Origin of the sequence: Halostella sp. PRR32, assembly GCF_034808085.1 — an archaeon.
Taxonomy (GTDB): Archaea; Halobacteriota; Halobacteria; order Halobacteriales; family Natronoarchaeaceae; genus Halostella; species Halostella pelagica.
In genome coordinates, this window is sequence record NZ_JAXHGL010000002.1 from 1 (window position 1) to 55,660 (window position 55,660).

57 protein-coding genes and 1 tRNA gene (1 of these 58 cut by a window edge) are annotated in these 55,660 nt (G+C 65.1%); 25 read left to right on the plus strand and 33 right to left on the minus strand.

What is annotated here, in order from left to right; all coding sequences use genetic code 11:
* Window positions 1-405 precede the first annotated feature (405 nt).
* Window positions 406-1,401 (plus strand): hypothetical protein, encoded by a 996-nt coding sequence (locus SM753_RS05195; RefSeq protein ID WP_323190808.1) that lies wholly within the window; start codon window positions 406-408, stop codon window positions 1,399-1,401.
* A gap of 243 nt (window positions 1,402-1,644) precedes the next feature.
* The gene (locus tag SM753_RS05200; RefSeq protein ID WP_323190809.1) at window positions 1,645-2,778 is read left to right on the plus strand and encodes a citrate synthase/methylcitrate synthase; all 1,134 of its coding nucleotides are present in this window, start codon (window positions 1,645-1,647) and stop codon (window positions 2,776-2,778) included.
* A gap of 78 nt (window positions 2,779-2,856) precedes the next feature.
* On the opposite strand, the gene SM753_RS05205 is transcribed toward SM753_RS05200, so the two are convergent.
* The 8 genes from SM753_RS05205 to SM753_RS05240 all read right to left on the minus strand — a co-directional run bounded on the left by SM753_RS05205 (window position 2,857) and on the right by SM753_RS05240 (window position 10,470).
* On the minus strand, window positions 2,857-3,183 hold the full coding sequence (locus SM753_RS05205) for a CTP synthetase (RefSeq protein ID WP_135535704.1): 327 nt from the start codon (window positions 3,181-3,183) through the stop codon (window positions 2,857-2,859).
* Entirely contained in the window at window positions 3,183-4,100 is a 918-nt protein-coding gene (gene guaA / locus SM753_RS05210; RefSeq protein ID WP_135535703.1) for a glutamine-hydrolyzing GMP synthase, read from the minus strand. Before guaA ends, SM753_RS05205 begins: the two co-directional genes overlap by 1 nt.
* Window positions 4,100-5,785 (minus strand): CTP synthase, encoded by a 1,686-nt coding sequence (locus tag SM753_RS05215; protein WP_323190810.1) that lies wholly within the window; start codon window positions 5,783-5,785, stop codon window positions 4,100-4,102. The genes guaA and SM753_RS05215 overlap by 1 nt, the downstream gene beginning before the upstream one ends.
* An 81-nt stretch (window positions 5,786-5,866) precedes the next feature.
* Window positions 5,867-7,471 carry a hypothetical protein gene (locus tag SM753_RS05220; RefSeq protein ID WP_323190811.1) on the minus strand — a complete coding sequence of 535 codons (1,605 nt, stop codon included), beginning with the start codon at window positions 7,469-7,471 and terminating at the stop codon, window positions 5,867-5,869.
* Window positions 7,461-7,823, minus strand: coding sequence for a hypothetical protein (locus SM753_RS05225; RefSeq protein WP_323190812.1), 363 nt, complete (start codon window positions 7,821-7,823; stop codon window positions 7,461-7,463). The genes SM753_RS05220 and SM753_RS05225 overlap by 11 nt, the downstream gene beginning before the upstream one ends.
* A 46-nt stretch (window positions 7,824-7,869) precedes the next feature.
* Window positions 7,870-8,757 carry a halocin C8-like domain-containing protein gene (locus tag SM753_RS05230; RefSeq protein ID WP_323190813.1) on the minus strand — a complete coding sequence of 296 codons (888 nt, stop codon included), beginning with the start codon at window positions 8,755-8,757 and terminating at the stop codon, window positions 7,870-7,872.
* Window positions 8,758-8,949: 192 nt separating this feature from the next.
* Window positions 8,950-9,714: a MarR family transcriptional regulator gene (locus tag SM753_RS05235; protein ID WP_323190814.1), complete on the minus strand. Its 765-nt coding sequence runs from the start codon at window positions 9,712-9,714 to the stop codon at window positions 8,950-8,952.
* 147 nt (window positions 9,715-9,861) lie between these two features.
* A complete protein-coding gene (locus SM753_RS05240) occupies window positions 9,862-10,470 on the minus strand; it encodes a CocE/NonD family hydrolase (protein WP_323190815.1) in 609 nt (202 codons plus the stop codon).
* 54 nt (window positions 10,471-10,524) lie between these two features.
* On the opposite strand from SM753_RS05240, the gene SM753_RS05245 reads away from it, so the two are divergent.
* Window positions 10,525-11,367, plus strand: a complete 843-nt coding sequence (locus tag SM753_RS05245) for a PspA/IM30 family protein (protein WP_323190816.1) — start codon at window positions 10,525-10,527, stop codon at window positions 11,365-11,367.
* A gap of 82 nt (window positions 11,368-11,449) precedes the next feature.
* Here the strand turns inward: SM753_RS05245 and SM753_RS05250 are convergent, their stop codons facing one another.
* Complete coding sequence (locus SM753_RS05250; RefSeq protein ID WP_323190817.1) at window positions 11,450-12,472, minus strand: hypothetical protein; 1,023 nt, start codon at window positions 12,470-12,472, stop codon at window positions 11,450-11,452.
* Window positions 12,473-12,579: 107 nt separating this feature from the next.
* Between SM753_RS05250 and SM753_RS05255 the strand changes: the two genes are divergently transcribed.
* The 7 genes from SM753_RS05255 (at window position 12,580) to SM753_RS05285 (ending at window position 18,340) form a co-directional block, all read left to right on the plus strand.
* Window positions 12,580-12,756 carry a hypothetical protein gene (locus tag SM753_RS05255; RefSeq protein WP_161972947.1) on the plus strand — a complete coding sequence of 59 codons (177 nt, stop codon included), beginning with the start codon at window positions 12,580-12,582 and terminating at the stop codon, window positions 12,754-12,756.
* A gap of 146 nt (window positions 12,757-12,902) precedes the next feature.
* The gene (locus tag SM753_RS05260) at window positions 12,903-14,747 is read left to right on the plus strand and encodes a threonyl-tRNA synthetase editing domain-containing protein (protein WP_323190818.1); all 1,845 of its coding nucleotides are present in this window, start codon (window positions 12,903-12,905) and stop codon (window positions 14,745-14,747) included.
* 199 nt (window positions 14,748-14,946) lie between these two features.
* Window positions 14,947-15,017: transfer RNA gene (locus tag SM753_RS05265), tRNA-Gly, on the plus strand.
* Between the two features lie 231 nt (window positions 15,018-15,248).
* Window positions 15,249-16,328, plus strand: a complete 1,080-nt coding sequence (locus SM753_RS05270; protein WP_323190819.1) for an aminopeptidase — start codon at window positions 15,249-15,251, stop codon at window positions 16,326-16,328.
* A gap of 39 nt (window positions 16,329-16,367) precedes the next feature.
* Window positions 16,368-17,102, plus strand: coding sequence for a class I SAM-dependent methyltransferase (locus SM753_RS05275; protein WP_323190820.1), 735 nt, complete (start codon window positions 16,368-16,370; stop codon window positions 17,100-17,102).
* A gap of 207 nt (window positions 17,103-17,309) precedes the next feature.
* Window positions 17,310-17,966, plus strand: coding sequence for a helix-turn-helix domain-containing protein (locus SM753_RS05280; protein ID WP_161972946.1), 657 nt, complete (start codon window positions 17,310-17,312; stop codon window positions 17,964-17,966).
* A gap of 62 nt (window positions 17,967-18,028) precedes the next feature.
* Window positions 18,029-18,340: a HalOD1 output domain-containing protein gene (locus SM753_RS05285; protein WP_323190821.1), complete on the plus strand. Its 312-nt coding sequence runs from the start codon at window positions 18,029-18,031 to the stop codon at window positions 18,338-18,340.
* A 15-nt stretch (window positions 18,341-18,355) separates the two neighbouring features.
* Here SM753_RS05285 and SM753_RS05290 read toward each other — a convergent pair whose 3' ends face one another.
* The 4 genes from SM753_RS05290 to SM753_RS05305 form a co-directional block, all read right to left on the minus strand.
* The gene (locus SM753_RS05290; protein WP_323190822.1) at window positions 18,356-19,396 is read right to left on the minus strand and encodes a dipeptide epimerase; all 1,041 of its coding nucleotides are present in this window, start codon (window positions 19,394-19,396) and stop codon (window positions 18,356-18,358) included.
* On the minus strand, window positions 19,393-20,406 hold the full coding sequence (locus SM753_RS05295) for a DUF1611 domain-containing protein (protein WP_323190823.1): 1,014 nt from the start codon (window positions 20,404-20,406) through the stop codon (window positions 19,393-19,395). The genes SM753_RS05290 and SM753_RS05295 overlap by 4 nt, the downstream gene beginning before the upstream one ends.
* A gap of 308 nt (window positions 20,407-20,714) precedes the next feature.
* Window positions 20,715-21,605 (minus strand): Vms1/Ankzf1 family peptidyl-tRNA hydrolase, encoded by an 891-nt coding sequence (locus SM753_RS05300; RefSeq protein ID WP_323190824.1) that lies wholly within the window; start codon window positions 21,603-21,605, stop codon window positions 20,715-20,717.
* A 154-nt stretch (window positions 21,606-21,759) separates the two neighbouring features.
* The gene (locus SM753_RS05305) at window positions 21,760-22,116 is read right to left on the minus strand and encodes a DUF5802 family protein (RefSeq protein WP_323190825.1); all 357 of its coding nucleotides are present in this window, start codon (window positions 22,114-22,116) and stop codon (window positions 21,760-21,762) included.
* Between the two features lie 359 nt (window positions 22,117-22,475).
* On the opposite strand from SM753_RS05305, the gene SM753_RS05310 reads away from it, so the two are divergent.
* Window positions 22,476-23,621, plus strand: a complete 1,146-nt coding sequence (locus SM753_RS05310; RefSeq protein ID WP_323190826.1) for a hypothetical protein — start codon at window positions 22,476-22,478, stop codon at window positions 23,619-23,621.
* Window positions 23,622-23,662: 41 nt separating this feature from the next.
* Window positions 23,663-24,343 carry an ArsR family transcriptional regulator gene (locus SM753_RS05315; RefSeq protein WP_138798065.1) on the plus strand — a complete coding sequence of 227 codons (681 nt, stop codon included), beginning with the start codon at window positions 23,663-23,665 and terminating at the stop codon, window positions 24,341-24,343.
* Here SM753_RS05315 and SM753_RS05320 read toward each other — a convergent pair.
* Window positions 24,340-24,813, minus strand: coding sequence for a DUF456 domain-containing protein (locus SM753_RS05320; protein ID WP_135535685.1), 474 nt, complete (start codon window positions 24,811-24,813; stop codon window positions 24,340-24,342). The genes SM753_RS05315 and SM753_RS05320 overlap by 4 nt on opposite strands.
* A 65-nt stretch (window positions 24,814-24,878) precedes the next feature.
* The gene (locus tag SM753_RS05325) at window positions 24,879-25,406 is read right to left on the minus strand and encodes a hypothetical protein (RefSeq protein WP_323190827.1); all 528 of its coding nucleotides are present in this window, start codon (window positions 25,404-25,406) and stop codon (window positions 24,879-24,881) included.
* Window positions 25,407-25,546: 140 nt separating this feature from the next.
* Between SM753_RS05325 and gatD the strand changes: the two genes are divergently transcribed.
* Together gatD and SM753_RS05335 are read left to right on the plus strand one after the other, a co-directional pair.
* Window positions 25,547-26,788, plus strand: a complete 1,242-nt coding sequence (gene gatD, locus SM753_RS05330; protein ID WP_135535683.1) for a Glu-tRNA(Gln) amidotransferase subunit GatD — start codon at window positions 25,547-25,549, stop codon at window positions 26,786-26,788.
* A complete protein-coding gene (locus tag SM753_RS05335; protein WP_323190828.1) occupies window positions 26,779-27,759 on the plus strand; it encodes a GNAT family N-acetyltransferase in 981 nt (326 codons plus the stop codon). The genes gatD and SM753_RS05335 overlap by 10 nt, the downstream gene beginning before the upstream one ends.
* 58 nt (window positions 27,760-27,817) lie before the next feature.
* Here the strand turns inward: SM753_RS05335 and SM753_RS05340 are convergent, their stop codons facing one another.
* Genes SM753_RS05340 through SM753_RS05350 form a run of 3 tightly spaced genes read right to left on the minus strand, consistent with a single transcriptional unit; the run spans window position 27,818 to window position 30,497 of the window.
* Window positions 27,818-28,093, minus strand: a complete 276-nt coding sequence (locus tag SM753_RS05340) for a ubiquitin-like small modifier protein 1 (protein ID WP_138798069.1) — start codon at window positions 28,091-28,093, stop codon at window positions 27,818-27,820.
* A gap of 20 nt (window positions 28,094-28,113) precedes the next feature.
* A complete protein-coding gene (locus SM753_RS05345) occupies window positions 28,114-29,262 on the minus strand; it encodes a potassium transporter TrkA (RefSeq protein WP_323190829.1) in 1,149 nt (382 codons plus the stop codon).
* Window positions 29,259-30,497, minus strand: a complete 1,239-nt coding sequence (locus SM753_RS05350; RefSeq protein WP_323190830.1) for a TrkA C-terminal domain-containing protein — start codon at window positions 30,495-30,497, stop codon at window positions 29,259-29,261. Before SM753_RS05350 ends, SM753_RS05345 begins: the two co-directional genes overlap by 4 nt.
* A gap of 135 nt (window positions 30,498-30,632) precedes the next feature.
* On the opposite strand from SM753_RS05350, the gene SM753_RS05355 reads away from it, so the two are divergent.
* Window positions 30,633-31,784, plus strand: coding sequence for an NAD-binding protein (locus SM753_RS05355; RefSeq protein WP_323190831.1), 1,152 nt, complete (start codon window positions 30,633-30,635; stop codon window positions 31,782-31,784).
* A gap of 36 nt (window positions 31,785-31,820) precedes the next feature.
* Here the strand turns inward: SM753_RS05355 and SM753_RS05360 are convergent, their stop codons facing one another.
* From SM753_RS05360 to SM753_RS05380, 5 genes are all read right to left on the minus strand, one after another.
* Window positions 31,821-33,209: an HPP family protein gene (locus SM753_RS05360; protein WP_323190832.1), complete on the minus strand. Its 1,389-nt coding sequence runs from the start codon at window positions 33,207-33,209 to the stop codon at window positions 31,821-31,823.
* Between the two features lie 91 nt (window positions 33,210-33,300).
* A complete protein-coding gene (locus tag SM753_RS05365) occupies window positions 33,301-34,302 on the minus strand; it encodes an AI-2E family transporter (RefSeq protein WP_323190833.1) in 1,002 nt (333 codons plus the stop codon).
* 83 nt (window positions 34,303-34,385) lie between these two features.
* Window positions 34,386-35,111, minus strand: a complete 726-nt coding sequence (locus tag SM753_RS05370) for a nucleoside phosphorylase (RefSeq protein WP_323190834.1) — start codon at window positions 35,109-35,111, stop codon at window positions 34,386-34,388.
* A 53-nt stretch (window positions 35,112-35,164) separates the two neighbouring features.
* Window positions 35,165-35,485 carry a HalOD1 output domain-containing protein gene (locus SM753_RS05375; RefSeq protein WP_323190835.1) on the minus strand — a complete coding sequence of 107 codons (321 nt, stop codon included), beginning with the start codon at window positions 35,483-35,485 and terminating at the stop codon, window positions 35,165-35,167.
* Between the two features lie 108 nt (window positions 35,486-35,593).
* Window positions 35,594-36,418, minus strand: a complete 825-nt coding sequence (locus SM753_RS05380; RefSeq protein ID WP_323190836.1) for a DUF63 family protein — start codon at window positions 36,416-36,418, stop codon at window positions 35,594-35,596.
* 129 nt (window positions 36,419-36,547) lie between these two features.
* Between SM753_RS05380 and deoC the strand changes: the two genes are divergently transcribed.
* Complete coding sequence (gene deoC, locus SM753_RS05385; RefSeq protein WP_323190837.1) at window positions 36,548-37,186, plus strand: deoxyribose-phosphate aldolase; 639 nt, start codon at window positions 36,548-36,550, stop codon at window positions 37,184-37,186.
* Between the two features lie 41 nt (window positions 37,187-37,227).
* Here the strand turns inward: deoC and SM753_RS05390 are convergent, their stop codons facing one another.
* Window positions 37,228-39,186 (minus strand): PGF-CTERM sorting domain-containing protein, encoded by a 1,959-nt coding sequence (locus tag SM753_RS05390; RefSeq protein WP_323190838.1) that lies wholly within the window; start codon window positions 39,184-39,186, stop codon window positions 37,228-37,230.
* A gap of 366 nt (window positions 39,187-39,552) precedes the next feature.
* Here SM753_RS05390 and SM753_RS05395 point away from each other — a divergent pair, with 366 nt between their 5' ends.
* Window positions 39,553-40,803 carry a tRNA (N(6)-L-threonylcarbamoyladenosine(37)-C(2))-methylthiotransferase gene (locus tag SM753_RS05395; RefSeq protein WP_323190839.1) on the plus strand — a complete coding sequence of 417 codons (1,251 nt, stop codon included), beginning with the start codon at window positions 39,553-39,555 and terminating at the stop codon, window positions 40,801-40,803.
* Here the strand turns inward: SM753_RS05395 and SM753_RS05400 are convergent.
* The 3 genes from SM753_RS05400 to SM753_RS05410 form a co-directional block, all read right to left on the minus strand.
* Window positions 40,800-41,702, minus strand: coding sequence for a mechanosensitive ion channel family protein (locus SM753_RS05400; protein WP_323190840.1), 903 nt, complete (start codon window positions 41,700-41,702; stop codon window positions 40,800-40,802). The genes SM753_RS05395 and SM753_RS05400 overlap by 4 nt on opposite strands.
* Before the next feature lie 147 nt (window positions 41,703-41,849).
* Complete coding sequence (locus SM753_RS05405; protein WP_323190841.1) at window positions 41,850-42,776, minus strand: cation diffusion facilitator family transporter; 927 nt, start codon at window positions 42,774-42,776, stop codon at window positions 41,850-41,852.
* Window positions 42,777-42,800: 24 nt separating this feature from the next.
* Window positions 42,801-43,349 carry an HIT domain-containing protein gene (locus tag SM753_RS05410; protein ID WP_323190842.1) on the minus strand — a complete coding sequence of 183 codons (549 nt, stop codon included), beginning with the start codon at window positions 43,347-43,349 and terminating at the stop codon, window positions 42,801-42,803.
* Window positions 43,350-43,817: 468 nt separating this feature from the next.
* Between SM753_RS05410 and SM753_RS05415 the strand changes: the two genes are divergently transcribed.
* Window positions 43,818-44,018 carry a hypothetical protein gene (locus tag SM753_RS05415; protein ID WP_135535666.1) on the plus strand — a complete coding sequence of 67 codons (201 nt, stop codon included), beginning with the start codon at window positions 43,818-43,820 and terminating at the stop codon, window positions 44,016-44,018.
* Here the strand turns inward: SM753_RS05415 and map are convergent.
* The gene (map, locus tag SM753_RS05420; RefSeq protein WP_135535665.1) at window positions 44,015-44,911 is read right to left on the minus strand and encodes a type II methionyl aminopeptidase; all 897 of its coding nucleotides are present in this window, start codon (window positions 44,909-44,911) and stop codon (window positions 44,015-44,017) included. The genes SM753_RS05415 and map overlap by 4 nt on opposite strands.
* A gap of 480 nt (window positions 44,912-45,391) precedes the next feature.
* Between map and SM753_RS05425 the strand changes: the two genes are divergently transcribed.
* Complete coding sequence (locus tag SM753_RS05425) at window positions 45,392-47,470, plus strand: hypothetical protein (RefSeq protein ID WP_323190843.1); 2,079 nt, start codon at window positions 45,392-45,394, stop codon at window positions 47,468-47,470.
* A gap of 19 nt (window positions 47,471-47,489) precedes the next feature.
* On the opposite strand, the gene SM753_RS05430 is transcribed toward SM753_RS05425, so the two are convergent.
* Window positions 47,490-48,404, minus strand: a complete 915-nt coding sequence (locus SM753_RS05430) for an isoaspartyl peptidase/L-asparaginase (RefSeq protein WP_138798083.1) — start codon at window positions 48,402-48,404, stop codon at window positions 47,490-47,492.
* A gap of 274 nt (window positions 48,405-48,678) precedes the next feature.
* Here SM753_RS05430 and icd point away from each other — a divergent pair, with 274 nt between their 5' ends.
* Window positions 48,679-49,956, plus strand: coding sequence for an isocitrate dehydrogenase (NADP(+)) (gene icd / locus SM753_RS05435; RefSeq protein ID WP_323190844.1), 1,278 nt, complete (start codon window positions 48,679-48,681; stop codon window positions 49,954-49,956).
* Window positions 49,957-50,185: 229 nt separating this feature from the next.
* Window positions 50,186-50,641: a GNAT family N-acetyltransferase gene (locus tag SM753_RS05440; RefSeq protein WP_135535661.1), complete on the plus strand. Its 456-nt coding sequence runs from the start codon at window positions 50,186-50,188 to the stop codon at window positions 50,639-50,641.
* Between the two features lie 54 nt (window positions 50,642-50,695).
* Here the strand turns inward: SM753_RS05440 and SM753_RS05445 are convergent, their stop codons facing one another.
* Complete coding sequence (locus SM753_RS05445; RefSeq protein WP_135535660.1) at window positions 50,696-51,037, minus strand: cupin domain-containing protein; 342 nt, start codon at window positions 51,035-51,037, stop codon at window positions 50,696-50,698.
* Window positions 51,038-51,237: 200 nt separating this feature from the next.
* Between SM753_RS05445 and SM753_RS05450 the strand changes: the two genes are divergently transcribed.
* Entirely contained in the window at window positions 51,238-51,765 is a 528-nt protein-coding gene (locus tag SM753_RS05450) for a DUF5817 domain-containing protein (RefSeq protein ID WP_323191453.1), read from the plus strand.
* Between the two features lie 148 nt (window positions 51,766-51,913).
* On the opposite strand, the gene SM753_RS05455 is transcribed toward SM753_RS05450, so the two are convergent.
* From SM753_RS05455 to SM753_RS05465, 3 genes are all read right to left on the minus strand, one after another.
* Window positions 51,914-52,045 (minus strand): hypothetical protein, encoded by a 132-nt coding sequence (locus SM753_RS05455; protein ID WP_323190845.1) that lies wholly within the window; start codon window positions 52,043-52,045, stop codon window positions 51,914-51,916.
* 200 nt (window positions 52,046-52,245) lie between these two features.
* Window positions 52,246-53,499, minus strand: coding sequence for a hydroxymethylglutaryl-CoA reductase (NADPH) (gene hmgA, locus SM753_RS05460; protein ID WP_323190846.1), 1,254 nt, complete (start codon window positions 53,497-53,499; stop codon window positions 52,246-52,248).
* Between the two features lie 59 nt (window positions 53,500-53,558).
* Entirely contained in the window at window positions 53,559-54,086 is a 528-nt protein-coding gene (locus tag SM753_RS05465) for a transcriptional regulator (RefSeq protein WP_138798086.1), read from the minus strand.
* 55 nt (window positions 54,087-54,141) lie between these two features.
* On the opposite strand from SM753_RS05465, the gene SM753_RS05470 reads away from it, so the two are divergent.
* The 3 genes in view from SM753_RS05470 to SM753_RS05480 are tightly spaced (each overlapping or abutting the next) and all read left to right on the plus strand, a layout consistent with a single transcriptional unit that may run on beyond the window.
* Window positions 54,142-54,864 (plus strand): ABC transporter ATP-binding protein, encoded by a 723-nt coding sequence (locus SM753_RS05470; protein WP_323190847.1) that lies wholly within the window; start codon window positions 54,142-54,144, stop codon window positions 54,862-54,864.
* Window positions 54,861-55,583, plus strand: coding sequence for a hypothetical protein (locus tag SM753_RS05475; RefSeq protein ID WP_323190848.1), 723 nt, complete (start codon window positions 54,861-54,863; stop codon window positions 55,581-55,583). Before SM753_RS05470 ends, SM753_RS05475 begins: the two co-directional genes overlap by 4 nt.
* A protein-coding gene (locus SM753_RS05480) for a hypothetical protein (RefSeq protein WP_323190849.1) crosses the window boundary here: on the plus strand, window positions 55,580-55,660 show its start. The gene runs 648 nt beyond the window's last position; 81 of the gene's 729 nt are visible here — the first part of the coding sequence; the start codon lies at window positions 55,580-55,582; the stop codon falls past the right edge of the window. The genes SM753_RS05475 and SM753_RS05480 overlap by 4 nt, the downstream gene beginning before the upstream one ends.

Here is a 55,660-nt window from a genome sequence, read left to right on the forward strand (position 1 = left end):
CTGATGTGTACGGTCTACAACATCAAGCGAGCCGTGAAACAGTGAAATCAAACGCCTTCTGGCGATTCACCAGAGCCTGCTTCGGTTAGAGCGGCGGAACGCTCGTCACCTGGGCAGTCGGCTAGGTGTCCACAGCAAAGGCGAACGGCCCGACAACTGGCAACTCGTGAGGCCCTGTCCAGAGACGGTTCCCGAGCTCTGCTAAAAATGAACTGTATATTACCATTTACAGTTCAGGCCGTTTCTATTAAATCGTATGTATTGAACTGTCTCAACACCAATCACGAGAACATACACAATCCGACATAGACTTTCTTATATACAATAAAACCGCGCAAAAGGAGTTAATCCGACCAAACTACTTCTCGGGTTTAATACCCTATGCCGGTACGTCCCGGATGTAGCATGTTCGACTCAAACCCGAATCGACGAACGGTCCTGAAGGCGATCGGCGGCACGGCCGCGATCGCTGCGGTACCGACAAGCGTGCAGGCGAGCGATGAAGAGTGGCGGGCAGTCGAGACACCGACGGAGGGCACTCTCCACGGCACCGAAGTCACGACCAACGGCTACTACGCCGTCGGTGAGGGCGGTATCGTCATCCACCGCACGAACGAAGGATGGAAGAAGGTCCTCGACGGCGGGCCGACCGGCAACGGTAACGACCTGTACGGTTCGGACACGACGGACTACGGCACGCGCATGTGGTTCGTCGGGTCGAGCGGAGTAATCGGAGAGTACGACGTCGAAACGGGCAACCTCGAGGACCACTCCGCACCCAACGACAACACGAACAACTACAACGACGTCGCTGTGACCGGCGAAGGTGGCAGCGCGAACGTGTACGTGGCGGGCGACTCCGGAAAGATCTACTACAGCTTCGAGAACGGCGAGTCCGGCACGTGGGAGTACGTGACGCCCGGAAGCGGTTCCGCGATCCAGTCCATCGACTTCCACGACGACCGCTCCGGCCACGCCGTCGACTCGAACGGCCGCGTCTTCGAGACGACCGACGGCGCGACCTGGGAGCCGATCGGTCTGCAGGACGCCAACGTCAACTTCTACGGCGTTGTCTCGCGAAGCGAGACAGCCCATCAGACGGAGTCTGATGACGCCGACAGCGACGGTTGCGACGGCGTTTGGGTCTCCGGCGGCGGCGGTATGGTGTTTCACTACGACGGATCCCAGTGGACCTCGGCCGACACCGGCGACGCCGGCCTGCAAGACGTCATCATCACGTCAGGCGAAGGCTACACCGTCGGCGGTGGAGGGAAACTGTACGAGTACGACGGCGATCAGTGGACGCAGGCCGACACGCCGACCGGCGAGAACCTGAAGGCGGTGCTCCAGAGCACCACCGACATCGCCGTCGGCGCTGGCGGAACGGTACTGGAACACTAAACTACAGGCGGCCTCACGGTTGGTCCCAGGCTCCTGTCATCCCACTGTCCCCGGCACGCCAGCCGGTTGTCAGAGGCACCCCTCACCGGGGACAGACGTCGTTTCGGACCGGGCGTAGCAAGCGGCGAAACCGCGTGTTTGGCCGACGGTTCGCGGTCCACGACTCACCGACGTGCGGCACCGTCTTGTTCCTGCCACGACACGTCGCCACAACTTATACCGCCGCCCGCATAACAAACCGATATGCCCGGATCAGACCTCAATCGAGGACTCGAGGGTATCACGGTCGCCGAGACGCGACTCAGCTACATCGACGGCGAGTCCGGCGAACTCGTTATCGGCGGGTTCCCGGTCAAGGAACTCGCGGTCGACGCGACGTACGAGGAGAGCGTCTTCCTCCTGTTGAACGACCGCCTTCCTGCCGCCGACGAACTCGCCGAATTCCGCGCCGATCTCGCGAACCGCCGCGAAGTGGGAGACGAGGTTCGGGCGGTCCTCCGGCGGGCCGCCGAGGAGGAAAAGCCCGCGATGGACGCCCTTCGGATGGGCGCTGCGGCGGCGAATCTCGGAACGGGCGAGGAGAACCCGCGAGAGGACGCCCGACGCGTCATCGCCGTACTGCCGACCATCGTCGCGGCGTACTGGCGCTACCGCCAGGGAGCGGAACCGGTCGCGCCCCGCGAGGAACTGGGCCACGCGGCGAACTACCTCTACATGCTGACGGGAGAGGAGCCGAGCGACCCACAAGTGCGGGGGCTGGAAACCTATCTCAACACCGTGATAGACCACGGCCTGAACGCGTCGACGTTCAGCGCCCGAACGGTGGTCTCGACCGAATCGGACGTCGTCAGCGCGGCGGCGGCCGCCGTCGGGACGCTCAAAGGTCCACTGCACGGCGGTGCTCCCGGCCCTGTCCTCGACATGCTGGAAGAGGTCCACGAGTCCGGCGACGCCGAGGCGTACGTCCGCGAGACGCTGGAGTCCGGCGAGCGACTGATGGGCTTTGGCCACCGTGTCTACCGCGTCCGGGACCCGCGGGCGGCGGTGCTCTCGACGGCCGCCGAGCGGTTCTACGAGGCGGCGGGCGACGACTCCTTCTTCGAGACTGTCCGGGAGTTCGAGAACGTCGCCGTCGACGTTCTGGCCGAGCACAAGCCGGACCGACGGTTGGAGACGAACGTCGAGTTCTACACCGCGGCCCTGCTGCGCGGCGTCGGCGTCCCGCGGGACCTGTTCACGGCGACGTTCGGGGTGTCCCGAGTCGGCGGGTGGATGGCGCACTGCCTGGAACAGCTAGACGACAACCGCCTCATCAGACCGCGCTCTCGCTACGTCGGGGAGACGGACCGAACGTGGACCCCCGTCGAGAACCGATAGCAGCCGAACGGAGTGGGACATAACGCCACACAGAACAGTCGAGCAGTCGGAACTGCCCGGCACTTTCGTACTCAGCGGTTACGCAGTACCGCTCAGTTCCTCGGCGACCGCGTCCGGGCCGAGCAGGTCGGGGTCGACTGCGAGGTCGACCTGCGCGCTGGCGAACTCCGGGAACGAGTCCCGCGAGTAGATGACGACGCGGAGGTCGTCGTTGAGGTCTTTCGCGATGGGGACGGCGGTCGCCTGTTCCACGTCCGTCAGGACGAACAGGTCCGCGTCGACGATGCCGGCCTCCTCCAGCGCGGGGCGCGTGGCTATCTCCTCGACCGTCGCGACCTCGTTCCCCTCGCCTTCCAGGTTCACAATCAGTCCCTCGTCGTCGTGGCCCGCGAACACTACCTGCATCACTCGTACTCTATGGTGGCCGGCGGCTTGTGTGTCACGTCGTAGACGACCCGCGCGACGTTCTCGTGAGAACCGGTGATCCGGGACTGGATCCGCTGGAGCGTCTCCCAGTCGATCTCTTGGGCGCGGGCGGTCATGCCGTCCCGCGATTCGACGGAGCGGACGGAGACGACCCAACCGTGGACGCGGTTGTCCCCCTTGACGCCCGTCGCCTTGCCGATGACGGCGGCCAGCGCCTGCCAGGGCTCGTACTCCACCAGTTCCTCCTCGACGACGTGGTTCGCTTCGCGCGCGACCTCGAGTTTCTCCTCGGTGACCTCGCCGATGATCCGAACCGCGAGTCCGGGACCCGGGAACGGCATCCGCTCGGCGACGAGTTCGTCGAGGTCGAGTTCGCGGGCGACCTCGCGGACCTCGTCCTTGTAGAGGTCGCGCATCGGCTCGACGATACCGTCGAAGTCGACCACGTCGGGCAGTCCGCCGACGTTGTGGTGGGACTTGATCGTCCCCTCGCTCTCGATGCGGTCAGGGTAGATGGTCCCCTGTACGAGGTAGTCCGCGTCGACCTCCTTCGCGACGGTCTCGAACTCCCGGATGAACTGCTCGCCGATTATGTGGCGCTTTTCCTCGGGGTCGGTCGTGTCTCCGAGCGCGTCGAGGAACCGGTCCCGGGCGTCGACTATCCGGAGCGAGTCCATGTAGTCGAACGTCTCTCTCAACTGATCGGTCTCGCCTTTCCGCATCAGGCCGGTGTCGACGTAGACGGGTGTCAACTGGTCGCCGATGGCCTCGTACGCCAGCGCGGCGGCCGTCGACGAGTCGACGCCGCCCGACAGCGCGATGACGGCGTTCGCGTCGCCGACCGCGTCGGCTATCTCGGCTATCTTCTCGTCGATGAACGAGTCTACGTCGACCATCAGGCTTCCACCTCCGTTGCCTCGGCCGCGTCGTCGGCACCGTCGACGCCGGCGCGTTCCATCACGGTGTCGACGAGTCCGACAAACGGCGGCGACGCGCGGTCCGGCCGGGAGCGGAACTCGGGGTGGAACTGCGTGCCCAGGAAGTACGGGTGACTGTCGAGTTCGAGTATCTCCATGCGGTTGCCCGCGCGACCCGAGAAGACCAGATCCGTCTCGGCGAAGTCCTCGAAGTAGTTCGGATTGACCTCGTAGCGGTGTCGGTGTCGCTCCGTGCACGCTGAACCGCCGTACACGTCCTCGGCGAGCGTCCCCGGCGTGATGTCGGTCTGGTGCGCGCCGAGACGCATCGTCCCGCCCATATCAGACACCTCGTACTGCTCCGGGAGGATGTCAATGACGGGGTTGCTCGTCTCCTCGTCCATCTCGGCGCTGTGTGCGTCTTCGTAGCCGAGCACGTTCCGCGCCACTTCGACGACGGCCATCTGGAAGCCGAGGCACAGTCCGAGAAACGGCACGTCGTGTTCGCGAGCGTACTGTATCGCCCGGATCTTCCCTTCGGTGCCGCGGGATCCGAACCCGCCGGGAACGACGATCCCGTCGGCCGCTTCGAGCCGGCGTCGGTGTTCGCCGCCGTCGGTTTCGTCGATCATCTCGTCGGAGTCGACCCACTGGACGTTCACGTTGACGCCTTTCGCGAGACCCGCGTGTTTCAGCGCCTCGTTGACGGACATGTACGCGTCCTCCAGGTCGTACTTGCCGACGAGCGCGATGTCGACCTCGCCCTCGCGCTCGCGGGTGACGACCTCGCGCCAGCGGTTGTCGCGGTCGGCCGTCGGCAGCGCATCGTCGGCGAGACCGAGTTCCTGCATGACGTACTCGTCTAAGCCCTCCTCTTCGACCATCAGCGGCACGTGATAGATGTCCTCGACGTCCGGGTTCGAGAAGACGGCGTCCGTCGGAACGTCGCAAAACAGCGCGATCTTCTCTTTCGTGTGCGGTTCGAGTTTATCGTCCGCGCGCCCGACGAGGATGTCCGGCTGGAGCCCGATAGAACGAAGCTCCTTGACGCTGTGTTGGGTCGGTTTGGTCTTCTGTTCGCCGTTTTTCGAGTACGGAACGAGCGTGACGTGAGTGAAGAGGATGTCCCCCTCGTCTTCCTCGTGAGCGAACTGTCGGAGCGCTTCGAGGTACGGCATCCCCTCGATGTCGCCGACGGTACCGCCGACTTCGATGAGACAGACGTCGGTCCCCTCGGCGGCCTCGCGGATGCGCCGCTTGATGTCGGTCGTGACGTGCGGGATTATCTGGACGGTCTTGCCCAGGTAGTCGCCCGCGCGTTCCTTCTCGATGACGTGCTGGTACGTTTTGCCCGTCGTGATGTTGTGGTCGAAGGTCATGTCCTCGTCGAGGAACCGCTCGTAGTTCCCCAGGTCGAGGTCGACCTCACCGCCGTCTTTCAGCACGTACACTTCGCCGTGCTGGTAGGGGTTCATCGTCCCGGCGTCGACGTTGAGGTAGGGGTCTATCTTGACCGCCGTCACGTCGAACCCGGCGTTTTTCAGAAGACGCCCGGTGCTCGCGGCGGTGATCCCTTTCCCGAGACCAGACATCACGCCTCCAGTGACGAAAACGAACTTGTTCCCCAGTGTGGGGTCGTATTCGGATTCAGGATCGGTCGGCATACCGATTGTCCGCAACCGCGACTCAAAACCATTTCGGACCCTTGTCCGAGCGTGATACTTTGCCGTGATACGGCGGAACCATCAGGATAGCGTGTAGCGGTCGAAACGAGCGGCAGCGTACAGATACGCGCTGACGGCGACGGCAACACCGACGGTCGCAGTTCCGACACCACCGACCAGTTGGATCTGCTCGGCGGAGTACGTCGGGACGGCGATCCGAAACGCGCTGGGGACAAACAGGAGGAGAAGGCCGACCAGTCCGACGACGCCGACGACGAACGAGTACAGGCCAAGAACAACGAGATTCGGGAGGATCACTTCGCGCGTATCGGAGACGGCCGTCGGTTCGGTCGCCGGGACGAGACAGCCGAGTCCGCTGGCGACCGCGGCCGCACACACGGAGAGTACGACGCCGTAGAGAACCAGTGTCAGCGTTTGCCCCGCCGAGATAGGGCCGACGACGCCGAGCGCGACGACGACGACGACCGTCGGCGCAACCGAGACACACAGTCCCGCGAGGATGCGACCACGGATGATTTCTCGCCCGGAGACGGGGGCGATCAGCAGTTGAGAGTACATCGGTCCTTCGTCTCCGATGGGGTTCAGACAGAACAGCGCCCCGCTGAGCCAGGCGCAGTACACGACCGCGGTCGGCGGCAACAGAAGGAGCACCGTCCGGAGGAACTCGGTGCGCCCCCCGCCGGCCGGGAGAAACCCCGGCAGGATCACCAGCCCGGAGTAGAGAACGTGGACGAGACGGTGGGGGTTCCGGACGGCGCGGACGATCTGGAGCCACGCGACTCGGGACGGTTGGGACCACCCGAACGGAGCGTGCCGGGTTCTCGAACGGTCGGCCGTCGGCTCAGAACGGTCGGGTACAGTCGTGAACCACACCGCACTCACCGTCCGCCGGAGCGCAGCGACGACAGCCACCGGAAACGCGACTGCGGTCGCAGCGGCCACGGCGACCTGACGACTCGTTGCCGAACCCCGGTCCGCCCCGAGCAAAAACAGGTCGACGTACCCGTTGATCGGAAAACGGGCGGCGGCGAACTCCGCGCCGAACCAGTTTCCGCCCTCGTATCCGGACAGAATGACGACACCGCTCAGCAGGACTGTCCCCCCAAGTACCCATCTCGCGTTCCGGCTGAGGCCGCGAAGGGACGGCATTGCCACGAGACCACTGAGATACCCACAGGTCACGCAGGCCGTCACGAGGAGACCGACAGTCACGCAACCGGTTACGACGAGAAGCAGGTCTCTGGTTCCCGACGCAAACAGCGTAATGAACACGAAAACGGGCAGTCCGACGGCGACGAGTATCCGGATGCACTCCGCCAGGACGAGACCGACGGCGACGTCGCCGGCCGACGTGGCGACGAGTACGGCGTCGCTGGCGTCCGGATAACCGGTGCTGTAGACCGCCCGAAGGAAGGCGATCCCGAGCGTGAAAACCGCCAGAAGCGACAGCTGTCCGGCGACGAACTCTTCGATCGGAACCGCGACCGACCCGCGTCCGATCCGTTCGCCGAACCTGTACACGTACGTTCCGCCGATGTACCAGAAGGGCGCAGCAAGTACGGTCGTCGCCGCAAACAGCAGGAGTCGCCGGTCGTTTTCGAACGCCCGCCGACACGTCCGTCGCAGTTCCGCGACGGCGACGCGGCGGGCGTCCTCAGATACCACGACTGCTTCCGGTACCCATTCCGCTCTCGTACACCGGTAGCATGATCAGGATCCAGATACCCATGCCGATAATCATCAACGCGTCGTCACCGGTGATCGGCGTGAATATCCCCGTGATAACCGCGGCGATAAGCAATCCGCCACCACCTCCAGCGAGCGTAACCGGTTCGTGGCCGAACACACTGTAGCCGACTGCATAACAGACTACGGCAAGCGCCCCGAGCGCAACGGCCGCGGCGTTCCACTGCGTGAAGTCGGTAAGAGTGAGAGCGTAGAGGACTGCGCCGCTGATGCTCGTTACCACTGCGTTCAAAACGATCAACCGGTTCTCGCTTATCATCTCTACCAACATGAGTTAAGATTGTGTCGTGATGGGGGTAAACTTTGTTCTTAGAAACTTAACACAGATCGAGTCTGTCGTGAGAACATATCGCCTCGTAATCGACCCCGCACCCGAGTTTCGAGATCACGTAGCACGCCGCCTGCGTGAACGTGAAACAGCCGCCTCCGGCGATGATGTTCATGCCGCTGAGGACGCCGCAGATGAACGCGGTCGAAGCCCCGCAACCGATACGACAGATCTGCTCGACGGCCTTCTTACAGCCCCAGCAGCCGATATCCCAGTCGTCGGCCGTGACTGCGTTCGTCTCGCTCGCTGACCCGCTAAAATCCGCCGTGTGCGTCGATGTCGACATCCCGTCGAGCGCGTCGACGGTTTCGGCGGTTATCGTTCCGTCGAGGTCGTCGACCGACTGTGCGTCCGCCGCGTCCGCATCGGGTTTCTCGACGTATTCGAGCGAGGCGACCGTGACGGTGCCGGTGTCAAGCGACCGGCCGATGGTGAGATACGCTTCGTCAGCGTCCGCTCCCTTGATGGGGACTGACGCCAGATCCACCTGTTCCTCGCTATCGACGCGACCGACGAGGATGCCCTCTCTGTCGAGTTCGTGGCCCCGCTCGCGGACCTCTCGCGCGAGGGCATGGAACTCGCTGGTCCGTGACAGGCGGGCGAACGCTCGACGCGCTTCCGCGTCCGTCAGTTCGTCGTACACCGACGTGTCGACCTCGTCCTCGTCCGTGAACTCGTCGGCTGACACCGAAGAGGCACCCAGTGTGACCAACGAGACGGTCGCGGCACCCATCCGGAGGAACTTCCGTCGACCCTGTCCGTCAGATCGATCTCGGATCCGGGACATCGCGTCCCACGTCTCCCCGCATCCGCCGGCGTCGACCTGTTCGTTCAGCTCTTCCGCGACGTCTTCCGCCGTATCGTTCCTATCAGACATGGATTGTGACTCCAGAAGGAAAGATGTGGAGTGATACTGTATAATTAACTTCTGATACTATAATAAAGAATGAAATCAAGTCACCCCGTGAAAATATGCAGCGGGCGCGGGATGATCGAAACGCAGTCAGGCGACGGATTGAGAGATTATCTCACGCTTTGAGACGTCCGTCACGGGTCGAACGTCGGCCCATCAGTTTCGGATCACCGACAGGCGACGCGCGCTGCCTCTCGCGGATTCGAACTGTTCGGTCGCCCAGGTTCGGATCTGGGGAGCAGAGCCGTCGAGACACCCCTGAATGTGGCCCTGGTCGTCGTACGTAGTGACTAAGACGCGGTCTTCGAGGAGAGCGTACCCCGTCCGTAGCGGCCCGGGGTGGACGAAAAGCGATCTCGCGGGAACGTCCGTGATCCAGTGATCCGTCGAACGGTCGTTTATGACCGGTTCGGTCGTCATCACCGTGATGCTGGTACTGGCTTCGAGGAGGCGGGAGTGTACGTCGTCGAGTATCGGACTCGTAACGGGCGTCATCAGCCGAACGCTGGTAGCAGTTGACTGATCGAGCGTGTCGATGTAATGCGAAAGCGGGGCGTGGGGGTCCTGTTCGGTCGCGGTAACGAGCGTGCTGTCTGCCAGCGATGCCAGCGGCGGCGCGGCGTCCGCGTCGAAATGACGGAGAACGGGTGCGGCTTCAGTCACTCGGTTGACGGTGTTGGCGACGGTTTCGTACTGTTCGAGTATGATCGATCCCGCGGCGGTGAGATGGTACCGACTGTCCCGCTTTGCGATCCAACCGCGCTCCTCGAAATCTGAGATGATCCGTTGTACCGTTGCCCGCGAGATACGGCACCGTTCGACGATGTCGCACGGACGGCCAGGGTGGTTTTTTATCGTACGTAAGAGGGCGGGGCGGTTTTCGGATCGGACCAGGTAGGATAACTGTCCCAGGGCGGACATAGTTGAGTAGTTTCGCCGCAACGTATTATAATTACCCTATAAATCACGTAATTAATGTGTATATTCCGAACTACCGACGCTGACGGACGCGCTCCCCCGTGTTTCAGTTTCGCACAGATTTACCAGCAGAGAGTGTGAGACTGGCGTCTACGCGGCCGCTTCGAAGAACTCTCCGACTCGCTCGCCGATCCGGTCGTGTTTTCCGATGAAGAAGTGGTCCGCCGACAGTTCGACCACCTCGTCGCCACGCTCGCGCGCCCGCTTGACGACAGGCTCCGGGTCTGCTGTATCGTCGCGCGTCCCGTAGATGACCTGAACTGGGCAGTTCAGGCCGTCGAGTGCGGCCGCCGCGTCCAAGTCGTCGCCGAGTCGCGACGCGGGGGCGAGCACTGATAGGCCAGCAACGTCGCGGTCGACCGTCGCGGCGGCGAGCAGCGCCATGGCCCCGCCGAAACTGAATCCGAACAGCCCCACGCAGTCGTATCGTTCCGCCGCCCAGCGGACAGCATTACGCGCGTCCTCCCGTTCCCCGTACCCCTCGTCCCAGTCGCCGTAGTCGAACCGGAGGCAGTCGAATCCGCGAGACGTGAGTGCATCGCTCACCGCCACGAGACGGTCGTCGCCGCGGTGTCCGCGGTGTTGCGGGTGCGGCGGGCAGGCGACGACGCAGGCCGTCGCCTCCGCCTCGCCATCCGGCGTATCTATTGTTGCGCGGACGTCCCGTGGGCCGGGGATCAGTACGTCAGTAGAGGACATGTCCGCTTCTAGGGGGAGTCAGGATTTTAAGTCACGCGTTCCCTAAATAACGGTATGGGAATACTCTCGCGGGCCTCCTACGTTATCCGGTCGAAGATGAATTCGCTATTGAACCGGGCTGAGGACCCCACGGAGACGCTTGACTATTCCTACGAGCAGATGCGTGACGAACTCCAGGACGTAAAACGTGGGATCGCCGATCTCACGACGCAGAAAAAGCGTCTGGAGATGCAGAAAAACCGGCTCGAGGAGAACGTCGAGAAGCACAACGAACAGGCGCGACAGGCTGTCAGCCAGGACCGAGACGACCTCGCGCGGCGCGCGCTGGAGAAAAAGAAGGCGAAGATGACCCAGATAGAGGAACTGGAGGCTCAGATAGCGGACCTCCAGAACACGCAGGACAACCTCGTCGACAAAAAGGAGTCGCTCCAGCAGCGCATCGAGGAGTTCCGTACCAAGAAAGAGACGATGAAGGCGCGCTACGAGGCCGCGGAGGCCAGCGCACGCGTCTCCGAAGCGATGACCGGTGCCGGCAACGAGATGGAGGACGTCGGCCGCTCCATCGAACGCGCCGAAGAGCGCACAGACGAGATGGAGGCGCGGGCCGCAGCGATGGACGAACTCCAGGACGAGGGCGTGTTCGAAGACGCACTCTCCGACAAGGACCAACTGGACCGCGAACTCGAAGAGGTTCGCACCGGCGGCGAGGTCGACGCCGAACTGGACACGTTGAAAGCCGAAATGGGCAAGGAAACGTCGCCTGACACCGAAGCGGAACCCGAGGGCAAGGAAGACGTCGAGTTCGAGACCGACACGGGCGAGGAGGTAGACGTCGATGTCGACGAAACCGAAGTCGAGGAGGAGTTAGAGGACATCAAAAGCGAGGAAAGCAGATAGGGACTGTTGTAACCGTGTGCCGATAGTCGCCGACACCGGTCGGCGAACTACCGAACTGACGTACAACAGTCGCTATGACAGGTCAGTCGCCGCTTCCGCCGGACCGTTCGCTCTCGCGGAGGATGAACGGGCCGATAGCGAGCGTCCGCTTCGCGATAGTGGCGATCCGCAGGATGTAGGCGACCAGGACGAGGAACGGGACGACGGCGGCCGTGACGCCAAGACAGACGATCAACAGGACGTTATCTACTCCTAACGTCGCCCCGGGGAACGACGAAGCGTCCAGAAACAGGAGCGAGACGATGGAGACGCCGAGCGCCGGAATCGACGTGTAGATCATCGCCCGCGAGAGATCGACTAACTCCCAGCGGAAGTAAAGCGTCTTGAAGTGTTCTCGGGCGGGGCCGAAGAACGTCAACACACGGATGAGGTCGTCGAACGCCTGACGCTGTTCGTCCGAGAGATCGTCCATGTGATCGTGGCGGATCTGCCGTACCCGGAATATTTTCCAACTGTAATTGTAGTTCAGCGCCGCCTCAAGTACGTCGTAGGTGCCGAACTCGACACCGTCTAACTGATCGGTGACAGTGCGGGCGTGGTCTACGAGGTTGTCGGTGTACTCCTCGACTGCATTGCGTAGCTCCGGGTCATCCGAACTGAGGGTCCGTTCTCGCAGCGTCTCGGCCCGGTCGGCCGACGTCGCGACGAGGGCACTGAGAAACGCCGCCGGATCCGGCGGGCTGACATCGCCGAACAGGTCATCCGTGTCCGCACGAAACCCCATCGAACTCGACATCCGCGAGCGCTGAGTCCCGAGCGGACCGAGTTCCGCGGAAAGGACGAGCTGGTTGATCGTGACCACCAGCGTCACGCCGGTGATTATCGAAGTAATGAGCGCCTGAAAGACCGTGTCGGTCGGGTCGGTCCCTCGCATCGTCGCCCGCAGCGGCGTGGCGTCGAGCGTGCCGAGAACCACTAGCACGGCGAACAGTACTGCCGCCATCGCGACGACCAACACCCCCCGGTTCGCGTCGAGCAGGATCCACAGGCGCACCCGGCTATCGCTCCCGCGGCCCCGCATCGTATCCGCCGGTTCGTCTGCCACGGACCGGGGTACGACGAGCAGACAGATATACGTTGAACGAGCGCCGGACAGCGTCGGACCGGACGGAGTGCCCGGGGATTATTCCCGTTCCCGTGGACGCTCACGGTATGAGCGAGCAGCGCTACGAGTACAGAGTCGAAGACGTGTCGATCTATCCCAGTGAGATAGACAGCCGCCGGTTCGAGGAACTGCTCAACGAGAAGGCGACCGACGGCTGGAAACTCGACGAGACGGTCACACTGGGGGAGTCGACGGTGTTGTTCGTCTTCCGTCGCGGAGCGTAGTTCGATGAGCACCGTTATCGTCACGGCGGTCACGTTCGTCCAGACTGTCCCAGACCGCGCTCTCGAAGGAACTCGATGACGGCCGGTGACCGCCGCTCTCGCCCGGACGACGGCACCCTTTTGCCGCCCGCTCGGAATGTGGAGCTATGCGCGTGCTGTTCGTCCACTCGGACCGAATCGCGTTCGAGGCTACCGCGAAAGCGGACGAAGCGGCTGAAGAGGCGGAAGGAGCGGGACAGAACGGCGACGCGGAACGCGGTACCGTACCGGCCGCGGGGGAACTGGAGGACTGTGTGACGGCGTTCGTCGCCGTCGAACCGCTCGACGGAAGCGACGTGGACGCCGCGGTCGCGGCGGCGAAGAGGGAACTCGGGGATCTCGCGGACAGTCTCAACACGGATCGCATCGCGCTGTACCCGTGTCCGCTCCTGAGCGACGACCGCGCCGACACGACGACCGCAGCGACTGTTCTCGGTCGGGTCGAGGCGGCCCTCGACGGCGAGTACGACGTGTTGCGCGCTCCGGTCGGGTGGCACGCATCGTTCGAGGTGTCCTGCAAAGGGCACCCGCTGTCGACTGGTGTCCGGACAGTCGACCCGGATCGCGGCGCGGACCGGGAGCGGTCGGCGAGCGAGTGGTACCTGATCACGCCGGACGGGGAGCGACGCGACCCGACAGCGACGAACGCCGATCTCGGCGCGGCGCTTCGGCGCGTCGTCGCCGCCGAGGTGACGGGCGAACGGCCGAACGCCGGCCCCGCCGCCGACGAGGGACAGTCCGTCGCCGAGACGCTGTCTCGGGCGGGACTCGCCGCGGATTCGGGGCCGGGCGCTGGGCGGACCTGGTTGCCGCGAGGGGCGTTCGTCCGGGACCGTCTGACCGCGTACGCGGACGACCTCGTGCGGGAGTTCGGCGGCCTCCCCGTCGAAACTCCCCGGGCCTACGACCTCGACGCGGAGGCGGTACGTGCTCACGCGGCGGCGTTCGGCGGTCGCGGCGGCCGGGTCGATTCCGGGAAGCGTCACCTGTTCCTGCGGCCGGCACACTGTCTCGGCCACTGCTCGCTCCTCGCGACGGCGGATCTCGATGCGTCGGACCTGCCGGTCCGGCTCTACGAGTCGGGTGACGCCTGGAACGCCCCGAATTCGAGGGACCACCACCGCAGTGTCGACGTCGTGCCCGAGATGCACACCGCCGTCGCGGACACGGGGGAGGCACGCGAGGCGTTCCGCCGGCAGGCGACCCTCGTTCGGGAAGCGAACGCCGCGCTGGAGACGGCGGCGGTGCCGGTTCTCCGAGTGACCGAGGAGTTCCACGCGGGTCACGAAGAGTGGGTCGAGACGCTGGTCGCGGACGGTGACGGCCCGACGCTCGTCGAGGTGGTACCGGACCGGCCGGGGTGCTGGTCCGCGAGGCTCGATCTCGTCGCGACGGACGCCGGCGGTCGGTCCATCGAAACCGGGACCGTCCGACTCGACAGGGAGACGGCGGCGAGGTTCGGCGTCGAGTTCTCCGATGGCTCTCGGACGCGGACGCCGACGCTGCTTCACTGTTCGCCGACGGGCCCGCTTGACGACGCGCTCCGGGCGGTGCTGTCCGGCCCGGAACGCGAGGGGTCGGAACTGCTGACCTGGCTCGCTCCCACACAGGTCCGGTTGATCCCCGTCGACGGCGACCACCTCGGGACCTGCGACGATGTCGTCGACAGACTGACCGACGCCGGGGTTCGGGCCGACGTGGACGACCGCGCCGCTCCGGTCGGCGACCGCCTCGCCCGGGCGGACGACGAGCGAGTACCACACGTCGCCGTCGTCGGCGACCGAGAGCGGAATGGGGAGCCGTTACGGGTCACTAACCGCGCGACGGGGAGAGAGCGTACGACGGATGTCGACGAACTCGCGAGGACCGTCCGCGAGGCGACCGCCGCGCATCCGGCGCGGGAGCGATACGGGCCGCGCCGCGTCAGCGAAACGCTCGCGTTCGGGGAGTAACATCGTCGAGAGGGGACGCGAACCACCGGAACGTCTCTCGTAGCCAGTGAAACAGTTCACGCAGTGATCGCCCGACAGCAGGCGGTCGAATGTGCAATGACTGTCACTGGCTACCATAGTTCGAGCGTTCGATTCCCGAGTGCTGCTCGGTCGAGTTGGCTACATTTATAAGCCCCCGACACATGATTCCGTATACAGGGCGCTGGTAGTGTAGTGGTATCACGTGACCTTGCCATGGTCACAACCGGGGTTCAAATCCCCGCCAGCGCATTTTCGCTGCGAACTACTCCGATGAGCACCGCGTAGCGTGTGCTCTCCGCCTCGTGAGCAGTAAACTCGCCTAAGGATTTGAAATAGACCAGACGCAGCCACGACCGGAGAGGGGAACGTCCGGGAGGGTTTGAATCCCCGCTAACGCGCTCATCTCGACATCACCGTCTCCGCTTCACTATCACCGCGCATGGATCAGGTGTTTACGATGGCCGCGAGTCAGTCACGTACATGGACGACCGTATTCGGAGACACGCGGAGATCCTCGTAGACCACTGTACGGACATCGAGGCCGGCGACAACGTTCTCGTCCGGGCACCGGCGGAGGCAGACGACCTCGTCGTGGCGCTCTACGAGCAACTCGGCGATCGCGGCGCGCGGCCGGTGACATCGTGGAGCAACAGCCGCGCCGGTTCCGCGTACGCACGAGAAATGGACGTAGAAGACTTCGAAACCAAGGACCACCGACTCGCGGCGATGGAGGAGACGGACGTGGTGATCATGGTGACGGGCTCGGCGAACTCGGCGGAGTCGAGCGACATCGACCCGGAGAAGTCGGCCGCCGCGGGCCGAGCGCGACAGCCCATCCTCCAAGAGCGTCTCGACAAGCGGTGGGTCATTACGCAGTATCCGACGGCCGCCGACGCGCAGAAAGCCGAGATGAGCACCGCCGCGTGGACCGACTTCGTCTACGAGGCCGTCAACAGGGACTGGGAGGCCCAGCGCGAGTTTCAGGACCAGATGGTAGCGGTCCTCGACCCCGCGGAGGAGGTGCGGATCGTAAGCGGTGACGGGACGGATCTCCGGATGAGCGTCGACGGGATGCGGGCGAGCAACGATTACGCGAAGCGAAACCTCCCGGGCGGCGAGGCGTTCACCTCTCCGGTTCCGGATTCGGTCGAGGGCGAGGTGAGGTTCGATATGCCACTGATCCGTAACGGTCGAGAGATACGGAACGCCCACCTTACCTTCGAAGGCGGCGAAGTTGTGTCTCATTCCGCGGATCAGAACGAGGCAGTGCTGGCGAGCGTCCTCGAAACCGACGACGGCGCGCGTCGGGTTGGCGAACTCGGGATCGGGATGAACCGCGGCATCGACGAGTTTACCTACAACATGCTGTTCGACGAGAAGATGGGCGACACCGTCCACATCGCGCTTGGGAACGCCTTGGAGGAGTGCGTTCCCGACGACCGCGAGTTCAACGAGAGCGCGATGCATGTGGACATGCTCGTCGACATGAGCGAGAACTCCCGGATCGAGGTCGACGGTGAAGTCGTCCAGCGAAACGGAACGTTCCGGTTCGAAGAGTAGAAAGTATATCACGCGGATCCGCGTAGCCCGGACCGTTCGATGGTCGACCCGGAAAAGGATCCGGACGAGACGACACGGGGATACGACGCGATGGCGACGGACACGGACGACGGCAGCGGGTGGGAGAGCCCGTGGGGCGACAACCCGCTCCAGCGGTACTACTCGTGGCCGGCCACGCGGGCGTTGCTTCCGGACCTGACGGATCGGCGCGTCCTCGATGCCGGGTGTGGCGTCGGCGACCACGTCGGATGGCTCCTCGACCGCGGCGCGGCGGTCGTCGGCATCGACGCGAGCGAGCCGGCAGTCGAAAGCTGCCGCCGACGGTACGGCGACCGAGCTGATTTCGGGCAGATCGATCTCACAGAACCGTTACCGTTCGACGACGGCGCGTTCGATGTCGTGCTCAGTCATCTGGTGCTGGACCATCTGTCGGAGTGGCGGCCGGTCTTCGATGAGTTTCGGCGAGTACTGACCGCTGAGGGAACGCTCGTCTTCGCCGTCGTCCACCCCATGCAGTACTATCTGAGCTACGACGCAGTCACCGAGTACTACGACACGGCAGCGGTCGAACTCGGCTGGGACGATGTCAGTATCACGTCGTATCACCGTCCGGTGAGCGACGTGATCAACGCTCTCGCGGAGTCGGGGTTTCGCCTCGACCGATTCGAGGAACCGCGACCGCCGACCGAGTACGCCGAGCGCGCCGCCGACGAGTGGAACGTGACTGAGCGGCCACAGATATGCGTCGTCCGGGCCGACAGCGACCAGCGGTAGGCTCACGGCAAGTCGCTGTCGGCTGTCGTCGTACTGTCGGAGACCCCTGTTTCGGAAGTTACGCGGTGACGTGTCCGCGGTCGCGACCTTCGTTACTGTGGTCCGTCTGTTGGTGTCGGTGACCGGGTTTGCTAGACGACCCAGCGAACCACGCCCGAACGGTTAACAGCTGGCAGTGTATTTCTCGCTGCGCGTAGTTTCGCCACTATGAGCAGCATCGCGGAGTTGGCTATCCCTCCGGAGGAGTTCATCCTGGCGCACACGCTCGCCGCGGTGCCGGACGCGACAGTTGAGATCGAACGCGTCGCGGCGGCGACCGAGAACCGCGTGACCCCCTACTTCTGGGTACACAGCGACGACCTCGACGCCTTCGACGCCGCCCTCCGCGAGGACGATACCGCGCGGAACCCTGAACAGTTGGAGTCAGACGGGAGCGACCGACTCTACCGGGTCGACTGGCACGCCGAGGACCACGGGATAGTTGAGGTACTCGCTCGCTCCGAGGCGACCGTGCTGAAAGCCGTGGCGAACGACACGTGGCAGGTCCGGATACTGTTCCCGGACGAGGACAGCCTCTCGACGTTTCACGACGGGTGCCGGACCGCTGGGCTGTCGTTTACCGTCGAACGCCTCTACCACCCCGACGACCTCGGAGACACCCACGAACACGGGGTAACGGAGGAGCAGCGAACCGCTCTGGTGGCCGCCTACCGGGCCGGCTACTTTGCCGTACCCCGGAACGCGACACTCGCCGAAGTAGCGGACGACCTAGACATCTCCTCGAACGCGCTGTCGTCGCGGTTGCGACGCGGGAACGCGAACCTCATCGAACGCGTTCTCGTCGACGATCCGCGGTCGACTTAAAAAGGTCGTGAATACTCACAGGCAGTCACTACCTGCGCTCCGTGGATAGATACGGTGGCACGATGTCCGACGGACCATACGAAAACAGTGACGCGAGCGACGCCTCACTTCGGCTGAACGAGAGCACTGAGACGCTACATACACGCGACCCCGCGGACTACGAGTCGACGGCCACCGCCGTCGTCTCCGCCGTGAAGACGGCCGTCGGCTGTGAGATGACGGATCTGCCCCCGCTGTACGACACCCTCGAACCGGAAGCGCTCGACCGGCTCGCGGCGGCCGGGACAGTCCGCGTCCGATTTCGGTTCGCCGGATGTGAGGTCGAACTGTCGGAGGACGAGGTTCGCGTCCGCGGACCGTCAGAGAAGTCGTAGGTCTTGGGAGAGAGTTCAGGTCCGTCGGGCACCGGTCCCCGGCCGTTCGAGCGCCGACAGATCTATCCTACCGTCGGGCATCGACACCCCGTCGTACGGATCGCGGCCGAGCAAGAGCGACCCATCGAGGTCCGCGTAGTCGAGTAGCGGCGCGAGGTGAGCACCCGCAGCGATGGACGCGTTACTCTCGATCATACAGCCGAGCATCACCTCCAGCCCGTGGGCGCGAGCCGTGTGTATCATCCGTCGCGCTTCGCGCAGTCCGCCGCATTTCATGAGTTTGATCGTGACGATGTCGGTCCGGTCGGCGACCCGCGGCACGTCGGCGAGCGTCACGCAGGACTCGTCGGCGGCGATCGGCAGCGACGACCGCTCGTAGACGAAGCGCAGTCCCTCAGGGTTCTCCGCGGGAACGGGCTGCTCGACGAACTCCACGCCGTACTCGGCCAGGAGTTCCGTCTTTCGGACCGCCTCGCGGGGCGTCCACGCCTCGTTCGCGTCGACCCGTATCCGGGCCTCGGGCGCCGCCGACCGGACGGCGTCGATGACGGCCTCGTCCCGGTCGGTGCCGAGTTTGACCTTCAGGACGCCGTATCCGCGGTCGACCGCGTCCGCGGTCTTCTCGCGCATTCGGTCGACCTCGTCCAGACCGATAGTGAACGACGTTTCGACCGTCCTCTCGGGGTCGAGCCCCCAGTAGCGGTAGAGCGGTTGGTCGGCGCGCTTCGCCGCGAGGTCGTGGAGTGCGATGCTCACCGCACACCGGGCCGCGGGATTGTCGCGGACCGCCTCGCGCATCCGGCGTTCGATCCGCTCTCGCTGGGTCGGGTCCCCGACGTCCTCCACGACGGCCAGCAGGTCCGGAAGGACGGCCGCGACGGTGTCGGCCGTCTCGCCGTAATGTGTCGAGGGTGCCGCACCGCCGACGCCGACCGCGCCCGCGTCGTCCTCGATTCGGACGACCACGTTCTCGGAGGTGGTCTGAGTGCCCCGAGCGATGGTAAACGGGGTTTCGAGCGGCAGCTCCAGACGCTCGAACGACGCGGAGAGGGTCACAGTACCGCCTCCAGCAGGTCGTCGCGGTCGAACCGCACCAGATCCGTCGCCGGAAGCCCGAGGGCGGTCGAGAACTCGTCGATTGCGGCGCGGGCGGCGTCGTCGCTTTCGACGTCCATCGTGTTCACCGCGCCGGCGACCACTTCGGACTCGTGAACGGGCGCAGCCAGTTCTTCGTAGAGGTCGACGTACGACTGAAACGGCGGCAGGGAGAACGACTCGTAGCCGTGGATCGCGTCGCGGCCGGCGCGGTGACACAGCACCATGCGGTCGGGCATCGACCCGTGGAGTATCCCGCAAGTGACTGCCGAATACGCGGGGTGAACGATGCTCCCCTGGCCTTCGACGAAGAGGTAGTCGTGCTCGTCGCCTTTCTCGACTATCATCTCCTCGACGGCACCGGCCGTGAAGTCGCTTACCACGCGGTCTATCGGATTCCCCCATCCCTCGATCATGATACCGGTCTGGCCCGTCGGGATCACCGCGGCGTCGTGGCCCGCCTCCCGCGCGGCCTCGACCAGTTCCATCGTCGCCGTCATCTTCCCCACCGAGCAGTCGGTACCGACGGTGAGGACGATCTCCGCGTCCACGTCGGCGGCGACGCCGTCGGCGACGGTCAGGTCGTCCGGCGGTTTGCGGACGTCCCGGAGGTCGCACCCGTTCTCCGCGGCGAGCCGTGCGAACTCCTCGTCCTCCGAGAGGAAGTAGTGGAGGCCGGAGATGACGTCGCACCCGCGCTCTAGCGCCGCCCGGACGTCGGGCCGCCAGGACGCCTCGAACTCGCCGCCTATCGGCGCGATACCGATGAGAAGGGCATCTACCTCGCCGACGTCGTCCATCGACGCGACGATCGGCGCGTCCTGTACGTCCCCCACGTGGTCGCTCACGCGCTGACCGGCACGGTTCCGGTCTATCACGGCCCGGACGTCGTCGTCACCGTACCGCAGGACGCCCAGCCCCGTCTTGGCGCGGTCGGGAAACCGCTCGTGTGCAAGAATGGCGATTCGCATAGGGAATCATTGCTCGGGGGAGGATTTATACTGACCGTTGGCGGCGTCGAACGTGCTCGGCGGGACGGCGGACCGGTCCCGACAGCACGTCGTCCCTGGAGTTCTCGTCGGCGACGGACAGACAGCGTTCTCCCTGCTCTAACCCCTGGCGGATTAACCGGATAGCGTTCGCAAACCGCTCTTCGGGGCTCTCGTACGAGTCATTGGCCGTATTACTTCGGGGATGGATAGACTTGACCACTCTCTCGGAGTCGGTACGGCGTCCGGCACGAACAGCGAAAACGCCGCCCGTCGCCGCTGTTCAGCGTTCAAACCCGGTACAGCGTCGTCGTCCAGAAGTCGTAGAACGCCTCGTCCAGCGCGTCCTCGGGGTCGCCCGTCGCGTCGACGGCGGCGGTCGCCGTCGCGTCCACGTCCACGTCGTCGAACACGGTGTGTTCGCCGACGAGGATCAGTCGGTCAGACTCGCGGTCGGCGATAGCCTCCCGGCACCGCTCGACGTGGTCCGCTATCTGCCCGTCGCGCACGCGCTCGAACCGCCCCTGCGAGAAGCCCCCTTTCGAGTGTTTCGCCTTCACGTCGCTCTCGAACGTCGTCGTCGCGACGCGTTCGCGGCCCTCGTACTCGCCGAGTGCGAACAGGTCGGCCCGAACAACTGCGAGCGCGAACGATCCGGTCGGCAGAAACCATCGCCGGTCGACCCGAAACCCGTCGTCCCAGGTGACGAAGGGGTCTGGTGCGACCGGCGGGACGAGCGCGGCCTCGACGAGGCCGGCGTCGTCAGCGACGACGAGACAGGGTCTCGCCCGGTCGAGCAGCGCTGCGCGGTCGCCGAACGCGTCGCGGACAGCCTCCGGCACTCCGTCGTCGACCATCGCGGTCAGCGCTCCTTCGGGGCCGGTCTCGACGCTCTCTAGCCTGTCGATCACGGCGGCCAGACGGTCGCCACGAAGTTCGCTGACGCCGCGAAAGTCGAGCGACCCACCGTCGTCGCCGCCCGCGCGGTCGACCCGGTCTTCGAGTTCCGTGATCCGGTCTTCGAGGCGGTTGACGCGCTCTTCGGCGTTCTGACGGGCGGTCACGGCGTCAGCCTTGCGGTCGGACTCCGCTTCGAGTCGCCGTTCGAGATGCGTCTTTTCCTCCTCTAACTCGTCGATGCGGTCTTTTAGTTCCGCCCGGCCCAGCAACTCGTCGAGCATCAAGAGTGTGGCCGCGGCGCGGCCACTTTTAGGTTCCGCCCTCGTCCGCGTTCACCGCCGCTCGCCACGCGGCCTCATACTGTCGGCTGTAATCCCTGACAGAATCTCGGTCCCCTGGGGTCCGATTCTCTGTCCGAAGTGACAGCCGCCAGTATCAGGTCCCGGCGGGCGGATCGGTGGTCCCGGAGAGGCGGAGTAGTTGCGATGCGCGGTCGGCCTTCGCGAGCAGCACCTCGCGGAGCGACGGCGGGTTTCGAACACCGTCGTCGAGGAGGTCCTCGGGCACGGCGAGCGTGTCGGACGGAACGCCTTCCTCGCCGTGTACCGGGAAGTGTCGGTTGTCGAGTTTCATCACGAGCGGTGTGTCGAGGCGCTCGACGCCCTCGCCAGTCGCATACAGTTGCTCGTTGACGTGTTCGTGCTGTGCCCGCTGCATGAGCGCACGGTCCCCGTCGACCGGCTCGACGTAGAGCCGTCCGAAGTAGTAGCCGCTGGAGAACTCCTCGAACATGCTATGCTATTACATATCATTCCTCGCCGGAGATAAGCCTTCGCCACAGCGTTTATGCGGACGTGCAATCAGTCACGTCGTCGCGTTCGAGTTCGCAGTCGCGCAGTTCGAAGGCAGTTGGAGACCGGTCGTGCCAGCGAGCAGCCCCGCGTTTCCGACGCTATCCGGATCCGGTCACCCGTCGGATCCGGCAACACCCGAATCCGTCCGGCCAAGAGACACGTGTCGTCCGAAACGGCGAATACGGCTTTAGAAGCGTTTTTGAACGCTAAATAGCTGTTCTGAATAGTCTTTACCGGCCATTGAACGGATCAAACGAAAGTTCGGGTTTTTAACCTGTGACCTATAGTTTCGTAGTAATGAACGAGTTCCGTTCGTCGGCGGTCGCTCTCCTCTGTGTCGCCGGACTGCTCGCACTCGCAGGGCCAGTAGCCGGGGCCGCAGTGAATACGGCGGCCGCCGGCCCCGGGGCGGCAGTTGCGGATAACGCGACAAACAGTTCGATGGGCGCGGAGATATCCGCGTTCATGCAGTCGAGCGCGTCAGATACCGACGGCGCGGTCGAGGACGGGATGTTCGATGCCGCGTACGAGAACGGAACGGCCGACGAACGGGAACTGCTGGTCCGAAACCGAACCGACGACCTCCGGGCCGAAATGGCCGACCTCCGGGAGCGCAAACAGCGCCTGCAGGAAAACAGAGAGAACATGAGCCGGGTCGAATATCAGGCGCAATTGAGCCGTATCGTCAGTGACATTCGGTCGCTCGAACGGGCGGCGAACCGGACCGAACCGTTGGCAGAGGAGACCGGAGTAAACGCGACAGCCCTCGAAGAGATCCGGACGAACGCTTCGAACCTCAGCGGCGAGGAGGTTTCCTCGCTGGCCGGACAGTTAGCTGTCGTCCCCGACCACGTCGAGAGAGGACCGCCGGAGGACCGCGGCGCGGACAGCGGAAACGACACTGCGGATTCGTCGGATAACCGGAGCGAGAGAAACGGAAGCGACAGCGCGGGTCCGCCGGAGGACCGCGGCGCGGACAATGAGAACGGGAGTGCAGGTCCGCCGGCTGACCGCGGCGCGGACGCCGGAAACGGCAGTGCGGATCCACCGGGTGACCGTAACGGGGGTAATGGAAACGACAGCGCGGGTCCGCCGGAGGACCGCGGCAACGGTCAAGACTCGTCCGACGACACGAACGCCGACGACGAAGACAGTGATGACGCGAGCGCTGAAGACGGGACCGACGACGACAGCGAGGCCGACGAGGAAACTGACAACTCCGGAGAGGCCGACGATTCCAGAAACGACGAGGGAAACGATACGGCCGGCAATGCAGGGGAAAACGACAGTGACGAAAGCGATAACTCCGGCAATGCAGGGAAAAACGACAACGGCGGAGCCGATAAGGGAAACGATAATTCCGGAAACGAAGGCGAAAACGACAATAACGGAAACGCCGGTGAAAGCGACAACGCCGGAAACGGCGGCCGACTGGCGGTGTGAGCAGTCATCCTTTTGAACGCTCGTCGCCAACGTTTCACTGAATGGATTCTGCCGCACTGCTCGACCTGCTCGGAAACGAAAACCGCAGGCGTATCCTTCGATTGCTGTCGCGCAAGCCCTGCTACGTGACCGAGATAAGCGAGTATCTCGCCGTCAGTCCCAAGGCGGTCATCGAACACTTGCGGAAACTGGAGGAGGCGGGCCTTGTCGAGAGCCACACCGACGACCAGCGGCGGAAGTACTTTCACATCGCCCGGAACCTCCGTCTCGAGGTGAACGTCTCGCCGTACGGGTTCGGAACGAAAAGCGCCTACCCCGCGAGCAAGAGCCTCGATATCACCACCTGCCGGTATCTCTCTATTGACGCGCGATCGGAGTCGGCGAGCGACGATGCGGACGACGGCGACGATGTCGATGACCCGGAAGACCTCGCGGCGGAGCTATCGCGCCTCGAAGACCTGGAGAACGAACTCTCGCTGGCCCAGCGGTGGGTGCAGGGCCGGATGACCGACCTTCTGGACCGCATCGCTGAGGTCACCGACGACGAGGTGAACAGTCGACTCTCGGCGGATATCCTGCGCTGTCTCGGCAACGGACCGCTGACCGTCACCGAAATCGGCGAGGAGGTCGACGCGCCGCCGGAACTCGTCGAGGAGACGCTCGCGGCGATGGCCGAGAGCGGCCTGGTGCGACGGACGAACGACGGGTGGACGCTGGCTTAGATGTCGCGAGTCAGGCCGTCGCGGAGGTCGCGGCCGAAATAGAGACCGACTACCGCCGCCAGGCCGCCGACGACGGCGCTGACGGCGACGAGCGGGAGACCGACCCCCGCGATGGTCAGAACCGCGTTCCGGAGCAGGGACGCCAGGCCGCCGACTACGACGCCCGCCAGGCCGACCTCTCCGTACCGCCGCTCGCCGCTCGCCAGGCCGAACGCGAAGGCGACCAGAAGCATCCCGGCCGGCCTGCCGAACAGGGGTATCGCCGTTCCGCCGCCGACGAGACCGACGGTAAGCAGTATCGCGGAGAGGAGAAACGCCTGCGGCGAGAACCACTGTTCTAGGCCCCCTTCTTCCTCGTCCGAACCAGTCGCCCCCGTACGGAGTCCGTCGGATTCGAAGGTGTCGCCGAGCGATTCGTCGACGCTGACTTCCTCGCTCGACCGGGATATCTGGTCCGTGCGTTCGCTCATGGGACTACGTTGTGTCCCGACCGGCAAGGAATTTTCCCTCGGGCCGGATCGGAAAACGAACGCCGCTACACCGGCAAGAGAACGTACAGGGCGGGGACGAGCGCCGAGACGGCCGCGGCGTAGACGAGCGCTGAAACTGACCAGTCTCGACGGATCCCCCTCTCTCGCCGGTCGTACTCGCTCAGCAGGTCCGGACCGACCTGCGGTAACGCCAGGGTGACGAACAGAACCCAGATAGCGGCGGCGGCGAGAAACGCCACCGCGAGTCGGGAGACCGAAACCCAACCGAGGAAGAGAACGTGCGTCGTTCGGACGCCGTCGATGGCGACCAGAACCAGTTCGATCCCGACCGCAGCTGCGATCCCGCCGAGGTACTGGACGGTATGGGTCGCGGCGGGGACGGCGTTCCGGGGGACGCCCGGCCAGAGAGCAATGAGGGTCACCCGCGGCGGAACCTCCCCCTCAGGGAGCACGCTCATCAACATGTTCGCGATCGCGGCCGCGCCGAACCCGGCCAACACCGCGACTGCGATGCGGACTGACACCGGCCGGAACTCGGCTCCCGTCGCGTGAGCGACCGCGTCGAAGCTCATGTCCGGTAGAAAGCGCCGCCCGGGGCTTAAACGCTCCGAGAACGCAATCGATCACTCGGCCGAGATCAGTCCCCCGCTCCCAACCGCGTCGCCGACCAGAACGCAACGCTTGAAGTGCCGCGGAACGAACCACAGGCAAGATGAACGCAGGCGACCGCGTCCGCGTCGAACGCGCGGACCAGACCCACGAGGGCGTGTTGCTCCCGTCCACGACGGCGGACCACCTCGTCGTCAAACTCGACGGCGGATACAACGTCGGCGTCGACCGCGAGGGCGCGGAAGTTGAGGTTCTCGAATCCGACGTGTACGACATCGAGGACGAGGACGCGGCGGAGTCCTCCGGCGTCGAATTCGACGAGGACCTGCCTACGATCTCGCTTATCAGCACCGGCGGCACCATCGCGTCGACAGTCGACTACCGCACCGGGGCCGTGACGGCGCAGTTCGACGCCGAGGACGTTCTCCGGGCGGTGCCGGACCTGGCCGGCATGGCGAACTACCGCGGCCGGGTCGTCGCCAACATCCTCTCGGAGAACATGACGCCGGACGTGTGGCGGGAACTCGCCGAGGCTGTCCACGAGGAGATAGAGGCGGGCGCGGACGGCGTCGTGGTCATGCACGGGACCGACACGATGCAGTTCACCGCGTCGGCGCTCTCGTTCATGCTCGACACACCCGTTCCGGTCGTCTTCACGGGCAGTCAGCGCTCGGCGGACCGGCCGTCCAGCGACAACGTAATGAACGCCGTCTGTGCCGTCGAGGCCGCGAAAGGCGACGCCGCGGAGGTGATGGTCTGCATGCACGAGAGCGAGAGCGACGACGCCTGCGCGCTCCACCGCGGCACTCGCGTCCGGAAGAACCACACCTCGCGCCGCGACGCCTTCGAGACGGTCGGCGCGAAACCGCTGGGCCGCGTCGACTACGAGTCCCGAGAGGTGTCGTTCCGGCGCGAGTACCGCGAACGCGGGTCGGCCGACCTCTCGCTCGCACCGGACCTCGACCCCGACGTCGAACACCTCAAGTTCACGCCCGGAATGGACCCCGCGTACCTCGACGTCGCCGAGGGGAAGTCCGGCCTCGTGATCGAGGGGACCGGCCTCGGCCACGTCCACACTGACCTCGTCCCGCGGATCGAGAAACTGGTCGACGGTGGGACGACGGTCGTCATGACCAGCCAGTGTCTCGAAGGGCGGGTGTGCGACCGTGTGTACGACACCGGGCGCGACCTGCTGGAGGCGGGCGTCGTCGAGGCCGGTGACACCTTGCCGGGTACCGCGAAGGTGAAACTGATGTGGGCGCTCGCGAACACGTCCGACCCGGAGACGACGATGCGAGAACCGCTCGAAGGCGAACTCACGGAGCGCTCGGTTCCATGGGAGTGAACGACTCGAACGCGTCGTCGGAGGGAATCCGTCTCCGCCCGGCGACCGCCGAGGACTACGACGACGTGGTTTCGTTCACCCGGGACACCTGGAGCGACCGCGACGGGAGCGATTACATCCCCGACATCTACCACGACTGGATCGAGGGACCAGACGGCGGCGACCGACAGCGCACGTTCGTCGCCGAAGTCGACGCCACCGTCGTCGGCATCGCACAGGCCGTCCGCCTGTCGGACCACGAGATCTGGTGTCAGGGCATTCGGATCGCGCCCGACCACCGGGGCGAGGGGATCGCCGATGCCATCACCTGGGAACTGTTCGACTGGGGCCGCGAGGGGGGAGCCGTCGTCGCGCGTAACATGGTGTTCTCGTGGAACGTCGCCGGCCTCGGCCACTCCCGCGCCGCCGGGTTCTCGCCCGCGACGGAGTTTCGGTGGGCGCTCCCCGAACCGGACGGGAACGCGGACCCCGAGGCGACTGCTACCGGCGACTCAGATGTTTCCGTAACGGCCAGCCCCGACGCCGCCTGGTCGTACTGGGCCGACAGCGACGCCCGCGAACACCTGCGAGGACTGGTACTCTCGCCCGAGGAAACGTGGGCGACGCAGGAACTCACCCGCGAGGTTCTCCAGCGCGCCGCGGAAGAGAATGCGGTGTTCGCCGTCCAGAACGACGGAACACGAGCGATGGCCTTCCGCGTCCGCGACTACGAACGGGAGAACGAGCAGGGCGAAACCGAACGCTGGGCCGAATACGGCGTCGGTGCGTGGGACGACGTTCCCGCCGCCCGCGCGCTGTTCGCCGCGATACGGCGCGACGCGGGGGAACTCGGCGTCGACCGGACGCGCGTCCTGATCCCCGAAACCGCCCGGTACGTCAGCGACGTCGCCGCGACCCGGACCGCGGTGTCTGACGACCCGGACTTCGTGATGGCCGCGGACCTGACCGCGGACTACGGTGGCGGTGACTGACCGCTGACGACGGTGGCAGCACTGGACGCGGCGAGGCTTCGAGTGATCTCCGTCGTCGTTACCCGCCGCTGACCGGGGGGAACAGCGCGAGTTCGTCGCCCGCTTCCAGTTTCTCGTCAAGGCCATCGCCCTCGACCAGCACGTTAGTGCCGTTCCGGAGCACGTTGATGTGGTCGCGCAGGTCGCCGTCGTCGGCGAGCACGCGCTCTTCTAACGCCGGGTTCTCCGCGAGAAGCGCGTCGAGCGCCTCGCCCACGGTGTCGGCGTCGTCTTCGACGGGGACGTGTTTCCCCCCGGCACGCTCCGCGAGATCGGCGAAGAGCTTCCACTCCATACCCGTGGTTGACCGGCGCGTTAGGAAGTAATTTCCGCATCCGGCGATCCGGCGGCGGCCTCGAACCGGCGGAGGTCTCCCGGGTGTGCGACCGTGTACACCGCGTCACCGGCGGCGAGGAGCCGGGTGCGATCGGGGACGACGACGACCTCGCCGTTAGCCGGTTTCACCGCGACGACGCTGACGGAGAGCGCCCCGATCGGCTGTCCGACGAGAGCGCTCCCCTCGCGCACCGACACCACGCCCATCGTCTCGTCCGCGGCCCGCAACAGCGACGCGAACTCGCGGCCCTCCGACGTCGACGCCGGGAGCGTGACGAGCCGGTAGGCCTCGTCCGCGTCGAACTTCGTCGCCTCAGCTTCGCCGACGGCGAGCGTCGCGACGTCGCCGACGGCGGCCCGGAGTTCGGCGGTCGCCACGCGAGCGGGCGTCTCGCCGTCGCGATACACCTGCACGGCGTCCCCGGGCGAGGCGCTGAACGCGGGATCGGCGCGGACGGCGACGGCGGCGGTTCCCGGCGTGAGCGTCGGCCCGAGCCCGGCGGCGCGACTGCCGAGCGCGAGGTAGTCGACTGTGCCGTCGGCGGTGACGGCCAGGTCGACGTGACCGACGCCGTAGTCGTCGGTCAGGCGGGTTCGGATGCGGTCCTGCAGCTCCGCGACCGTCAGCCGCCTGGGGAACAGGAACGTCGATCCGGCGATGTCGATTTTCGTCTCGTCGGGAACCGGGTCGTACCCGTCGATGTCCGCTACGTCCTCCGGAAGTTCGACGCGGACGACGCGGCCGGCGGTCCTGACGAGTTGGCTCACCTCTGCGTCTATGTTCCGCGCCCCGGAGACCGACAGCGAGTCCGTCGCCAGTCGGTCGCCCCCTCGCCTGCCGAGGTCGGACGCGACGCCGCCGGCGACGAACGCCGCGATGGTGAACACGGCCACCTCCGGGTCGAGCAGGTCAGACCGGCCGACTATCGCCTCCTGGAGCGCGGCGTCGGTGTTGAGCCACCCCCCGACGACCGAGAGGCCGAACAGCACGGCCAGGCCCTCGGGAACCTGTTGGTGGCCGTACCAGCGGTAGGCGAACGCCGTCGTCGCCGCTACGCTACCGGCCAGCACCGAGAACACGAGAATGCGAGTGCCCGCCGAAACCAGCGTCTCGACCGGCGGGATCATCGAGGGGTCCCTCCCAACCGGTCCAGCGCTTCGCTCGTCCCGACGGCGAACAGTTCGTCGCCCGCGGCGAGCGACACCGTCGCGTCGGGCGAGAACTGCCACCGTTCGGACGCGTCGGCCGCCTGGTCCGTCCCGCGTTTGACGGCCAGCACGGCGACGCCGTCCGTTTCCCGGACGTCGGCTTCGCCGAGCGTTCGTCCCACGAGATCGCTGTCCGAAGCGACCGTCAGCCGACGGATACGCGCACCGGCCCCGCGGAGTAGGGAGACGAGTTCGTACTCGCCGCGAACGCCCCGGGCGAGGACGACGACATCACCCCGGGACGCTCGGAGCAAGGTCGAAGCCGCCTCTCTACGGACCGCGACTGTCACCCTGCCCTCGCCGCCGGTGGTCGTCGGCGCGACGGGACGCGCCGCGACCGCGGCCGCTTCGGCACCGCCGTCCGTCGTGACCATCGGCTCCGGCGACTCGGCGTCCGGGGTCGACCTCGCGCTGAGTACCGTCCCCTCGACGGCTCCGTTCTCGGTGACGACTCGGACGCGGTCACCGCGGGCGATACCCGTCGGGACGAGCGCGCTCACCGAGACGGCGCGGTGGCCGGCGGGGACCCGGGCCGAGAGGCCGCCCGACGGCGGCGCGGCGCTGATCGTCGCTCGACCCCGACTGTTGATCGAGACGACGGCGTCGGCCAGGTCGTGTTCGGACTGGAGGCGCTCCGTCAGCCGACGCTCCAGTTCCGCAAGCGGAACGTCCGCGGGGAACTGCCAGGACCCCTCGCGGATCGCCGCGCGAACGTCCGCCTGAAGCGGGGGGTACCCCTCCATGTCGTCGACCTGCCCGGTCGGAGTGATCGTCACCTGTCCGATCCCGCCGACGAACTCGACCACGTCCGTCGAGAGCGTGTTGGGCCGGAACGACCGCAGCGAGAACCGCTTCGGGAGCGTCGTGCCGAGTTTGTCACCCTGGCTGTGGGCGTACAGCGACAGCATCATCACGACGGTGACGGCGACGAGTAACCGCGGCGACTGCTTTATCGTCGGGTCGATGAGACCGAGAAGCCCCCCGTTGACGCCCGCCACCGCGACGGCGAGGACGACGACCCCGAGGCCGGGGAGCGTAACCCCGGTGAAGTACTTGAAGACGAAGCCGAGGCCGCCGGAGACGAGAGCGGGGAAGATCCCCGTGAGCAACCCCAGATAGATGCCGAGAAGAACCTCGACCGGCAACGTTGGCATGAGACGTGCATGGGAAGCGACTATTAAATCGGTGTCGACTGGCTCCCGGCATACCGGAGGCCGTCACTGGGGCCCGAGGCGGGTACTAACACGGATACCGACGGCATTTATGCGCGGCCGGCGTGAGTGATGGGTATGGTCGAAGGTAGGGGCCGTCTCGGAGTGCGGATGACGGTGTTGCTGGTGATGACGGTGGCCGTTCTCTCGGTCGTCACCGGTGTCGCCAACATCACGTCGACGACGGTGTTCGGCCCTATCGGCGAGTACGTTCCGCCGTCCGTCCAGCGACTCGCCGGATTCACCGGCGCGCTCACTGGGTTTCTCATGCTTGCGAGCGCGCTCGGTCTGCGGCGGGGACTGCGCGCCGCCTGGTACTCCACCGTCGTCTTGCTCCCCGTGACTGCCGGCCAGGGACTCGTCCAGTCGAACGAACTGTCGTTGCCGCTGGTCATTCTCTCGATAGCAGCGCTGCCGGTCGTTCTCGTCAACTACCGCCGGTTCGACAGGGGGCTAACGCTGTCGACCTCGCAGCTCGCCGCGGGTATCGCGCTCGCCAGCGTGATGGTGTACGGGACGACCGGAACGTACGCGCTCCGTGAGGATTTCAACGGCGTCTCGACGGCGCTCGACGCGTTCTACTACACCATCGTCACCGCGAGCACCGTGGGGTACGGTGACGTGACTGCGGCCTCACAGACCGCGAAGCTGTTTTCGATATCCGTCGTCACGCTCGGAACGGCGACGTTCGCAATCGCGCTCGGCGCGTTGCTCGGCCCCGCCATCGAAGCCCGGATTACAAGCGCACTCGGAAAGATGACAGAATCACAGCTAGAACTCCTCGAAGGCCACATTCTCGTCCTGGGGTACGGCGAACTGACTGAACCGCTTCTCAACGAACTCGACGCGAGCGACACGGATTTCGTCGTTATCGCCCCGCGGTCGGAGCGCCTGGAAGCGCTCCGCGAACGCGGCTTCCTCGTCGTCACGGGGGACCCGAGCGACGAGGAGACGCTCGAACGCACGCGGTTGTCGGACGCCCGCGCCGTCGTCGCCGCGACGAACAACGACGCCGAGGACGCGCTGAGCGTGCTGACAGCCCGACAGCTTCATCCCGACGTGCGGATCGTCGCCGCGGCCACGGACGACGAGAACGTCGAGAAGCTTCGCCGTGCGGGTGCCGACAGCGTGATCAGCCCGGCGGCCATCGGGAGCCACCTGCTCGCTCAGTCGGCGCTCGGCCAGGACGACACGGAAGCCATCGCGAGCCAGTTACTCGACGAGCACTGACCGCGCGGTTACGGCGTCCGCCCGCGAACCGGCGATTCAGGCCAGATGAACGACCGCGACGGCGGCGTCCACGTCGTCGATCCGTTCGAACGTCGGTGGGGAGACGAACCGGGAGGCGGTCGAGCGGTCGGTGCTGGCCCCGATTATCGTCAGGTCGTACCGCGGCGCGTTCGCCGCGAGAAACGACTCTATGCTGGCGCTTGCGACCCGCGTCTCGAACGGCCCGTCGAACGCCTCGACGACGTTCGCGAGCATCGCCTCCGCGGCGCGTCGCTCGCGTTCGTCGTCGATGCAGGTCGCGACTGCGACCGTTCCGGACGGCCCTGCGAGCCGTCGAGCGAACTCGACTTTTACGTGGGCCGCCCCGCCGGCTTTTCGAACGGGGACGAGAACCCGGCGCCAGCGTCGCTGGTCGGCGTCCACGCGAGCGGCTATCACGTCGATGTCACCGCCGAACAGCGATCTGACGTACCCCGAGAGGTGACCGTACTCCTTCTCGTACGGCGAGACGATCAGGTCGCAGTTCGCTTCCCGAGCAGTCCGGAGCGTCGCCGACGCTCGGGCCTCCGTTGCGGCGACGACCACCTCGCAGGGGACGCCGACCGTCGTCCGAACGTTCGCCGCGTGGGATTCGAGGCGGCGCGCCAGTTCGTCGCCCTCGTCCTCTGTTGGCGTTTGACCCTCGCCGCCGTCGGTCGTCCGGTCGGCGAACCCCAGCAGGACTACTTTCCCGGCCTCGTGTGCGGCGGCGAGTTCCGCGCCGAGACGGGCCGTCGCTGCGGCGGAGTCGCCGTGCATCGGAACGAGAACGTGGTCGTCACCGCGGGTCGAGCGGTAGAGGTAGCGGGCGCGGTTCTCGTAGAATTCGTGCCGCCAGACGACGAACACCAGGGCGACGAGCGCCGACGAGGTTGCGACGCTGACAACGTACGCGAACGGCGAGGCGTCGATGAGCAAGACGAGGAGGCCGCAGGCGTACGCCGACGGTTCCTCGACGTCGAGCAGCCACGTGACGAGACCGGTGAGGAAGATAGCCAGCGCCGCGGCCGGCGCGCTGACCCGGAACTGACCGGCAGGTTCCGACAGAACGAGCCTAGCGAGTTCGAGCGCCACCCACCCGCTCGCCGCGCCGGTCGTCAGGCCGACGACGAACCGACCGGGAGACGCGTACTCCCCTTCCGGGTCTGAAAACAGCGTGTACGTTCCCGACGCCAGCGGCGGAAAGAGGAGAAAGGAGAGTTGCTGAACGGCGTTCGAGACGGCCGTCACCAGCGCGATGAGCAGGGGAACGACGAAGATCGCAGTGACGTGAACGAAGTTTTCAGTGTGTTCTATCCAGCGTCTGAACTCCCGTATCTCCCTACGCTCGACCCGACGTAGCCGTCGTTTAGCGGCGCGAAGCCGGGACCAGAGCGCGTCTCGCATGCCGGCAACTGTAACGGCCCCCGGGTAAAGGCGTTCCGTCAGACGACACGTCCTCGGCGGGGCAGAGCCGCCGCGGTCCGTAGCTGATCCGTCAGAACCGGTTGTACTGCTCGTCGAAAACGTCTATCGTGGCCTTCAGGGCACCGAGGAGAACCGGTCCGAAGAAGATCCCCATCGCCCCGATCACGTAGACGCCGCCTACGATCCCGAACAGGATGACCGCCGGGTTCAGGTTGGCCCGCCGGTCGACGACGACGGGACGGAGGTAATCGTCAGTGATCCCGACGACGATCGTCCCGTACACTGTCAGACCGACGGCGGCGGCGGCGTCACCGTTGCTGAGCAGAAAGACCGCGGCGGGACCCCAGACGAGGAACGCGCCGACGACCGGCAGCAACGCCAGCACCATCATCACGACGGTCCAGAACAGGGCGTTCGGAATGCCGGTGACGAACAGCCCTATCCCTGCGATCCCGCCCTGAACGGCGGCGACGAACACGTGTCCGGCGAGGACCGCCCACATGACGTTATCTATCTCCTCGAACAGTTCGTCCTGCACGTCCGGCGGCAGCGGGACGACGTCTTTCAGCCACGCGACGAACTCGGCCCCGTCTTTCAGGAGATAGTACAGGAGAAACACGGTGATCCCGAACCCGATCACGACGTGGGTCACCAGGTCGAAGAGGCCGAGCGCTTCGCTGAACGCCGTCGAGCCGAGTTCCTGCGGGGCGTTACCGAAGATCGATTCGAGGTCAAGCCCTACCCCCACCGCGTTCTCCACCGTGTCCTCTACAAGCGCCACAGTCACGTCGCCGTCACGAATGGCCCGGTACAGCGCCTGCGCCTGCCCGAAGACGGACTGGAACAGGAAAAACAGCGGCAGGAGAACGAGCAGCGACGTCAGCGTGATGAGCGTGAACGCGCTTTTCGTTTCGCCGATCCAGGGGACGAGATACCGCTGATGAACGGGATTGAGAATGTAGACGAGCAGGATAGCGAGCAGTAGAAACTGCAGGAAGGGGAGAACGAGTAGCGCCGCAAACGCACCGAGTACAGCGATGAGGCCGAGCAGAAAGCCGCGGTTCGCGTTCATACTGATCGCTGGCCACGGCGAGGGGCAAAAGCGGGAGGTCGAAGTGACCGGAAACGCCGTCCTTACGCGCGTGGGGCCGCCGCTCAGAGCGTCGTCGTGGCGTCGAGCGCGATATCGATCGCCCGTTCGACGTTGTTTTTCGCCTTCGACGGGAGTTCGTCCTCGTCCGTCTCGCCCTTCTGGGTCCCTTCGACGAGGTTCCCGTCGACGGTACAGATAGCGCCGGCGCGCATCCCCTTGCGGCGAGCGAGGGTAAAGAGGGCCGCGGCCTCCATCTCGACGGCGAGAACGCCGGCGGCCTCCCAGTTCTCGACGTACTGGTCGGTCTCCGCGTAGAACGCGTCGTCGGTGGCGACGGGACCGACGTGGACGTCTTCGCCGTTCGCCTCCGCGCCGTCGACGAGCGCGGTCAACACGTCGTAGTCCGGGACGGCGGGGAGTGTGGCGTCCTCGTAGCGCTTCGTCGTCCCCTCGTCTTTCGCCGCGCCGGTCGCGACGACCATGTCGCCGATGTCGATGCCTTGCTGGAGCGCGCCGGTCGTCCCGACGCGGATGAGCGTCTCGACGCCGACCGCGTCCAGTTCCTCGGCAGCGATGGCGGCGGACGGGCTCCCGATCCCGGTCGAACAGATCGTCAGCTCCCGGCCTTCGTACTCCGCGTTGACCACCTTGTACTCGCGGTTCTCCGCGACGACAGTGTGGTCGTCGCAGTGCCCGGCGATCCGGTCTACGCGCCCCGGGTCGCCCGGGAGGAGCGCAACGTCGGTCAGATCGCCCGGTTCCACCAGTAGATGCGGCTGTTTCGCCATACGTCGACTTCGGCGGACGCCGAGAAAAAGCGTGTGCTTCGCCGCCGATAGCGTCAGGTCCCGGTGACCCGGACGACTACCTCGCCCCGGCCGCGTACGACGACGGTGTATCGACCGATCTCCATGTCGACTGTCGTCGCCGAGTCGGCCGACCCCCACTCGACGAACAGGGAGTCCAGCGCGTCCGGATCGACGTATTCGTACAGCTGCGGCGTCGACGAACACGGAGATTCCCCGCGCGCTCCGGCGAGCGCGCGCGAGACGGCGACGCTCGGCGGTTCCGCCTCGTCGGCGTCGTATCGGTGGGTCGTACCGACCCCACCACGCTTCCGGTCTGTACTATCGCTCGGTATATTCGATAAGTTTCCGCTCATTGGTAATCCATCCCCCTGTGAGGTGCTCCTTCATTCACTGAGGCTACGTTGATGAACAAATAACTTTGTCAGACGATTATATATTAATTGACATTTACGCGTCCCGGCTCAGGCCCCGACGGTAAACAGCAGGAGATTGTGTATGCCGGGGCCGATACCGACGGCGGCGACAATGCCGAGGAGAACCCTCGCCTGACGCGGTTGCTCGCGGACGTACTCCTCGAACAGCGAGACGATGAGCAGCGCGAGCGTTATCTTCACGAGGACGAACAGCCAGCCGACGCCGATGCTGTCTGCAACCGGTAGCCGGGCCGCGAGGTCGAGTATGGCCTGCGAGGCGGGAGTTTTCTCGCCGGCACCCAGAACGTCTACGCCGATGGCGGTCGAAACCCCGTCAAGCGAGTGCGAGAACACGACTAGCGCTCCGCTCATCCCGGTCACTGCGGCCGCTTCCGTGACGGTGAAACTCAGGAGCAACCAGGCCAGTGCGGCGATGACGCCGGCCAGTACGCCGCCGATAACCGGCCAGAACGGCTCTAACGTTCCTGTCTGCGTTCCCTTGTACAACGAGAACATCACGAAGGTGACGGCGACGCCGGTACCGACTGTCCCGATGTACCGTGCGACCGACGCGTTCCGGCGGGCCGCCGTCAACAGCGTCGCTACGATCCAGACGAGCCCGGCGACGATGGCAGTCGTGACGTACACCGCTCCTGCGCTGAACAGCGGTCTGACCGCATCGGGGAAGGTTTCCTGTAGATAGAGGACGTGCAGCGTCGCTCCCGTCGCCATCCACGGCGCGAACGAGACGACCGTCCAGTCGGTGACTGGCGGTGAAATGGCGTACAGAAGCGCTACGACAGCGACAATCCCGATCCCCAACCCCACGAGATACGGCAACGGCGGTACCACAACCCCTTCCGGTAAGACCATGTAGGACGACCGGCGCGACATCACCGAAAAACTTCCGGTAACCGACACCGTCGAATAAATGATACTTCGATAACAGCTTCCGTCCGGTTCGGTCCCCGGACTTATTGTGTGAGCGAGCGAGGGCCCGGTATGGACCGCGCGACGCTCGCAGAGCGGATCGACCACACGGTGTTGGGACCTGAGACGACGCCGGCGGACGTCCGACAGGTACTGGACGAGGCCGCCGAGTACGGGATGAACGCCTGCATCCCGCCCTGTTACGTCGGTACGGCGGCCGAGCGCACACCCGACGTGACGCTCGCGACGGTCGTCGGATTTCCCCACGGCCAGCACGAACCGAGCATCAAGCGAGAGGAGGCAGTGACCGCTTACGAGGATGGGGCCGATGAACTCGACGTCGTCCTGAACGTCGGGCGACTGAAATCAGGCGAGACCCACGCAGTCAGCAGCGAGCTCGCGGGGGTAGTCGACGCCGTTCCGGTTCCGGTGAAGGTGATCGTCGAGGCGACGCTGCTCTCCGAGGCCGAACTCCGCCGCGCCTGCGAGGCGGCTGTCGACGCCGACGCCGACTTCGTGAAAACGTCGACGGGGTTCGCCGACGGCGGCGCACGGATCGAAGACGTCGAAACGATGAGCGAGTACCTTCCGGTCAAGGCCTCGGGCGGTATCGGCGACTACGAGCGGGCGGCCGCGATGTTCAAGGCGGGCGCAGACCGGATCGGCGCGAGCAGCGGCGTCGCTATCGTCGAAGGCTTCGAGAAGGAATAGCAGCGGCCGTTACAGTGGTCGCGAGGTGAAAGCCGGCCCGGTCACGCGGAACGGCGTCCGGCAAAGAGCGCGAACGCGACGAGAGCGACCAGCGCGACGGCCGGGCCGAAGCCGGGCAGCGACGAGGACGAGGCGTCGTCGTCCTCGCTGTCGTCGTCCCCGCCATCATCGTCGAGACCGAGGAAGGTGTTCGCTTCCGTGGTGTTCATCTCGGGGAACGTCCGTTCGGACTGGTCCCAGTCGTCGGGCATGTGAACCTCGGTGTCGTCGCCGACCGGCGAGAGCGCCCGCACGTCGGACTCGTTGGCGTCGGAGTCGACCGCGTTGGCGACCCGGAGGTACGTGACGGTTTCACCGTCCTGGGACTCGCCGAAGGCGCTTGTAACTGCGAGGTCGTCGCCGTACGCCTCGTTCATCACGTCGCGGAACGCGGAGACGTTATCGAAGCTAGTCGCGGCCTCGACGGTGACGGTGTTTTCGGTCGCGGAGACGTCCATCTTGGCCCGTTCGAACTCGGACCGCTGGAACGACTGGAGGAACGCCCGGGCCTGCTCGTTGTCGTCGCCCGGACCGCTCGTCGTGTCTGCTTCCTGCAGCATGCCGTCGATAGCGTTCTCCACGAGGCCCTCCTGACTGAACGTCGCCGAAGCAGTCGCGGTCAGTTCGTCGTCCTCTGTTTCCACGTGGGTTTCGAACGTGGTGTCGCCGGGCCACTCGACGTCGCGGTCCTCGAGTTCACTGACGTACGCTTGCCAGTTCTCGGTCGCGTACTCCGCGTCGAACTGCATCGTTACCGTGTCGTCGGACTGCACGGAGAGCGACCCGTTCCAGTTCATCGTCTGCTGGAGGTCCGCGGCCTGCAGAGCTTCGAACTGACTGCGGGACTCCTCTAGATCCGCCTGGGAGGCGTTCATCTCGGTCGCTTCGAGGATGTCGAACGTCGCCGCGGCGGCCTCGTCGTAGTTGTCGATCTGAACGTTCCAGTTCGTACTCGCCTGTCGTGCCTGTACGTCGACCGACCCCGAGAGTTCGGTCAGTTCGACGGACTGGATACGGTCGGCGAGGTCGCGCGCCTCGCTCTCTGAGAGGTCCAGGTCCTGAGACGAGGCAAGCGAGGCCGTAAGCTGCTCTGAGACGGCTTCGTCGACGCCGGTGAACTCGACGGTGTACTCTATGTCGAGGCGGTTCGTCTCGGCGTCGAACGAGTAGGAGTCGACGGTGACCGAAGCGTCTCCCTCGAGCCCGCGGGCGGTCGTCTCGAACTCGGATTCGAGGGTCCGGGTCGCGTTCGCTCGGGTCGACCAGTTGTCCACGTCCCGGATACCGACGGCGTAGTCCTGGGCGGCGGTGAGAACGTACGCTTCGTCGGTCTCTCGCAGCGTGAACTCGTGGTTCATCTGGGAGCTACTCGGTAGAGACTGCTCCTCGGATAACGTCGCGGTCGCCGACCCCTCGGTCGAGAACTGCGAACTGGTCGTGGTCATCGACCCCTCGGTCGAGACCGATTCGAACGACGAACTACTCTGGCCGGATTCGTCGAGGACCGTGGCGTCGAGTGCCACGGACCCCGAGGACTCCTCGCGGGTCTGGGTCACGGACGCGTCGACCGTCAGGTCTTCGAGCGTCTCGGGCTTGGTCATCGAGAACGCGCCGTCGCCCGACATCGATTCCGGTCCGAGTACGAACGAGGCGTTGCCCGTGAAGTCGTTCTCGGGTTGGTCCTCGATCGTATCGTTGAGAAACACGTGGAACAGCCCTTCCGAGAGGTCCGCACCGAAGTGGCCGTTCGCCGTAGAGTCGCTCTCATTGTTCCGATACACCAAGACGGCGTCGCCGTCGTCCTCGACGTACACGTCGTCAGCCGAACCGCTCGAATCGTCCTCCTGCATGCCGTTCGAGGCAACGCCGGGGGACTGTCCCGTCGCGACTGCACCCACGGGCCCCGTCACGAGAAGGACGACGAGGCCGATGGTGAGAGCCGCACGGCTATATGCAACCATATGTATTCATACCTGTGATCTCTCGAATGATAACTCCACCGACTTGGTTTCGGCGGTGTCGTGCCGTAACAACCGCCATGGACGGGCCGTATCACGGGATCCGTTCACTCTCTGGCGACCAGGCACTGCGGGCCGTCCGCCGGCATCGCGACAGCATACACCGCGTCGCCGGCGTGGAGTGCGGACGAGAACGGGAGGTCGGTCGCACATCCCGCGAGCGTGCCGGTCGTCAGGGGGGCCCCGCTACGAGAAACCGGCGACGGATGCAGGAGATCGTGAGCACACCGGAGATTGACAGTTCGATAATAGTCAGTGCCCGGAATCCGTCGCGCTTTTGACCGCTGGACCGTAAGTCGGTACAAGCGAATGGCCCGCTACCACATCGAGACGTACGGGTGTACGTCGAACCGCGGAGAGAGCCGTCAGATAGAGCGAAAGCTCCGCGACGCGGGCCACAAACCGGTCGACGGACCCGACGAGGCGGACGTCGCCATCATGAACACCTGTACGGTCGTCGAGAAGACCGAACACAACATGCTCCGGCGGGCGCAGGAACTGGAAGACGAAACAGCCGACCTCATCGTCACCGGGTGTATGGCCCTCGCGCAGGGCGAGGAGTTCGAGCAAGCGGGCGTCGACGCACAGGTACTACACTGGGACGACGTCCCGACGGCGATCCGCAACGGCGAGTGCCCGACGCCCGAGAGCGGCACGGACCCCGTCATCGACGGCGTCGTCGGCATCCTCCCCATCGCTCGCGGCTGCATGAGCGACTGCTCGTACTGCATTACGAAGCAGGCGACCGGAAAGATCGACTCGCCGCCCGTCTCCGAGAACGTCGAGAAGGCCCGCGCGCTGGTCCACGCCGGCGCGAAGGAGATCCGTATCACGGGCCAGGACACCGGCGTCTACGGCTGGGACGATGGCGAGCGCAAGCTTCACGTCCTGCTCGACCGCATCTGCGACATCGAGGGCGACTTCCGGGTGCGCGTCGGCATGGCGAACCCGAAGGGGGTCCACGGCATCCGCGAGGAACTCGCCGAGGTGTTCACCGAGAACGAGAAGCTGTACAACTTCATCCACGCGCCCGTCCAGAGCGGCTCCAACGACGTTCTCGGCGACATGCGCCGTCAACACCAGGTGTCGGAGTTCGTCGAGGTCGTGGAGACGTTCGACGAGCGGCTCGACCACTGGACGCTGTCGACGGACTTCATCGTCGGGTTCCCCAGCGAAACGGCCCGCGACCACGAGCAGAGCATGGCGCTGTTCCGAGAGGTCCGCCCCGAGAAGGTCAACGTTACCCGCTTCTCGAAGCGGCCGGGCACCGACGCCGACGACATGAAGGGCCTGGGCGGTCAGACGAAGAAGGACCGCTCGAAGGAGATGTCCGAACTCAAACGAGATATCGTCGCCGAGGCGTACGACGAACTCGTCGGTACGACACGCGAGGTGCTGGTCGTCGAGGACGGCACCGGCGACTCCGTGAAGTGCCGCGACGGCGCGTACCGCCAGATAATCGTTCAGGAGGCCTCCGAGTACGACTTCGAGGTCGGCGACTTCGTCGACGTCGAAGTGACAGGCCACAATACGGTGTACGCGCTGGCCGACCCGGTTTAATTCTCTTTGTCACCGTACTGTCCGCCGTCCTCACCGCGGTCCAGCCCGACAGTTCCGGACAGTTCGTGCTCCGACGGCGGGCTGAGCTGTGCGTCGTGGTCGTCTAACCGGTCGATCACCCGCCGAGCGAACTCAGACCGGACGCGAACGTAGTCGGACCGTTCCGGGTCGGCGATCCACACCCGCACCGAAAGCACCGCGCCGTTGTCCGCGAACTCCGTCAGGCGGACCGAGGGAGCGGGCTGTTCGAGGATCTCCGGATGAGCCGCCGCTTCATCCGTGAGCAGCGCCGAGACGGCCTCAAGGTCGTCATCGTAGCTCACCTCCACCGGTAACTGGAGCCTGAGACGGTCGGTGAGGACCGGGTTCGTCACCGCGGTCGTCGTGAGCTCCGAGTTCGGCACCGTGAGTATCTCGTTGTCGAACGTGCGGACGCGAGTCGCGCGAAAGGAGATGTCGTCGATGACGCCCTCGCGCTCGTTCCACCGGATCCAGTCGCCGATGTTGAATTTCGGGTCGGTGACGATGAACGCGCCGCTGACGAGATTTCCGATGACGTCCTGTGCCGCAAATCCGAGTGCCACAGTGAGCGCAGCGACGATAACCGCCGACCCCCCGATCACCCTGCTGAACCCCGCGAACGTCGCTGCGAGCATCACGGCGACGGCGAGGACGGCGACCCGGACGACCCGCTGGAGCGCCGAGGCGTACGTCGGATCGGCGTTCCGGGCGTCTAACAGCCCCGCGACAGCGGGTTCGATCACGTACCGTCCGAGGACGTACACCGCCAGAAACCAGACGGTGAACTCCGCGAGACCCGAGATCAGGGTCCCGTATCGTCGCCAGAAGCGGTCGAGTAGCCGTATCTGAAGTGGTAGGGAAAGTCCCACGTGATCCATCCGAACGGGCTACAACGCGACGGAAGTCAAACGCTTGGGGAATCGATGAAAGCAGACGGAGGTTTATTCCCGATCCGACAGGAGCGCGTGTGCCGATAGACAGCGCTGACCGCGGCACGGACGTCACGCCGACGGGGAGGCGTCAGTTCACTCTTTCCCGTTAACGTACTGCAGCAGGTCCTCTGCGGCCTCGTCGTCTTTCCACTCGCCGAGTTCTTTCGGGTCGACGTGGACGTACACGTCGTCGACCGACGGTAGCTCCTCGATAGATTGGATGACGGCGCTTTCGATGGCGTGTGCCTCGCGTAGCGTTCGGTCGCCTTCGACCTCGATGTGGAGGCTGACGTCTATCTCGGGACCGACGTAGTGGGCGATGACGTCGTGGACGCCCTGAACGTCGGGGTGGTCCATCGCCCGGCGGACTATCTCCGCGCGGAGGTCCTCGGACGGCGCTGCCCCCACGAGATAGTTGACGTTGTCCCGGACGATCTCGACGCCCGTATAGAGGATACCGAACGAGACGACGGTGGCCGCGGCAGGGTCGAGGATCGGGTAGCCGGCCTGTGCGCCCGCCACGCCGATCAGCGCCGCGGTCGCGGTGAGGATGTCGTTGCGGTTGTCGAGGGCCGCCGCCCTGACGGCGGGCGAGTTGTTCTCGTCGGCGACCCGCAGGCAGTAGCGGTAGAGGACGAACTTCGTCGCCGCCGCGCCGGCGAGGACCGCGCCGGCGCTCCAGCCTCTCGTGACGACGACGCTGCCGGAGAGTACCTCCGAAACGGCGTTGTAGAGGACGAGTCCCCCGACGACGAAGATGGCGGCGGCGATGAACAGAGAGACGAACGGTTCGATCCGCTCGTGGCCGTGCGGGTGTTCGAAGTCCGGTGGTTGTGTAGTGAGATAGAGGCCGGCGAGCACGACCAGGCTGTACGCCGAGTCCGCGAGGCTGTTGACGGCCTCGGATCCGACGGCGAGACTCCCGGTCGAGTACCAGACGACCCCCTTGAGAAGCGCGAGCCCCAGGTTGGCGACGAGGACAACGATCCCGACTTTGCGAAGCGCCGCGCCGCGGTTCATCGGGTTTGGCTACGGAGGAATCACTTAAGGACGTACCGGCTGATCGATCCGGACCGCTCCCTCGTCGGGGACGGTCGTCCCCTCCTGGTCGGCGAACGCGGCGTGCAGACGGTCGTAGGTTTCCGAGAGCGCCTCGACAATCACTTTCGTGTCAGAAATGACCGGCATGAAATTGGTGTCTTCCTCCCATCTCGGTACGACGTGGGTGTGAAGGTGGTCATCGACGGATCCCCCCGCGCCGTCCCCGAGGTTCAAGCCTGCATTGAAGCCGTTCGGATCGAACGATTCCGTCAACGCGTCGAACGTTCGCTGTTTCAACCCGGCGTGGTCCAGTAGCGTCTCCTCCGACAGATCACCGTACGCACCCGTGTGGTGATGCGGAATGACCATCACGTGGCCGGGGTTGTACGGATAGTTGTTCAACAGGACGTACGCGCGCTCGCTCCGTGCAACGAGCAGGTTTTCTTCGTCGTCCCACTCCGGAAGTTCGCAGAAGACGCAGTCCTCGACCGCAGTGTCGTTCGCGTTTCGTTCGACCCACTCGATCCGCCACGGTGCGAACACCTGATCCATGCCTTGCTCTGAGAACGCCGGTCAGTTATATCATCGGCTGTACGTCATACTGGTAGATTCCTCCGGTTCAGCTAGCTGGCGGGCCGGTCCTGACGGAATCCGTCGTTGACGTGCCCCTATCAGTATCAGTGAAGAGGGCTCTGTATCGACACAGCGGTTCACACACAGGTATAGCCGCGGGTATAGTAGCGCTTGAAACCCATCATACACTCGCTCGTACGACTGCGTGCGATCGGATGTAACAGTTCCAAGTATAATATATCATTCACGTTCGGATTCGAAGTTCGTACCTACAGGTCGAGTGTCACTTTTCGAGTCCAAAGCGCTTCGAAGCTACCGGTGCACGGTATAAGAGAATCTCCGGGTATTACTGCATGAAACAACCATATATAGAGAGTTGAACAGTTCAAACAGCGTCGAACGAAGTAAGGCTTTTATGTTAGCCTCGGCTCTCAGGAATAAGTACCGATGGCAACGACTGACGACTCATTTGACGGAATAACCGAACACTGCGACGATTGCGAAACCGACACGCTCCATGAGGTTTCAGTTCAGATCAAGACCGAAAGCCTCAAAGAGGAAAACTCCGAGTTCTCCCGAGAACCGTACCGCGTCGCCGAATGTCAGCGGTGCGGCGAGCGCTCCAGCCAGCGGATGAACAACGCTTAACGCGTCGTAACCTCACAGCCGGACGGCGTCACGATGACAGTATGCTCTTTCTGGCTCACTAACGCTCCGTCGTCTTCTTTCAGGACCGGATAGCCGTGGACGATATCCTGTGCCTTCAGCCGGCGTAGAGCCATCCCCGCGCGTCCCGTGTCCAGCCATCGGGTCGCAAACGGCAGCGTCTTGAATTCCTCATTGATCTGCTCCAGCGCCTGTCGCGCCTGCCGATTTCGGATCGATCCGTCTCGTTCCAGCGCGAAGATCTCCTCGTCGGCCCCCTCGTTGACCTTCCCGGATCCGTCGGTCGCGAACGGTTCGATCGCGACGACCTGACCGACAGATAGCGTCGCACCCTGTGACACCGCGCGGTTCGGGATGTTCGGGGAGGTGTGTTGCTCCCAGTGACCGAGGCCGTGACCGGTCAGGTTGACGACGGGGTTGAACCCGTACCCGTCGATGACTTCCTCTATCGCTGCACCGATATCCCCGGTTTCGACGCCCGGTTCGACCAGATCCAGCGCAGCATCCAATGCCTCGGCGCTCGCCGCGGCGAGTTCGTCGTGTCCCGAGAGGTCGACGGTTACGGCGGTGTCGGCGAGCCATCCGTCGACGTGAACGCCGATGTCCAGGTTGATCATCTCCTCCCCGAACGTAGTGTCGTCGTCGACGCTGGGGGTGGCGTGTGCCGCCTCCTCGTCGACGCTGATGTTGACGGGGAACGCGGGTTCGCCGCCGAGTTCTCGGATCCGCTCCTCCGCGAATTCCGCGACCTCTAAATGGGACGCACCGACCTCGACGCGTTCGGCAGTTTCCGCTCGGACCTGGGCGAGTATCTCGCCGGCCTCGCGATGTTTCTCGTACTTCTCGGCGTCGAGGTCCACGTCGTTCTCTGCCATGGCCACATGTAGACCGGACCGGCAGAAAGAGGTTGCGTCTCGATACGTGCGGTCGCCGGCTCTCACCGGCTCGAACCCGCGTAACGCACGCCTCTAGTCGAGCTCACACGAAGGGTCTAACAGCGCCTTTGTACGGGAGGTGAGCGTATTTGAAGGAGATCACCACAGGGAAGATCGTCGCAGAGGCGGGCGCTAACGTGCAACACGACCGCAGGAAACGACGGCGAGCCAACGAACTCGCCGTGAACGTTTTGCGCCATTTTACGTATCGCAGTACGGCGGTTCGTCAGATTACAAAGCACTGTATACCGCTCGCCGTGAAAACGACGAAAACCGCGTATAGAGCTTCAAACACCGTTAAGACGCGTTGGAGAACGAAAACAGAGCGGAACGGCCTCGCTCGTTTATTTGGGGCGTTGTCGAAGTCTCTGAGGCCAGAGTATGAAAAAGCAAACGACACTGGCTGTGATTCTCGCAGTCATGGTTTCGCTCTCCGCCGCGCCGGTGGGAGCGATCGGTACACCCACAACAGACGGCGACGCGACGGAGAACGTGCAGGACGATGGAGTCGTTCTCCAGGACGTCACCGTCGAGGAGCTCCAGCTCCAGAACGTGACGGTCCACAACGCGACGATAGAGGAGTTGCACGTCGAACAGTTGCGCACTAGCGACCGCGCGTTCACGGACGCCACGTTCGAGAACGTGACCTTCGAACGGCTGTCGCTCGAAAACGTCACGCTCGAACAGGTGAGCGGCGAAGAGGAAACCTTGCGTGAGGTATTCGGCGATCAGGTCGAGACCAGCGCCGCGAACGACACAGCGGCGAACGAGTCCGCCGACAACGAAACCATGGACAACGAGTCCGATGGCGAAGCGTTACTCGGCGACAACGAGTCCGAGATGGACAACGAGTCGAACGCTACGAACGCGTCGGCCGCGTTCAACGTTCAGCAGGACAACGAAACTGCTGACAACGAAACGATGGACAACGAGTCCGACACCGGTATGCAGGACAACGAGACGGCTGACAACGAGACCATGGACGACAACGAGACCATGGATAACGAGTCAGACACCGGTATGCAGGACAACGAAACGGCCGACAATGAGACAGCCGACAACGAAACCGGCATGCAGGACAACGAAACTGACGACGGTGCGGCCGCCGATGGCCAGCAACTGGTCGTCCAGGACCTGACCATCGAAGAGCTCACGGTTGAGACGCTGACCATCGAGGAGCTGTCCGTCGAGGACGACCAGACGGGCATCTTCGGTCAGCCGGCAGACGACGAAACGGCCGACAACGAGACCGCTGACAACGAGACGATGGACAACGAGTCCGACACCGGAATGGAGGACAACGAGACCATGGACGACAACGAGTCCGAAATGGACAACGAGTCTGACACCGGTATGGAGGACAACGAGACGGCCGACAACGAGACCATGGGCGACAACGAGTCGAACACCACCAACGCGTCGGCCGCGTTCAACGTCCAGGAGGACAACGCGAGCCAGCAGTCGGACGACGCTCGCGTCATCGGTGAACTCGTCATCGAGGAGATGTCGGTTACGGAGATGACGATACAGTCCATGTCCGTCGAGACGATCACGTCGCCCCAGCTCGAAGCCGCCGGCGGCGGCGAGGCGGCCACAGATGTCGAGATCAACGTGTCTGATACGGCCGACAACGAAACGGCCGACAATGAGACCATGGACAACGAAACCATGGATAACGAGACCATGGACAACGAGACCATGGACAACGAAACCATGGACAACGAGACGGCCGACAACGAGTCGAACACCACTAACGTATCGGCCGCGTTCAACGCGCAGGAGGACAACGAGTCCGACAACGAGACGGACGGCGGCATGCAGGATAACGCGACCGACGAGGGTGTCCAGATGCAGGAGCCCGACGTCGAGCAGGTGACTATCAGTAACATGACGGTCGAAACCGTGTCCGTCGAGCAGGCGACTGCCGCAAATCAGACGGTCAACTTCGGTGATAACTTCGACAGTCTGGTGATCATCGATGCGAACCTGCCGGACAGCGTCAGTATCGGTGACAGTTACAACGTGACCGTCACCGTACTCAATCCGACTGACGAGCGCATCGGTAACTTCGTCCAGTACCAACTCGGCGGGAGCACCTACGACAGCAAACTCAGCTCCGTCGAGGCGGGCAACACCACGAACGTCACCATCCAGATAGAAGAACTCGACTTCCTGTCCGGCGAGTGGGTCCAGTCGGTGAACACGAGTAACCACTCGGTGTTCAACAACGTCGGGATAGCCGACATCCAGAACGGCGAAGAGGAAGAGACGCCGAATCAGGATCCACAGCAGGACAACGAGACTGAAGACACGTTAGCCGACGATAACGAGACGGCCGACAACGAGACCATGGACAACGAGACCATGGGAGACAACGAAACGATGGACAACGAGTCCACGGCCGGCAACGAGACGAGCGACGACAACGAGACGGCTGACAACGAGACGGACGGGAGCGCCTTCGCGGTGACTGAGCGAACCGCCGCGTTCGTCGCCTGACCGGTCCGTCGTAGCTTTTTTATCGGCGTGCAGTCGCGGTCTGCATCGCGTCGCTGTTGAACGCGGAGCCGAGGCTCCCGTCGCGGCCGAGAACGATGATGCCAGCGTCGGAGCCCGTGAGTTCCCCGAAGGCCTCGATCGCACGGTCCGCGGCAGTCGCCGCATCGTCGCCGCGTTCGAGGCGGTCGACGGCGCGCCGCGCGAGCGTGACGCGGGCGATGTCTTCACCCGCACCGGTCGCGCTGGCCCCGCCGGCGGGTGCACAGTAGAACCCGCTTCCGACCTGCGGAACGTCGCCGACGCGGCCCGCGAGCGCCAGCCAGCGACCGCCCGTCGACGTTGCGGCGGCGAGCCGGTTCCCTTGACGCGCGACGGCCCCGACCGTATCGTGGTCCTGTGGCGTGTCGGCGACGTTCGACGCCGCGGAGTCCGACTCTCGACCGTCGGCGTCGGTCCGGCCGAAACGGTCGGCGAGCCACGAGAGATGCTCTGCCGGGCCGCCCGAGGGCGGAGCGAGTTCGGCCCAGCGGTCGCGCGTCCGGTCGGTCCAGAGGTCACAGTCGGTCTCAACGCCGTAGTCCGCGGCGAGTCGAACCCCTTCGTCACCGCTGACCAGCACGTGCGGCGTCTCGTCGAGAACGACGCGCGCCGCGTCGACGGCGTGTTCGACGCCGGGGAGCGACGACACCGCCCCGACCGCTCGGTCGCTGGTCATGAGTCCCGCGTCGGTTCGAACGACGCCGTCCGACTGGACAGCGCCACCGACGCCGGCGTTGAACCGCGGGTTCGATTCGAGCACTCGAACCGCCGCCGTGACCGCGTCGAGCGGGGACGTGGCGTCGGCACCGGTCGCGGCTGCCTCGTCGAGAACGTTCTGTCGCGCCTGCGGGTCGTCGGGACTCGCGCCCGCACCTCCGTGGACGATGACCTGCATACCGTCTTCTCGTCAGGGCGACCCTATAGATGCGGTGCTTCGTTCGGCGGCGGTCCGGGGGCGGGCCCGACTGAGACGGCGGAGCCCGCCCGAAACGGGTGGACCGAACTCCGGGCGATACTCGGAACGCGGGAGAGATGACCCACGAGATGTGGGGGCGTCAAGGATCGTTACGCAGAGAGTAACGAGTCGCAGTCCCCCGATACGCCGGGGATCCTGACCGACGCGCGAAATGGCAGGTCTTTTGTTGGCGTCAATGCTCCCTTGAAACGCTATGAGCTACGACAAGGTCGAAGTCCCGGACTCGGGACAGAAGATCGAGGTCAAGGACGAAGAAAACGACGAGATCTACGTCCCTGACGACCCGATCATCCCGATTATTCACGGCGACGGTATCGGACAGGACGTCGCTCCCGCAGCGCGGAAAGTACTCGACGCGGCCGCCGAGGCGACCGGTCGAAACATCAGTTGGATGCGCCTCTACGCCGGTCAGAGCGCTCGCGACCGCTACGGCGAGGACGTGAACCTGCCCGACGAGACCGTCGAAGCGATCCGCGAACACCGCGTCGCGATCAAGGGACCGCTGACGACGCCCGTCGGTGCCGGCTACCGCTCGCTGAACGTCGCACTGCGGCAGACGCTCGACCTCTTCGCGAACGTCCGACCGACGTACTACCTCGACGGCGTCCCGTCGCCGATGAAAGCGCCGGAGGAGATGGACATGGTCACGTTCCGGGAGAACACCGAGGACGTGTACGCCGGCATCGAGTGGGAGGCAGGCACCGACGAGGTCGAGCAGGTCCGCGACTTCGTCGAGGACGAGATGGACTTCGACGACGTGATGCACGACGGCCCCATCGGCATCGGGATCAAGCCGATCTCCGAGAAAGGCAGCAAGCGCCTGGTTCGCCGCGCCATCGACTACGCCATCGAACACGACCGCGACAAGGTCACGCTGGTCCACAAGGGCAACATCATGAAGTTCACCGAGGGCCAGTTCGGCGACTGGGGAATGGAGGTCGCCGACGAGGAGTACCCCGACGACGAGGTCTTCGCCGCTCCCGACTCCCTCTGGGAGGAACAGGACGAGGTCGACATCCCGGAGGACGCCGTCATGGTCGAGGAGCGCCTCGCCGACGCGATGCTCCAGTGGATGCAGCTACGCACCGACGAGTTCGACGTGCTGGCGATGCCGAACCTCAACGGCGATTACCTCTCCGACGCCGCAGGTGCCCAGATCGGCGGTCTCGGCATCGCGCCGGGCGGGAACTTCGGCAAGGCCCGCATGCTCGCCGAACCGGTCCACGGTTCCGCGCCCAAGCGCGCCGGCCAGAACATGGCCAACCCGACCGCGCTGATCCTCTCCGGCCGTCTCATGTTCGACTACCTCGGCTGGGACGAGGCCGCGGACCTCCTGCACGACGCCGTCGAGGAGACCATCTCCTCCGGCAAGGTCACCTACGACCTCGAACGCCAGATAGAGGGCGGCGAGAAACTCGGTACCGACGAGTACGCCGACGCGATCTGCGAGAATATAGAGCGACTCGCATAACGAGTCGCTCTGACTTTCGCGGCGAAGCCGCGAAAACATCGAGAAGCTCTCCTAGAGAGGTTCTCGTCCGCTGGCGGCTCGACCGCTGGAACACCGAGAAGCTGTCGGGGACGCCGTTTCGGGTAGTCAGACGCCCGCGGCGTCCGTCGGCGTCGAGACGCTTTCGAACGCTTCTCGGTCCGTCTGTCGTCCGCAACGCTCTCAACGGCAGAGTGTCAACGCCGGACCGATGCACGAGGATGCGGACGCACACGACGGGTTCGACGTGCGAGTCGTCCGGACGGACAGGCAGTACGAGGACGCTCTCGACGTACGGTACGACGTGTTCGTCGAGGAACAGGACGTCCCCGAAGCCCTGGAAGTCGACGAGTACGAGGACGAGTCGATCCACTTCGTCGCGTACCTCGACGGCGACCCGGTGGGGGCCGCTCGGCTTCGCGAGACGGACGACGACACGGCCAAGGTCGAGCGGGTGGCGGTACTGGACCGAGAGCGCGGCGAGGGGTACGGCAGTGAGATCATGCAGGTGATCGAGCGGGTCGCGGAGCAACGGGACTACGACCGCGTTTCGCTCCACGCACAGACGCACGCGGCCCCGTTCTACGACCGTCTCGACTACGAGCGCGTCGGCGAGGAGTTCGAGGAGGCCGGCATCCCGCACGTGAAGATGGTCAAGTCGCTGTGACGGCCACACGGCCGGACAGTCGAACGGGAAAACAGCGTCCGTCGGTACGAGCGGTTAGTCCTGCCAGTCGGGGTTCTCCCGCGGCGGACTGAAGATGTCGACTCCGCGTACGGGGATGTCCCCGCGGTTCTCCGCCGCGTGGGTCTCTCCGCCCGGGATGGCGTAGGAGTCGTCCGGACCGACTTCTATCTCCTCGCCGTCTTCCAGGACGAAGACGAGCGTCCCGTCCACGATGTAGCCGGTCTGCTCGTGGGGGTGGCTGTGTGCCGGCACCGTCGCGCCGGGTTCGATGTCGAAGTGCTGTACGTTCATGTTCTCGCCGCCGGCGAGCAGCGACAGGTGAACGCCGTCGACTGCCTCCGTCGAGTCGCGGTCCGCCAAGGCAACACGTTCCATGACCCGTCGTACGGAGGAACCCCACCTAAGCTTTCGCCCGATACGCCCTCGGAACGCCGTTCGAGCGGGACGGAGAGGATGTGACTGAGAGACGGCAGAGTATGAAATCCGGGGTCGATGTAGTGCGAAACCCGAGTATCACCGTTGTGCAAAATCCGGGTGTCGGTGCGTTCAACACGCGGGGAGACGTAGACCCGGGCATGTACGCCGTCGTCGGGTGTAGCGACTGTAGCGCCCTCTGGATCGTCGAAGGGCGACCGGACACGTCGCAGTGTCCCCGCTGTGGAACGCGCCACCGGTTTCCCGCGCTACGGGAGTTCGTCAGCACGGAGGACGAGGACCACGCCCGCGAGGTTCGCGCGTCGATGCTGGCGAACCGGCAGGACGAGGGCGAGGCGTTCGCGAACGTGGACTCCTTCGCCGAACTCGACAACCGGGTAGACGACGCCGGGATGGACGACGACGAGTATCTGGAGCGCGCCGGCATCGACACGGACGAGGTAGCCGGCGCGGCCGAACGCGCCGAGAGTGGGCGCGCCGGCGGGAGCCAGAGCCGCAAGGAAATAGTGCTGTCGGCGCTGCGGGACCTGGATCGACCGACAGCCGACGAAGTCGTCGAGTACGCGGGAGAGCGCGGCGTTCCCGAGACGTACGTCCGCGACGCGTTGGAGAAACTCGCCCGGCGCGGCAAGGTGAGCGAGTCACGGGGAGAGTACCGATTACTGTAGCGGCCGAACGGGACCGGGCCGCCCCGGAACCGCCAGCGGAGCGGTCGCCGGGAGTCGGGAACCGCTCTCGTCGGCGCTAGGCCTCAACTGCAAGACGCCGGTTCTCGCGACGGCGGCGGCACGGACGCGGAGACGAATCCGGTTGCGGTCACAGCAACCCCAGCGATTCGAGGATGCCGATGAGCAGTACGATCACGGTCAGCAGTAGCTTCGCGACTCTGAGCCACCGCCTGGCGAAAGAGACCGGGCGCTGGTCGTCGCTGTGAGTGTTCTCTGTCATAGTGATGGGGACGCCCGCCGGTGTGGCGGTCGGACGCCATCCGGGTCTACACGGACGGCGAGAATAAGCGCCCGCCAGGGGTGCGTAGTGAAAGTGAAAGTAGTCGTCTGTGAGACTGAACAGGCACGAGACAGGTCGATGCCCGCGCCTGATGGAATTCGTAGTGAAAGCCCGCATCGCGTCGCCGGTGAAAGTGGTCGCTACCGGCCCAGGTCCTCGTGGGCGCTAGAGAGGTGACGCGACGCGAGAGCGGCGAGCAGCGATAGCTCGCCGGCGAGTGCGCCGGCGGCGATGACCTCCGCGAGTGCGTCGGCGTTCGCCCCGGCGGGGTCACCGCTGCCGCGGAGGCCGAGCACGTCCAGAGCCTCGGCCTGGGTCGGTAGTTTCGTCCCGCCGCCGACGGTCCCGACTTCGAGACTGGCGAGGCTGACGCTGGCGTACAACCCTCCGTCAGAACTCCGCTCTGACGAGTCTCCGCTCGCGGAAACCTCTCCCCGCACGTCGACGGTCGTGATGGCGTTGGCCCCTTCGACGACCTGCGCGGCGTCCTGTCCCGTCGCGAGGAAGACGGCGGCGACGGTGTTGGCGGCGTGGGCGTTGAATCCCAGGCTACCGGCCTTGGCGCTGCCGACGAGGTTCTTTCGAGTGTTGGCCTCCTCGATAGCCTCGGGCGTGGTGTTGAGGCGGTCGGCCACCGTGTCGCGGGGGATCAGGACGTCCGCCGTTACGGTGCGGCCGCGCCCCTCGACGGCGTTGACGGCGGCGGGTTTCTTGTCGGAACAGAGGTTCCCCGACAGGGCAACGAGGTCGGCGGGCGTCTCCGCCTCGACGACGCCCGCGGCCTCGCGCGTCGCGATGGTGGCCATGTTCATCCCCATCGCGTCCTTGGTGTCGTAAACGAACCGGAGGTAAACGGAGTCGCCGACGACGTACGGGTCCACGGCCTCAAGTTCGCCGTGACTGGTGGTGGATTCCGCCGCCTCGCGGAGCGCGTCGGCGTTGTCGGCGACCCACTCGACGACCTCGCTCGCCTCGGCGACGCCGTTGACGCGGAACACGGGCGCGCGGGTCATCCCCGATTTGGTGACGCGGGCCGTCGCGCCGCCGGATTCGCTGATCACAGAGAGTCCCCGGTTGACGCTCGCGACCAGCGCACCCTCGGTAGTCGCCATCGGAAGGTAGTACTCGCCGTCGGCGGCACTCCCGTCGACCGGGACCGGGCCGGCGACTCCCATCGGGATCTGCGCACCCCCGACCATGTTCTCGATGGCGGATTCGGCCTCGGCCGCCTCGAAGCCGTAGTCGCCGACTGACTCCAGGTCGACGCCGGTCTCGGCGGCAACTATCTCGCGCCGGACGGCGGCGGCCGTCTCGGGGTCGGCGTGGTCGTCGAGTTCGTGCAGGCGGAGGTCGCCCTCGCGGACGCGGTCGGCGAGCGTGTCGGGGTCGTCCATGTCCGCCGTTCGTCGCGGGGCCGGCCTAACGTTTTCTACTTCACGCCGGCCGGAGTGACTCATTCGCGGCCCAGGCGCCCAACGAGGTCGGCGAGTCGGTCGATCGAGTTGCTCGTCAGCGCGTCAACCAGCGTCTCGCTCTTGTCATACACCGACTGCAACCGGCGGACCTTCTCCAGGTCGCGCTTGGCCTTCTCCGTGTCGGCGGCTTCGAGTTCGGTTTCGGCCTCCGCCAGCGCACGGCTCATGATCGTCACTTCGTGCATCACCTGATTGCGGAGGAACTCCTGGAATACGCGCCAGAAGTCCGTCTCGCCCTCGAAGTACGCCCGCTTGCCCTCCCCGGGCATCGACCGGCGGTGGACCAGGTGGTACCGCTCTAGCGCACTCATCGCGGTGCTGACCGTCGATTTCGCGTAGCCGCTCTCCTCCGTGAGGTCGTCGAGCGACCGCGGTTCATCCGCGAAAAAGAGCAGTCCGTACAGTCGGCCGTAGCTCCGCTGAAGCCCGTACAGCTCCGCGCTCCGCTCCATCGCCTGTACGACTGTCTCCCGTCCCTTCGCCGGGTCCCCTTCGGGTTCGGTCATCGTGATCTGATCGCGGTCGTAAGGACTAATACGTTTCCTTCGAAATATTCGGTAAATGCCGAATATAGAAAGTGCCGCCGCGAGGCCGAACGGCGAATCGGGCGAAACCGGCGTCGAGGGCGACGCCGCGACGGACGCTGACGTGCCGCTTCGGGCCGAGGGGATCGAGAAGTCGTACGGGTCGCGGCTCCCCTTTACGGACCGGGTCGAGGTCCTGACGGGCGCGGACATCGAGGTCCCGGCGGGCGAGATCGTCGGCATCGTCGGGGAGAACGGGAGCGGGAAGTCGACGCTGATGAAGGTGCTCGTCGGGACGCTGAACGCCGATGACGGTGTCGTCGAGCGCGCAGGAACCGTCGGCTGGTGCCCGCAGGAGAGCCTGCTGTACGACCGGCTCACCGTGCGGGAAACGTTCGACCTGTTCGGCGAGGCCTACGGGATGGACGGCGACGCTGTCGCGGACGCGCGCGAGCGCCTCGCGTCGCGGCTGGACTTCGAGCGGTTCCTCGACTATCAGGTGCGGAACCTCTCCGGCGGCAACCGTCAGAAGGTGAACCTCAGCGTCGCGCTGATGCACGACCCGGACGTGCTGTTGCTCGACGAGCCTTACACCGGCTTCGACTGGGACACGTACCTCGCGTTCTGGGAGCTTAGCGAGTCTCTCGTCGAGCGGGACACGGCCATCGCGGTCATCTCGCACCTGATCAACGAGCGCGAGCGGTTCGACCGGATCTACGAACTGCGCGACGGTCGGCTCCACCGGGAGGAGGAACCGTGAGCGCGTTCGGCACCGGGGCACGGTTGCGCCTGCTGGAGTTCGTCCGGGAGCCGACGACGGCCGCGCTCTTGCTCGTCCTCCCGCCGGTCGTCGTCGAGGTGTACGGGGAGGCGATGGCGTCGTTCCCGGCGCTTCCGGGGACGACGGGCGACCCCGGAACTACGGGGCGGATAGTCGGTGCGCTGTTCGCCGCGGCCTTCCTCGCGGGACTCGTCGGGCTGTTTCAGGCGGTGTCCGCGCGCGGGACCGACGAACGGCTCCACCGCTGCGGGGCCGGGCGCGCGAGCCTGCTCGGCGCGCGCGTGGTCACGATGGCAACTGTCGCTGCTGTCGCCGCGACCGTCTCGCTCGCCGCGCTCGCCCGGACCGTCGACGTCGCCGCGCCGCTCGCCGCGTTCGGTGCGCTGGCGCTCGGAGCGCTCGTGTACGGGCTGTTCGGCGTCCTCGTCGGCGCGCTTTTGCCCCGGCAACTGGAGGGGTCGCTCGTCCTCGTGTTTCTCGTGGACTTCGACAACGTGCTCGCCAGCGGCGTTCTCGACGTGGGCGGGACCGTCGCGCAGGTCGCGCCGCTGTATCACCCGCACGCCTTGTTCGAGGCCGCCGTGACCGACGGGACGATCCCGACCGACCACGCGCTCGGCGGCGTCGCCTACGCCGCCGTCCTGCTCGCGCTCGCTTTCGTCGCCTACGTCCGCGTCGCGGGGGGTGAGCCGGCGTGACCCGCGTTGTCGCCGCCGCTCGGGCCGGCCTGCGGGAGTACCGTCGGACGCCTGTGCTGCTGGCGCTGTTTCTCGCG

Coding starts and splice junctions, on each gene's coding strand:
- SM753_RS05305 (WP_323190825.1), bottom strand. CDS start 22,116: ATGTTCGAGGAGTTCTCCAGCGGCTACTACTTCGGACGGCTCTACGTC.
- hmgA (WP_323190846.1), bottom strand. CDS start 53,499: ATGGACGACCCCGACACGCTCGCCGACCGCGTCCGCGAGGGCGACCTC.
- SM753_RS05415 (WP_135535666.1), top strand. CDS start 43,818: ATGGCAACGACTGACGACTCATTTGACGGAATAACCGAACACTGCGAC.
- SM753_RS05295 (WP_323190823.1), bottom strand. CDS start 20,406: ATGCGAATCGCCATTCTTGCACACGAGCGGTTTCCCGACCGCGCCAAG.
- SM753_RS05270 (WP_323190819.1), top strand. CDS start 15,249: ATGGACGACCGTATTCGGAGACACGCGGAGATCCTCGTAGACCACTGT.
- SM753_RS05405 (WP_323190841.1), bottom strand. CDS start 42,776: ATGAACCGCGGCGCGGCGCTTCGCAAAGTCGGGATCGTTGTCCTCGTC.
- SM753_RS05455 (WP_323190845.1), bottom strand. CDS start 52,045: ATGACAGAGAACACTCACAGCGACGACCAGCGCCCGGTCTCTTTCGCC.
- SM753_RS05200 (WP_323190809.1), top strand. CDS start 1,645: ATGCCCGGATCAGACCTCAATCGAGGACTCGAGGGTATCACGGTCGCC.
- deoC (WP_323190837.1), top strand. CDS start 36,548: ATGGACCGCGCGACGCTCGCAGAGCGGATCGACCACACGGTGTTGGGA.
- SM753_RS05365 (WP_323190833.1), bottom strand. CDS start 34,302: ATGAACGCGAACCGCGGCTTTCTGCTCGGCCTCATCGCTGTACTCGGT.
- SM753_RS05465 (WP_138798086.1), bottom strand. CDS start 54,086: ATGACCGAACCCGAAGGGGACCCGGCGAAGGGACGGGAGACAGTCGTA.
- SM753_RS05340 (WP_138798069.1), bottom strand. CDS start 28,093: ATGGAGTGGAAGCTCTTCGCCGATCTCGCGGAGCGTGCCGGGGGGAAA.
- SM753_RS05445 (WP_135535660.1), bottom strand. CDS start 51,037: ATGGAACGTGTTGCCTTGGCGGACCGCGACTCGACGGAGGCAGTCGAC.
- SM753_RS05425 (WP_323190843.1), top strand. CDS start 45,392: ATGGTTTCGCTCTCCGCCGCGCCGGTGGGAGCGATCGGTACACCCACA.
- SM753_RS05300 (WP_323190824.1), bottom strand. CDS start 21,605: ATGCTCGACGAGTTGCTGGGCCGGGCGGAACTAAAAGACCGCATCGAC.
- SM753_RS05260 (WP_323190818.1), top strand. CDS start 12,903: ATGCGCGTGCTGTTCGTCCACTCGGACCGAATCGCGTTCGAGGCTACC.
- SM753_RS05360 (WP_323190832.1), bottom strand. CDS start 33,209: ATGCGAGACGCGCTCTGGTCCCGGCTTCGCGCCGCTAAACGACGGCTA.
- SM753_RS05225 (WP_323190812.1), bottom strand. CDS start 7,823: ATGTTGGTAGAGATGATAAGCGAGAACCGGTTGATCGTTTTGAACGCA.
- SM753_RS05320 (WP_135535685.1), bottom strand. CDS start 24,813: ATGAGCGAACGCACGGACCAGATATCCCGGTCGAGCGAGGAAGTCAGC.
- SM753_RS05450 (WP_323191453.1), top strand. CDS start 51,238: ATGTACGCCGTCGTCGGGTGTAGCGACTGTAGCGCCCTCTGGATCGTC.
- SM753_RS05255 (WP_161972947.1), top strand. CDS start 12,580: ATGAGCGAGCAGCGCTACGAGTACAGAGTCGAAGACGTGTCGATCTAT.
- SM753_RS05370 (WP_323190834.1), bottom strand. CDS start 35,111: ATGGCGAAACAGCCGCATCTACTGGTGGAACCGGGCGATCTGACCGAC.
- SM753_RS05335 (WP_323190828.1), top strand. CDS start 26,779: ATGGGAGTGAACGACTCGAACGCGTCGTCGGAGGGAATCCGTCTCCGC.
- SM753_RS05205 (WP_135535704.1), bottom strand. CDS start 3,183: ATGCAGGTAGTGTTCGCGGGCCACGACGACGAGGGACTGATTGTGAAC.
- SM753_RS05285 (WP_323190821.1), top strand. CDS start 18,029: ATGTCCGACGGACCATACGAAAACAGTGACGCGAGCGACGCCTCACTT.
- map (WP_135535665.1), bottom strand. CDS start 44,911: ATGGCAGAGAACGACGTGGACCTCGACGCCGAGAAGTACGAGAAACAT.
- icd (WP_323190844.1), top strand. CDS start 48,679: ATGAGCTACGACAAGGTCGAAGTCCCGGACTCGGGACAGAAGATCGAG.
- SM753_RS05325 (WP_323190827.1), bottom strand. CDS start 25,406: ATGAGCTTCGACGCGGTCGCTCACGCGACGGGAGCCGAGTTCCGGCCG.
- SM753_RS05395 (WP_323190839.1), top strand. CDS start 39,553: ATGGCCCGCTACCACATCGAGACGTACGGGTGTACGTCGAACCGCGGA.
- SM753_RS05355 (WP_323190831.1), top strand. CDS start 30,633: ATGGTCGAAGGTAGGGGCCGTCTCGGAGTGCGGATGACGGTGTTGCTG.
- SM753_RS05440 (WP_135535661.1), top strand. CDS start 50,186: ATGCACGAGGATGCGGACGCACACGACGGGTTCGACGTGCGAGTCGTC.
- SM753_RS05410 (WP_323190842.1), bottom strand. CDS start 43,349: ATGGATCAGGTGTTCGCACCGTGGCGGATCGAGTGGGTCGAACGAAAC.
- SM753_RS05380 (WP_323190836.1), bottom strand. CDS start 36,418: ATGGTCTTACCGGAAGGGGTTGTGGTACCGCCGTTGCCGTATCTCGTG.
- SM753_RS05315 (WP_138798065.1), top strand. CDS start 23,663: ATGGATTCTGCCGCACTGCTCGACCTGCTCGGAAACGAAAACCGCAGG.
- gatD (WP_135535683.1), top strand. CDS start 25,547: ATGAACGCAGGCGACCGCGTCCGCGTCGAACGCGCGGACCAGACCCAC.
- SM753_RS05430 (WP_138798083.1), bottom strand. CDS start 48,404: ATGCAGGTCATCGTCCACGGAGGTGCGGGCGCGAGTCCCGACGACCCG.
- SM753_RS05230 (WP_323190813.1), bottom strand. CDS start 8,757: ATGTCTGATAGGAACGATACGGCGGAAGACGTCGCGGAAGAGCTGAAC.
- SM753_RS05375 (WP_323190835.1), bottom strand. CDS start 35,485: ATGAGCGGAAACTTATCGAATATACCGAGCGATAGTACAGACCGGAAG.
- SM753_RS05215 (WP_323190810.1), bottom strand. CDS start 5,785: ATGCCGACCGATCCTGAATCCGAATACGACCCCACACTGGGGAACAAG.
- SM753_RS05400 (WP_323190840.1), bottom strand. CDS start 41,702: ATGGATCACGTGGGACTTTCCCTACCACTTCAGATACGGCTACTCGAC.
- SM753_RS05275 (WP_323190820.1), top strand. CDS start 16,368: ATGGTCGACCCGGAAAAGGATCCGGACGAGACGACACGGGGATACGAC.
- SM753_RS05310 (WP_323190826.1), top strand. CDS start 22,476: ATGAACGAGTTCCGTTCGTCGGCGGTCGCTCTCCTCTGTGTCGCCGGA.
- SM753_RS05470 (WP_323190847.1), top strand. CDS start 54,142: ATGCCGAATATAGAAAGTGCCGCCGCGAGGCCGAACGGCGAATCGGGC.
- SM753_RS05280 (WP_161972946.1), top strand. CDS start 17,310: ATGAGCAGCATCGCGGAGTTGGCTATCCCTCCGGAGGAGTTCATCCTG.
- SM753_RS05390 (WP_323190838.1), bottom strand. CDS start 39,186: ATGGTTGCATATAGCCGTGCGGCTCTCACCATCGGCCTCGTCGTCCTT.
- SM753_RS05345 (WP_323190829.1), bottom strand. CDS start 29,262: ATGATCCCGCCGGTCGAGACGCTGGTTTCGGCGGGCACTCGCATTCTC.
- SM753_RS05350 (WP_323190830.1), bottom strand. CDS start 30,497: ATGCCAACGTTGCCGGTCGAGGTTCTTCTCGGCATCTATCTGGGGTTG.
- SM753_RS05245 (WP_323190816.1), top strand. CDS start 10,525: ATGGGAATACTCTCGCGGGCCTCCTACGTTATCCGGTCGAAGATGAAT.
- SM753_RS05235 (WP_323190814.1), bottom strand. CDS start 9,714: ATGTCCGCCCTGGGACAGTTATCCTACCTGGTCCGATCCGAAAACCGC.
- SM753_RS05195 (WP_323190808.1), top strand. CDS start 406: ATGTTCGACTCAAACCCGAATCGACGAACGGTCCTGAAGGCGATCGGC.
- SM753_RS05240 (WP_323190815.1), bottom strand. CDS start 10,470: ATGTCCTCTACTGACGTACTGATCCCCGGCCCACGGGACGTCCGCGCA.
- guaA (WP_135535703.1), bottom strand. CDS start 4,100: ATGGTCGACGTAGACTCGTTCATCGACGAGAAGATAGCCGAGATAGCC.